A 50,507-nucleotide genomic window follows, 5' to 3' on the forward strand; every position below is an offset into this window, starting at 1 on the left:
TTCATTATTTATCTCCATTAAGGGTAACTTTGCTGTAAGTTATGCCTGCATCTTTAAGTTTACTAAGGTAATCGCTATCATTTAGGAAGAATTTAAATATTTCACTTGCTTTTTTTTCAAAGTCCACATCACTAAACTGCTCAGGGTAAATTACACTTGCAACATAGTAGCTATTTATAATAGGTATTTCAACGTTTGAATAATAGGATGTAGAATTAGGGTATTGATATAAATTACCATTTTTAACTGCAGTTAATTGTTCATAAAAATTTGGGTTTTTTTCAAAGTCTTTTTTAACAAGCTTTAGACCGCTATAGTCAAAGAAAATATATTCAGGATTCCATCCAATAACTTGTTCTTTATCAACTATTACACCGCCTTCTTTATCTGATATTCCCTTTGCAACATCATTTGCTGCTATTGCGTTAAATACGGAATAATTAGAATAAACTCCTTCTATTCCGTGTGAACCTTTGAATGTTGCAGCAGCTCCTAAAATTGTAGGTTTATCTGTGTCAGGAACATCAGCTGTTCTGGTTTTAAGGTCATCAAGGCAATCGTTTATGTAGGAAATAACTTCTTCTGCTCTGTCCTCTACGCCACAAACATCACCTAGCATGCGAAGAGCTTCTTCATAGTCTTTTCCGAATAAAGTTCCCATAGGAACTGCTACTACAGGTATGCCTGTTTTACTCTGGATTTCATCTGCCAGTTCTTTTGTGTATGTGCATAATATTACATCAGGTTTTACACTGATTATTTGTTCAGGGTAATAATCTGTAGCTCCCATGGCATCTGTTCCTACAACAGGAAGATCCCTCCATTTATCTTTGTTAGCATAAGCGTAAGCTTGAAGAGGGCTTAATGTTTCTTCATCAAAACCACTTATACCTACTACTTTATCCGTAAGGCCAAGATATGTAATCATACGCGGAGTATTTGCAAGAGGTACGATTCTTTCCACATTTGCAGGTATTTCAACTTCACGACCCAGACAATCTGTAATAGTTCTTGTTTCAGAAGATGAGGAATCCGCATCAGAATTTTTGTTTCCACATCCTGCAAACATACAGACTGTAAGAGCAATAACCATAATTAGTACAATAAATTTTTTCATTCTATAATTCCTTCCTTTTTTAAAAGATCTTTAGCAATAATAATAAAATTTACATGTTTTAAATATTAAAATATTGCAATTATCAATAATTTTCGCATAAAAGCTTTGATCTCACAAGCTCCATGGGGGGATATTTCAGTATTAAATTTGGGTGAAAACATAAAAATTATATTAAATAATGTATTTATATATAAATAATTATAAGAATTTATCAAAATTTCGAATTTATTTTTAAAAAGATATAATGTATAAATATATAAAGGTTTTAGAAAAACAAACAATAAGATATTTAAATGGTCAGGTCAGTTTTATATTAATGTAATTTATGTTTAAGCTAAAGGAGGGTTTAAAATGTAAAACATTAGATTCATATCTTAATGTATAATAAATATAAATTTAAAAAAACAAATGAAAATGGTTGATTGCTTAATTTGCACTTTTTTAATTTTGATATATAATAATGTTAAAGTTATTAAAAAGAGGAGTCGATTTAAAATGAAGATAGACAGAGTATGGGCAGTATATTTTAGCCCTAACGGAAACACGGAAAAGATAATTGTTGCTGTTGCTGATTCTCTTGGAAAAAAGCTGGATGCCGAAGTAAAAAGACTTGATTATACATTACCGTCTGTAAGGAATGAAATAAATTCGTTTTCCAAGTCAGATCTTGTAATCTGGGGAACTCCAGTATATGCTGGCAGAATACCAAATAAAATACTGCCTTACATACAAAATAATTTTATAGGAAATGACGCTATGGCGGTTCCAATAGCTGTATTTGGTAATCGTAGTTATGATGATGCCTTGATTGAACTGCGAAATGTTTTGGAAAGTAATGGCTTTCACACCATTGCAGGTGCAGGTTTTGCAGCAAAGCATGCTTTTTCAAAAGTTTTATCAGCTGGCAGACCTGATAAAGATGACATGGATAAAGCAGAAGTCTTTTCTAAAGGTATCGCTGATAAAGTAAATATGCTAAATGATATTCCTAAACCAATATCTGTTAAAGGAAATAATCCTCCTACAGAATATTATAAACCTAAAGGACTTGATGGAAAGCCAACTGTTTTCCTAAAAGCAAAGCCTAAGACAGACCATGAAAAATGCAATAAATGTGGTATATGTATTAGTAGTTGTCCTATGGGATCAATAAATATAGAGGATTCATCTGAAGTAACGGGGATTTGTATTAAGTGCCATGCCTGTGTTAATAAATGTCCAAATAATGCTAAATATTTTGATGATGAAGCATTCTTATCACATAAAATGATGCTTGAACGTGACTTTATGCAAAGAAAAGAACCGGAAATCTTTTTATAGTGAACTAATAGCTGCGTAATAAATTTAAAATTCTAAACACCTTTTTATGGAAATAATATATTTTTCAGAAAAGGTGTTTTTATATATGAAATTTTTGTATTTATAAGGAAATTATGAAGAAAATATAAAAAGATAATTATTGACGTATGCTCATAACTGGAATATAATTAGCAATAAATTAAAACCTAATTTATTTATTTTATCAATTATATAAAAATAATTCTAAATAGGGAGGTAATTAAATGTCAGAAATGAAATATGTATTTGGACCAGTTCCATCAAGAAGATTAGGAATATCTTTAGGGATAAGTCCTATTCCCAAAAAAACATGTAATTACTCTTGTGTTTATTGTCAGTTAGGAAGAACAAATCCTTTAACTAATAAGAGAACTATGTTTTTCCCTATAGATGATATAATTTCTGAATTTGAGCAAATACAAAAAAGTAAGATTAAATATGATGTTATTACAATAGTAGGAGAGGGAGAACCCACATTATATTTAGGATTAGGAGAGTTAATTTATGCTATTAAAGAAAGAACTCAGATTCCTATAGCAGTTATTACAAATGGAGCACTTCTTTATGACGTGGAAGTAAGAAATGCACTTTATTCTGCGGATATAGTTTTACCAACTATTGATGCTTATAATCAAAATACTTTAAAGGAGATAAACAGACCACATGGGAGTATTGATTTTGATAAAGTGAAGGAGGGTATGATTGAGTTTTCTAAGAATTATAAAGGACAGCTTTGGATTGAGACTATGCTTATTGATGGTATGAATGATAGTTTGGATTTCTTGAATAAGTATAAGAAATTTTTAAAAAACTTTAAATATGAAAGATTATATATTAATACACCAGTAAGACCTCCTGCAGAAGAATTCGTAAGACCAATAGATTCAGAAAAAATGAAAAAGGCGGTTGATATTTTAGAAGGAATTTCCATTGATTTGTTGGAATCAGAAGGATTTCACAGCGAAATAAAAGATCATTATAAAGCTATATTAAGTATTATAAAACGTCACCCTATGAACCAATTTGAAATAGAAGAATTTTTAAAATTAAGAGGTTGTGAAAATATAGATGAACTTTTATGTAGATTAGGTAAAGATGATAATATTATAGTATTAAGTTATAAGGGCTATAATACTTATAGAATAAAATAATAAGTTTTTTAAATTTTAGTTTGTTTAAAATAATTAAACAGAAAATATAGAGATATTAGAATTCTGAGATAAAGTTTTAAGATAAATATAAATAAATGATTAGTTGGTTTATGAATAATATTATAAACCAACTTTTTTATTTTACATATATTAATAAAACTATAAAATAAAAAAAGTTATTGACATATGCTCATAACTCAAATATACTAAAAGTATAATTTTGCCAAGTTTAAGGGGGGATATATATGGAAAAGAGTGAAAAGACAGCATTAATTGCCATTTCAATAAACTTTTTTTTATTTGTTATAAAAGCAATAGCTGCAGCAGCAACGGGAAGTATTGCATTAAAAGCAGAGGTATTCCATACTTTAGCAGATTTTGTTGCATCTTCAACAGTTTTTTTAGGGTTAAAGATAGCAAAGAGAAAAACAAAAGCATTTCCTTATGGTCTTTATAAAATAGAAAATCTTATGTCGGTTATTATTTCAATTTTGATTTTATATACAGGATATGAGATTGCAGTTGAAGCTCTTCATTATTCAACAGAAATTGAGATAAAGAATTCAGCAGTAGGGATTGTTATTTTGGTATTTGCTGTTATAATTACATTCTTGTTTTCAAAGTATGAGAAAAAAATTGCTAAAGAATTAGAATCTCCAATTTTACTTGCAGATTCTGAACATATACGTACTGATGTATTAAGTAATAGTGTAGTTATGATTGCTATTGTAGGTAATTCTCTAGGTTATCAATTAGATAAATATGCCGCACTGATAGTTGTCGTATTTATAGTAAAGGCTGGAATTGAAATACTAAAAGACGGTGTAAGTGTTCTACTAGATGCCTCCGTTGATTATGAAACATTAAGCAAAACCGAAAAAATTATAGAGAATACACCTCAGGTTGTAGAAATAAAAACATTAACAGGTAGAAACTCTGGCCGATTTAAATTCATTGAAGCTAATATTGTTATCAAGACACATAATTTAGATAAAGCTCATTTGATTGCAGATAAAATAGAAAATCAGATAAAACATGAATTGTGCAATATAAATCAAGTTTTAATTCATTATGAGCCGGTGCAAAAAAATGAACTAATATATGCTGTTCCTTTAACAGAAGACAAAACTTCTATTAATTCGCATTTTGGAGAAGCTCCTTGGTTTTTAATTGCAGCATTTAATGAAGGAAATAAAACAGCAGATCGTGTTGATATTGTGGAAAATCCATATATAAACGAAGAAAAGGGAAAAGGAATATTGGCAGCAGAATTTTTAATTAAAAACGGTATTGATATTATAATAATAAAGAAGGCTTTTGTAAGTAAAGGTCCTGAGTATGTATTTTCTGATGCAAATGTAGAAGTTCTTCTGACAGAAGAAGACACCCCGAAAGAAGCAATGAATAAGTTTGGTCTAAATGTTTGATCTGGAAGATGTTATTGAATCCGGAATGTACAGATACGGAAGTAAAGAAGAAATAGTGATGGCTATGATGGATTGTTCTTTTTTATATACTACAACGATGGGTCTTTTCCCTTGGATTTCTGAGTGTATTAAAAAATGTTAATTCCTTAAAGAAATGAAGATTTTTAAAATTTCATAATATGAATTAATAATTAATGTTGAAGAACTATAAAAGTAAGAGTCTTCAACATTTTTTATGCCTTAAATAACTACGATTATTATATACAATTTAACTTTTATATTTTCTATAATCTTCTAGGTTCTAGGTAATTTTAAAGAGTTTATATGAAAAAGTAATTAATAAAACTTAAAATCACCCAAAGGGGTGATGTTTTATAAGCGAGTATTTTACTAGAATTATAATGTGTAAAAGAAAGGAGAGCTTTGATGAGAATAGGAAAAAAATATTTTAGACTCATTTGTATTGTTTTAACTTTGATTATGGTTTTTAGCAGCTTTACTATTGGTAGCCATGCAAGTAATGAAAGTCAAAACAGTATACCCGGCAATGACAAAAAAATACAGATGGCAGACATTGAAAGTCATTGGGGAAATAAAGTTATAACTAAGTGGCTCAGTAATAATTTGATTTTAGGTTATCCAGATGGCACTTTTAAACCGAACGGTAAAATTACAAAGGCTGAATTTATTACTTTGATTAACAGAGTTTATGGATTTTATGAAACTACGAAAGATAACTATGGAGATGTAAAATCAAAAAATTGGTATTATAATGCAGCGGGTATTGCTAAAGCGAATAGTTATATGGATTGGTATGATAAGGATGCTTTATCACCAAACAGTTATATAACAAGGCAAGAGGTATGCGCTATAATATCAAGCATATATTATTTAGATTTATCAAAAACTTCAATAGATGAAAATACTTATAAAGATGCAAAGGATATACCACAGTGGAGTAAAGCATATGTAGGCGCTGCCATGGAAAAGGGATATCTAAAAGGTTATGGAGATAAGACTATAAAACCGCAAGGTGAGATTACAAGAGCGGAAGCATTAACAATACTTGATAGAGCTGTAGGTAATTTAATAAATAACGAAGGAACTTATGGGTCAAAAGAAAATAATCAGGAAATAGAGGGAAATCTCACTATAAACAGTAAGAATGTTGTATTGCGAAATACAGTCATTAAAGGTGATTTAATATTAGCGGCAGGTATAAAAGAGGGCGATGTTGATTTAGAAAAGATTACGGTTGAAGGAAAAGTTGTGGTAAATGGTGGCGGTGAAAATTCCATAGTATTTAATAACAGTGAGATGGATGAAATTATCATCAGTAAAGTGAACGGAAAAATAAGAGTTGTATCTAAGAACAGTGAAATCGGAAAAGCTATTCTAAAGTCAGAAGGAAAGTTGGAAGGTTCATTTAAAAACTCAAATGTAAAGATTTTAAGCAGAGGGGAAAAAGTTGAGCTGGAAGGCGATTTTAGTGAGGTAGATGTTGCCTCCAAAGTAAAAATTAATATTACTGAAGATACAGTTATAGATGTTTTGAAATTAAATGAGAAAAATACTCAAGTGGATATAGGTAAACAGGCAAAAGTTAAGGAAATAATATTTAATCAGCCAACAAAGGTAACTGGGCAAGGAACTATTATAAAAGCAGTTATTAATTCGGAAGGTGTTACCGCAGAACAGAAAGTTGGGGAGAAAGTTTTATTAAAAGATGGAATAGATACAAGCGGAATTAATGAAAAGAGTTCATCAAGTTCGTCAGGTGGTTCATCACATTCATCCGGTGGTTCGTCACATTCATCAAGTTCAAATGATTCTATTGCACCCACCGTTGCATTTGATCCTGCGAATGGTACCAGTAATGTAAAAATAGACAAACCTATAACGATAACCTTTAATAAAGCTGTAAGAAAGTTAAATGATAGCGTACTGGAAAATAATGATTTAACAAGTATGATTACATTAAAAGAGACGGATAAAAACGGTAAAGATGTAGTATTTTCTGCAACTATTGATGATGATAAAAAAGTAATAACCATATATCCTAATCCAGGAACTTTTGAATACTTAAAATATAATCAGCAATACTATGTTGCTATAGCTTCTCAACTGGAAGATGAAGCAGATAATGCTATTACAGCAACAAATACTGTCTTTACAACAGCAGATGGACCGGTTGCAGTTATAACGCCGGAAAACGGAGCAAAAGATATAGCTTTAGATACAAAAATTAAAATTAGTTTTAATACACCAATTAGACAGTATGATAATAGCCCATTAGAAAACGATGACTTAGGAATGATTCTTTTTCAAACTAGTGGAACTGCAGTTGCCTTTACAGCAACAATAGACAGTGAGAAAAAAATCATTACCATAACTCCTAATGAAAATTTGAAATATAATCAATCTTATATTGTAACTATGCCGAGGTCGGTAGAAGATTATAATGATAACAGTAATAAAGCAACATCAGCTACATTTACAACGGTGGCTAAGACTACAGAGCTGTCAGGCTCAGGAACAATTGACGATCCATTTATAGTTAACAGTATAGAAGATTTAATACTTGTTGGCAGTGGATCTAATAGCGATGGCAATGAATATAGTCTTTCAGCTTATTATAAATTGAAACGTGATTTGGATTTCAAGGACGAAGAAAGTTATGAATCGGGTAGTGTTGATAGTAATCTTATTAGTGTATCCGGAGTTACTCATACCGGATTTACTCCTATAGGAAATAATAGTAGTAGTTCATTTACAGGATATTTTGATGGGGATAACCATACTATTTCTAATCTGTATATTAATAAGGAAAGTTTTGATGTTAATTACGTAGGTTTATTTGGTTATGTATCAGGGGGAGAAATAAAGAATCTGGGTATGATAGCTGGTGATGTTACATCAAAAGGATATAATACTAATGCCATAGCAGGTATATTAGCCGGAGGGAATACCTGGGGTGCAACTATTACAAATTGTTTTGTAACAGGAACATCATCTGCTATTAGAACGGGAACAGACAGTGGAGGAAGAAGTTACGCAGGGGGATTGATTGGTTTTTGTGGTGGAACTATTGACAATTGCTATTCAATTGTTAATGTTGAAGCATCTGCAGGGACAAAAGAGGCATATGCAGGAGGTTTAACAGCGAGTGCAGACAATAACAGCATTATTAGTAACTGTTATTCTAAAGGTGATGTTTCTGCATCAGGTGGAAGTATTAGAATTGGAGGAATAGCTTCATATAATTACGGTAATATTTCAAAGTGCTATTCAATATGTGATTTACATGCAGAGGCAGTGTATAATTTATATGCCGGTGGATTAGTAGGAACAAATGATGATGGACTTTCAGATTCTATAGCATTTAATAATATTATTGCTGTATCTGCAGGAGCAAACAGTTATGTTGGAAGGGTTGCCGGAGAAAATAGAAGTGAAGGTACACTTAATAATAACTATGCAAATGCAGATATGACAGGCGGAGGAGGAGTTATTAACATTAATGATAATGGTGGTGCTGATATGCCCGCTTTCCAATTTGGAGATGTAAATAGTTATGACAGCTCAGGTACAGATCCTGATTTAAACTGGGATTTTGACGATATATGGCAAATGGGTACAGATAGACCAATACTTCAAAATGTAGGAAATGATAATGGTGATATGCATTATAGTTATTTAATTAATAATGGATTTGAAGATGAAGAAATAGATTTAATACCATCGGGGTGGAAGAACGTTTATTCAAGCCAACCAGTGATAGTTTCCAGTACTGTGAGCAAAAACGGAAACAATTCATTAAAACTCGATGGTTCCAGTGGCGGGGCATCAGTTTGTTATAAGCAAATAGATATTTCAGGATTAAGCCATTTGATATTTGAAGCAAATTTATATCCTACATCAGAATATGAAAATGGGACAATGGAGCTGTCTGACAATTATAATTACAGAAAACTAAGACTAACAGTGCTAAATGGTAAAATACAGTACAGCACAAGCGGTCATGATAATAATGATTTAGTGGAATTGACCGATTATACTCTAAACACATGGTATAATGTAAAACTCGCAGTAAATTTAACAAGTGAGACATATGATATTTATGTTAATGGAGTCTTAGAGGCAAGTGATATAAGCATGATTAATATGGATAAACCGTTAAATGCTGCAGGAATGTCATCCGGTAATGCAAGCGGAAGTAATACTATCTATTTTGATGATGTAAAGGTATACGGTTATTAAAAAATTAAACCCCTAGATTTTAATATGCACCTTCTACTTTAGATTGTTTTTATACAATCTAATAAGTAAGAGGTGCATATAAATTTTTATTAATTCTTCATAAATAAGCAATAATATTTAATTTATAAATTCCTTGTTTTTTTGATCTAATGTTTTTGTTTCGGTAATATTATTAAAAAGTTGTATAAGCTGATATTTAGAAGAAATATTTAGCTTTCGATAAATATTTTTAGTGTGAGTTTTAATCGTATTTTCGCTGATATATAAATCAGAAGCAATTTTTTTATAGGTATATCCCTTTAAAACACCTTCGATAATTTCTTTTTCCCTTTCAGTTAAATTATCAGATATATTGTTGGATTCAAGTACTGTTTCTTGTTTTGGATGGGATAATGATGTAAAAAATATAAAAAAGTTATGATTCTTTAAAAGGGTTGACATATGATAATTTAATATGGGAAGCAAAAGGAATAAGGTAAATAAAATACCTATAGAAAAAGAAGCAACAAGAATATGTTCACCAAGAGTTTTTGCCATAATAACCTGACCGATTAATCCGCCGCACCATACACCGAAAACATTGAGACCTAAACCAACACCTAATATACAAGCAGGATTTTTAACATATTCAAAAAGGTCACCCATAATACGCCACCAGAAATAGTCAAAGATACCATAAGCAAAAAGAAGAGGTGTCATAACAAGAAAAAAGCCTATGATTGTTTTAGGAAGCAAAAAAAATTCAATATAAGAAATACCTAAAAAGAACATACCCATATATAAAGTGTAGGCTTTGCTCTTTTTGTATGCCAGGGTCCTCATAAACAATAAACCTATTATATAAGGAATATTGGTATATAGGCTGGATAACAATTCAAAATCACTGTAGTAAGGATATACAACTTGAAACATGGTGCCTGAAGTTAGTGTAACCATAAAAATAAATAGATAAAAAATGAACAATGGCTTTATGATAGTTGTTTTTAAATGTTTGGAGTCTGTTCCCACTTTTGAATCATTTGTTATATTAAGGGGTTTTAACTTACTTGTTACAAAAATACAGAGAACAAGTATTAATATTATAAAAGAATATCCTAAAAAGGGAGCTACAATTATAGAAAAAAATGAAGACAAAGTGAGTATTATATTTGAATAAATCAGTACATCAGCGCTTACTTTTCCTCTATTCTTAGTATCAGCATTTTGTTTATAAAAAAATGCCCAGCTAGTTACATAAGTACCGGCAATATATGCAAGAGGTACTATAATAAAACGCCAATAATTTACAGGGGTAATAATCAATACAAGGCTCCCAATTAAGCAGACAATATTTGAAAATAGCATAACTTTTTTTGCGGAATGGGGATTTTTTACAAAAAATGCAGTTGAAATTATACCAAGAAAATGGGCAAAGACTGTAAAATTATTCAGATACATGCCATTAAAGCCTAAGATATCTCCAATTGCATAAAGTACAGGTCCCTCATATGGTAATGACATTATCCATCCCAAAAATAATCCTAATGTTATAGGTGTTAAATAACTTTGTTTTACTTTCATTTATATAATCCAATCTAATTTTTATTCTATTCATATATAATCTTAAACGAATACTATTTTTAAAAATTAATTTTAATATATAAACTTATAATTTTCAAGGCATTTTTTAATTTTAAGATAATTTTATATAAAAAGGAATTATTTTACAAATGATTGATAAAAGTAAAATAAATGTCATATAGAAAAATGTCTTTAAGATGATTTGTTTTTTCTAAATTTAATATTATTATTTGAGAAATAATTTATAAAACCTCCGAATAATATTAAGATTCCTCCAACTGTTGTAAGAAGATCAGGGTATTCAGACCAAAAAATTATGGCAAATATGACAGAAAAAATAATATTGACATATCCATAAATAGCAAGACGTGATGCAGGGGCATATTTGTATCCGTGGGTCATTAGTATTTGGGCACTTGTTGCTGATATTCCAATTAAAATGAGGAAAAAAAGTTCTTTACCTGAAGGAATAACAAAACCGCTGAAAATAATTATAGGTATAGAGGCAATAGTCGAAAACAAACAAAAAGTAAAAACAATCAAGTCTGGATGAGCATATAATCTTAACTGTCTTATTACCGTGTAAGCTCCTCCGGCAAAAGCAGAGGCAGTAAATCCTATGATTGATGGAATAAGAAGAAATCCAAATTCTGGCTTTATAATCAATGAAGCTCCCAATAATGCCACAATTAAAGCATAAATCTGCATTTTCGTTATTTTTTCCTTTAAAAATAACAAAGAAAAAATTATAACAAAAAAAGGAGACAGCTTATTAAGTAAAACTGCATCTGAGAGAGGCAGCTTAGACAGAGAATAATAATATCCTGCAACACCTGAGAAACCAAGAACAGATCTCAGTAGTAATAATTGTTTATTTGTAAATTTAATCTTACTGGTATCTTTATATAATGCATATCCCATTAAGAAAACTCCAAAGATATTTCTAAAAAATATTTTTTCACCTAAAGGAATTGACGGAACAGCCTTTACAGAAGCTGCCATTACAGCAAAACAAAATGCCGATGATAATATTAATATAATTCCTTTATGTTCATTTTTCATATTTTTACATTCCTTTTGTTAAATTTAGATATTATTTTATATTCAATTTTAATTAAATTACCAGTAAGTATAAATCTTTTATCCCGTATTTTACTCTTTTTTATTGTTACATAAGATAATTTATTTATGATAGATTTGGTACTATCAAGTACTGGGAAATCAAATACAGACAAAGTAAGTGTGCCGGATAAAAAATATAAAATATATATTTCATATTTAATCCTCGTCTACCATTATATAATGAGATAAAAATCAATGATGATAATGATGTAATAAAATATGGGTCAATAAATGCTTTTAATGAATAATCAAGACCACAAAGATACATAATCAATCCAGCCGTTATAAATTGCAAAACGGTTTTTTCCTTAAATAGATAGAAAGTGACAATTAATAAAATTCCATAATAACTACCATCCATTTTTAAGTAAAATGAAATTGCTGAACTTACTAATGAAGCTAATATTATAATTAAATAGTTATTATTATATTTTTTGATTAAGGTTATTGTTAACAATCCTAATAATAGTGTAAAAATTACATTTTGTAAGTGAATATTAATAATTTTATCCGAAAATGACAAATCATAAATAGGTTCTGAAATTATTGCAAATACAGTCAAGCGAAGAATATACTTTCTTACATTATGAGTATGTAAAAATCCCTCAACAATTAAAAAACAGAATATTGGAAATGCAATTCTTCCTAATATGTGGCATACATCCACTATGTTCATTATTATACTGAATTGGAAGTTATTAAACATTGAGTAGGTGGCATTCATTACAATTCCATTTTTAACTATAATCTGCCCAAAATGATCGATAAGCATTGATATAATAGCAATAATTTTAATTGTGCTTCCGCTAATTATTTTTTTAGTCAATTTTTCCCCCTTATCCCTTTTCTTAATTATGATTTTTTTCTGCATTTTTTAAGATAAAAAAATAACCTAATTATTTTAATAACTTATTTAATATAAAGCTTTTAGGGTATTTATATAATTATATTATCTCATTAAAGTAATTTGTTCAACCTGAAACTATAATTATAGAAAAAGATTTAAAATTAAGATTATAAAGATTTCTTCTAATAAAAAAATTTGCTTAATTATTATTAATCAGGCAGGTATAATTAAAAGCAGATATATTCACATGAATAAAAATTGTGATTTTATTACGGAATGATATAATATATAGTATTAAAATACAAGCATGTACGAAAGGAGTGGCAATGATGATTTTAAAAAGAAAAAATGAGCAAAAGTACAGCTGCTATTATTGGCGCTAATTAGGATTTGAGTAATTGAAAATTAATTTATACAAGGAGAAATTTTATGAAATCTATAAAAACACGAATAATTGCAGCATTTACACTTGTAATATTAATAATCACAGGAGTACTTGGCTTGATTACCATTCATATTGTAAGTGATAATTTAATTGAAAATTCACATGACGATTTAAAAGTGATGGCAGAAACAGAAGCTAAGTATATTGAAGCAAAAAGAGATGCGGAGCTTATGTATATTGAAGCTCTTGCTCAGAATAGAGTAATTACAGATGAAACGATTTCATTAGAAGAAAAAATTGAATTTTGTGAAGCAGAAGCTGAAAGAACAGGATATGTATTGTTTGCTTTAACAGATAATAAAGGAAATGCAACACTATTAAACAGCAGCAAAGAAAAAAATAATGTCAGCGATCGTGATTTCTTTAAAAAAGCAATGGAAGGTAAAACAGCAACATCTGATGTTCTTTTCAGTAAATTAGATGGCAAACCTGTAATTGTATTTGCAGCACCTGTTAAAGTAAATGGAAAACAAGTGGGAGTGTTGTATGGAAGAAAAGATGGATTATTATTAAGTGATATTTCAAAAGATGTTACTTATGGGGAAACTGGGTATGGATATCTAATTAATGATGAAGGAAGAGTTGTTGGACATCCTGATACTGATCTTGTTAAAAATCAATATAATCTTATAGATGATTCGGATGCAAATGAAGGGCATAAAGAATTGGCTACATTAGTAAAAGATAAAATGTTATCAAGAGAATCAGGAAGTGGAGATTATGTATATGAAGGTGTGAATAAAATAGCAGGTTTTGCACCAGTGGAAAATAGTCCATGGATTATGGTAGTAACTGTTGAAGAAAATGAAATTCTGTCTCAGGTAAATGCCATAAGAAATATTATAATAACATTAATAGTTATTTTTATAATAATAGGTGGTATAATTATATTCTTTGTAAGTAATAGAATAGCAAAACCTATAAAGAAGATTACGGAGGCCGCAAAACAAATTGCAGATGGCAATTTCGATGTTCAGCTTAATGTAAAATCTCAAGATGAAATAGGTCAGCTTGCACAAGCATTTAATCTTACAATTTCGAGATTAGAAAATTATCAAGGATACATAGATGAAATTTCAGATGTCTTATTAAAAGTTTCTAATGGAGATTTATTGATTGAGCTGAAAAAAGATTATATAGGACAATTTAAAAAGCTAAAAGAAAATATGGAAGCCTTTTTAAAGACTTTAAATAGCACTTTAATGCAGATTAATCAATCTGCAAGCCAAGTAGCAACAGGTTCAGATCAGGTGGCATCTGGAGCTCAATCTTTGTCAAGCGGCGCTACGCAGCAGGCAAGTTCCATTGAAGAATTATCCGCTGCCATAACTGAGATTACAGAACAAATAAATCATAGTGCGCAAAATGCAAAATTAGCAAGTGATAAATCAGAAGGTGTAGGAGTAGAACTGCAAAACAGTAATAATCAAATGAAAGAAATGGTTAATGCCATGGAAAATATATCTTTAAAATCATCAGAAATCTCAAGAATAATTAAGGTGATTGAAGATATTGCATTTCAAACTAACATTCTTGCACTTAATGCAGCTGTTGAAGCTGCAAGAGCAGGAGCAGCTGGAAAAGGCTTTGCAGTAGTTGCCGATGAAGTAAGGAATTTAGCAAGTAAGTCAGCAGATGCAGCTAAAACCACAACATCTTTAATTAAAGAAACAATTGAAGTAGTTGAAGATGGAACAGCCATTGCCAATAAAACGGAAATTGCTTTGGAAGAGAGCGCTAAATCTGCAAGGGAGGCTATTCCTCTAACTGATAAAATTGCCACAGAAGCAGAAGAGCAAGTAATTTTGATAGAGCAAGTAAAAGAAGGTATAGAGCAGATATCAGCTGTAGTTCAAACTACTGCTGCAACAGCAGAGGAGAGCGCAGCAACAAGTGAAGAATTATCAGGGCAAGCACAGCTGTTGGAAGAACTGATTAATAAATTTAAATTAAGCAATGAAGAATAGAAACTTTATAGCTTCTATTCATATAATTCTTATTTTTAGTTCTTTTTTAGTTAAGAATCTGTTTGCTGATTTTATGAATTTTAAAATTATATAGTAAAGTTAAATAAAGTATGCTATATTAATAATGATAATTTAATACGGACAGTTCATTAAGACCATCCTGTCCTTAAAAAAAACTAGGCTGTTTAATTTTAAATATATAAGAATTTAAGGTTTATTTTATTATGCTTAGAAAGTAATAGAATAAACCTTTTTATATTGTTTACTTAATAATATTGAAAAATATAGGATCAAGCACATTTATAATTGCAGGATTCAAACTATTAAAGTACAAATATGTAAGTACGTTGAAAATATAAATCTTTCATTTAATAATATTTTTTACGCATAATAGATATAAAAGTAATAACAAGTCATAATATATTAGAAATTTGAAAGCTGAAGTTTATGTTTTAATTTATTGCTTAAAGAACATATTTCAGCTTTTTTAGTAAGAAAATAAGAAAAGAAGGAGCATATGATGTTTAAAATAAAAAGTGAAGTACAATTTGATATGGCACACTATTTAAATGGATATGTTGGGAAATGTTCAAATATTCATGGTCATAGATATAAATTAATTGTAAAATTAGCTTCGGAAACTTTAAAAAAAGATGGCCAACTTAGAGGAATGGTAGATGATTTTACAAATTTAAAAGATAATTTAGAAGAGATTAAGAAAAATTTTGACCATAAATTGGTTATTGAAGAGAATGAAGAAGGAAAAGCCTTAGCTAAAAAATTAGCGGAGCTTCCAAATGAATTTTCAATATATTTTGTTTCATACAGACCAACAGCAGAAGAAATGTCAAGAGATATTTTTAATAGATTAAAGTCGAAAGGGCTATCTGTATGTGAGGTTGAATTGTTTGAAACACCAAATAACAGCTGTATATATACGGAGGATTGAATTTACAAATAAAAATTCTAAATAAAGATAACTTTGACTACAGGGAGAAAAAATGTTTAATATAACAGAAAAGTTTTTATCAATAGATGGAGAAGGCCCCAGCGCCGGAGAAATTGCAACCTTTATAAGATTTCAAGGATGCAATTTGAGATGCTCTTGGTGTGATACAGCTTATTCGTGGGAAAAAGAAAGTACGAATGAAAAATTAAGCGTTGAAGAAATCTATAACTATATAAAGGAAAATGAATGTACTAATGTTACTTTAACAGGTGGAGAACCTTTAATTCAAGATAATATAGATGAACTTTTGGAAATTTTGAACAAGGATGAAACTTTGATAATCCATATAGAAACAAATGGCTCTGTAGATATAGGTGAATTTAAGAGAAAACATAACAAGGGGAATATAAGTTATATAGTTGATTATAAACTGCCAAGCAGTAAAGTAATGAAATATATGAATCTAAACAATTTGAATAGTGTTGGATTTAAGGATGCATATAAATTTGTTGTTGGAAGCATGGAGGATTTGAAAGTTGCTTATGAAATTATAAAAGAATATAATTTAAGTAATAAATGCTCAGTTTATTTAAGCACTGTTTTTGGGAAAATAAGACCAGAACAAGTAGTAGAATTTATGAAAGATAAAAAGTTAAATAAAGTAAAGCTACAAGTCCAGCTGCATAAAATCATTTGGGATGAGAAAGTAAGAGGAGTTTAAAAAATACTTTGAATTACAATATTAATTAAGAAGGTATACGAATGAAGAAAAAAATTGACACACAAAAAATTCAAGAATGCATACGTGAAATTATTATCGCTCTGGGAGATAATCCTGAAAGAGAAGGGCTAATAGAAACTCCTAAGAGAGTGGCTAAAATGTATGAAGAAGTTTTTGAAGGAATGAATTATTCCAACGAAGAAATAGCTGAAATGTTTGGGAAAGTTTTTGATGAAGATTCTTTTTTTGAAACTCACAATAATATGGTAGTAGTTAAAGATATCCCTATTAATAGTTATTGTGAACATCATTTGGCACTAATGTACAATATGAAAGTAAGTGTAATCTATCGCCCTAAAGATAAGATTATAGGTCTTAGTAAAATTGCCAGAATTGCTGATATGGTAGGAAGGAGATTACAGCTTCAAGAGCGTATTGGAAGTGATATTGCTGATATTATATATATGGTTACAGACAGTAAAGATGTGGGAGTCCTTATTACAGGTGAACATAGCTGTATGACAGCAAGAGGTATAAAAAAATCACAAACTTTAACTACAACTACAACCTTTACAGGAGAATTTAAGAGTAATGATGTTTTAAGGCAAGAAGCTTTATTGATTATGAAATAATTAATAAAAAATAACAGGAGCAAAATAATATGAATAAGAAAGCAGTTGTTGTATTTAGTGGAGGCCAAGACTCCACAACATGCCTGTTTTGGGCACTTAAGGAATTTGATGATGTAATAACAGTTACTTTTGATTATAACCAAAAACATAAAAAAGAAATAGAATGTGCAGCATCAATAGCTAAAGAATTGGGTGTTGAAAATCATATTTTGGATATGGCATTATTGAATCAATTGGCACCAAATGCACTCACAAGAGATGATATAGAAATTAAAATGGGTGAAAACGGAGCACCTCCATCAACCTTTGTAGAGGGTAGAAACATGTTATTTCTAACTTTTGCAGCAGTTCTTGCAAAAGTCAAAGGAGCAAAGCATATTGTAACAGGAGTTTGTGAAACAGATTTCAGCGGTTACCCTGACTGCAGAGATGTATTTATAAAATCTCTTAATGTTACTTTAAATTTAGCTATGGATTACGGATTTGTAGTTCATACACCATTAATGTGGTTGGATAAAGCGCAAACTTGGGAATTAGCAGACAGCTTTGGTAAATTAGACTATGTAAGAGAAAAAACACTTACTTGCTACAATGGAATAATTGGTGATGGGTGCGGAAATTGCCCTGCATGTTTACTTAGAAAAAGGGGCTTAGAAAAGTATTTAAAAAATAAAAAATGCGATAATAAATTAGGAGAGAAAATTAATGAATGAAAAGGGAAGACAAGGCAAAGATTTAGAAGGAATAACTCTTTTAGGAAATCAAGGTACTCAGTATGATTATGGATATAATCCTGAAATTTTAGAGACTTTTGATAATAAGCATACTGATAATGATTATTTTGTAAAATTTAATTGTCCCGAATTTACCAGTCTTTGTCCTATTACTGGACAACCTGATTTTGCAACTATCTATATAAGCTATATTCCCGCAATTAAAATGGTAGAAAGTAAATCTTTAAAGCTATATTTATTCAGTTTCAGAAATCATGGCGATTTTCATGAGGATTGTATGAATACAATAATGAAAGATTTAATAAAACTAATGGAACCGAAGTATATAGAAGTATGGGGGAAATTTACTCCAAGAGGAGGTATTAGTATAGATCCTTATTGTAACTACGGCATACCTGGAACAAAATATGAAAAAATGGCGGATTACAGAATGATAAAGCATGATATGTATCCTGAAAATATAGATAACAGATAATATGATAAAATTTTATCATTGTTATGAGTTGCTTTACTTATCTAAGTGAAATAATTTTTGTAAAATAGCAATATTTTTAAAATAATTTTCGTTTAAAGGTTAATATTTACTTTTGACATTATATTATTAAAGTTTTATAATAGTAAATGTTGTAGATATTACTTTTATACATAATTGTGATTTTATCACGGTAAAAAGGGTATTTTATTTTGTAATATAGCATCATAAAATTATAACAGAAAAGAGGATTTATATTATGAATGTACGTAAATTATTTATTTTAGGAGCCGGTTTTATGGGGATGGGTATTGCTCAGACTGCTATAACAAGTGGCATTAATGTTACTGTTTTTGATATTAATGAAAAACAGCTTGCTAAGGGACGCGATACTGTAGAAAAAATGTTGCAGAAGAATGTCAATAAAGGCAGAATGGAAGAAAATGATATGAAGTCAGCTTTGGCAAATTTATCATTTACAACTGAAATATCTGACTGCAGTGATGCGGATTTTATTATAGAAGCGGCAACTGAAAATCAAGATATAAAAATATCTATTATAAAAGAGGTTGATAAATATGCAAAAGATACTGCAATATTAACAAGTAATACATCCTCTATTTCCATTACTACATTGGCAGGTCATATAAAGAATCCTGCGCGTTTTATTGGAATGCACTTTTTCAGTCCTGTACCATTAATAAACTTATTGGAAGTCGTTAAAGGTCTTCAAACCAGTAAAGAAACAATAGAAAAAACTATTGCTTTTGGTGAAAAACTTGGAAAGGTTTGTATTATTTCCAAAGATGAACCGGGATTTATTGTAAATCGTATGCTGATTCCTATGTTAAATGAAGCCTTTGTTTTGATTGAAAGAGGAATAGGTACTATTGAAGAAATTGATGAAGGAATGCGTTTAGGTTTGAACCATCCTATGGGACCTCTTGAACTTGTAGACATGATCGGTATTGATATAGAATTAGCAGTTATGGAAGTTCTTTATCATGAAATCGGAGATCCTAAGTATCGTCCGGCTGTATTATTACGTCGTATGGCTGCAGCAGGTCATTTAGGAAGAAAGACTGGAAAGGGTTTTTATATTTATCATGAAGATGGTACAAAGACACCTAATACAGATTTACTTTATTGCAAATAAAATCAATAAAAATATCTTATTAATAAATAATAATAATCTTTTAATTTAGAGAAAAATAAATATATAAATATGAAACTGTACGGTTTAATCTGTACAGTTTTTTTATGGCAAAAATTAAAATTTCAATAAATTATAATTCTTTTATTTTGTTGTTTTATTCATAAGGGATTTCACAATTTCTAATCTGTCAGCATAAAATAAAAGTATTATAAAAAGCGATGAGGTGGAGCTTTGTGGTAGTTTTAGATGTAAGTAATATTGAAGAAAAATATCAAGCCGTAAATGGTGAAATAACTGCATTAAAAGAAATCAGTTTTCGTGTGGAAAAAGGTGAATTCGTTAGTATTGTAGGACCTAGCGGGTGCGGTAAGTCCACACTTCTTTCTATTATCGCAGGATTGATGAAACCAACATCAGGAGAAGTTTTTGTTAACGGAGAAAAAATAAAGGGAATTTCAAATCATATAGGTTATATGCTTCAAAAAGATAATTTACTTGAATGGAGAACTATTTATAGCAATGTAATGCTGGGTCTAGAAATTCAGAATAACTTGACACCGGAAAATATAGAAAGAGTAATACAGCTTTTAAAAACCTATGAGCTTTATGAATTTAAAGATAAATATCCTTCCCAACTATCCGGTGGTATGAGACAAAGGGTTGCGTTAATAAGAACTTTAGCAATTAATCCGGATATTTTGCTTTTGGATGAAGCTTTTTCAGCATTGGATTATCAGACTAGACTGACGGTTACCAATGACGTGTATAAAATTTTAAAGCAAGAACAAGTTACAACTATAATGGTAACTCATGATATTCCTGAAGGCATAAGCATGGCAGATAAAGTAATTATACTTAGCCAGAGACCTGCTGTTATTAAGGAAATTCTTACTATTGATTTTGAGGATGAAAACAGAACACCTTTAAATTGCAGAAAAAATCCAAAGTTCAGCAAGTATTTTGATTACATTTGGAAGGAGCTAAGTTCAGATGGATAATAAACAGCTTTCCAAAGAAAGAGTTATATATTTAAAAAAGGAAAAACGCAGAAAACGAATGATTCTTATTTGGCAAGTTGGAATATTAGTTTGTTTCATAGCTATATGGGAAATTTCTGCTTTACTTGGTTTAATAGACAGTTTTATTTTGAGTCAGCCATCACGAATATGGAATACTTGTATTAATATGGCTCAAAACGACTTGCTAGTGCATATCGGAGTAACTGTATATGAGACTTTAGTTGGATTTACATTAGGAGTTATAACGGGAACTGTTTTAGCAATTATACTTTGGTGGAGCAGGTTTATTTCCAAAGTCAGCGAGCCTTATCTTGTTGTATTAAACAGTTTACCTAAGATTGCTTTAGGCCCAGTTATCATTATAATTGTGGGTGCAGGAACTGAGGCTATTATTTTTATGGCTCTTGCAATTTCTTTAATTGTTACTGTTTTAGAGATGTTAAATGGTTTTCAAAATACAGATAAGGAATATATAAAAATGGCAACAACATTTGGAGCTACTAAGATGCAAATTTTCAAGAAAATTGTATTTCCGTATAATATAACAACTTTATTTAATTCTTTAAAAATAAATATAGGGCTTTCTTTAGTAGGTGTTATTGCAGGTGAATTTCTTGTATCAAAAGCAGGATTGGGATATTTGATAGTATATGGAGGTCAAGTATTTCAACTTGACTTGGTTATGGCCAGTGTGATTATTTTAGCTATTGTTGCCGCTGTCATGTATGAGGCTGTTGTTCTCATGCAGCGATTGGTAATGAGGTGGTATGGACATTAAAATAAGAACTTATATATTTTTGTGAAAGTATTAAGGGTTTACCTTTATTTACTTTAATAAATCAAAATGAAATATAAAAGGAGTTGGTGAAATGAGAAAATACTTAAAATTTATCTGCATAACTTTAAGCCTATTATTAATTATTCCTGTATTTGCCGGTTGTGATTCAAAAACAAAGGATAAGGATGTTGTAACTGTTTGTGAGGTTACTCATTCCATATTTTATGCTCCGCAATATGCAGCAATTAATCTAGGCTATTTTGAAGACGAAGGAATTGAAATAGAACTTTCCAACGGGCAGGGAGCAGATAAGGTTATGGCAGCGGTACTTTCGGATAATGTAGATATAGGATTTGCAGGTCCTGAAGCCTCTATTTATGTCTATAATGAAGGAAAGGAAGATTATACGGAGGTATTCTCACTGTTAACTCAGCGTGATGGCTCTTTCCTTGTGGGACGTGAACCTGATTCTGATTTTTCATGGGATAAAATTCGTGGAAAAACTGTATTGCCTGGGCGTAAAGGTGGAGTTCCTTATATGACTTTAGAGTATGTAATTCGTCAGAATGGTTTAGATCCTTTAAAAGATACAACTTTAGACAACAGTATTCAATTTGCATTAATGGCAGGAGCTTTTACAAGTGGAACCGGAGATTATGTAACATTGTTTGAGCCGACAGCATCTATGCTTGAAAAAGAAGGCAAAGGATACATAGTATCCTCCATAGGAAGAGAGAGTGGAGAAATATCGTATACAGCATATTTTGCAAAGAAGAGCTTTATTGAAGAAAATCAAGATTTAATAGAGCGATTTACAAGAGCCATTTATAAAGGTCAAAAATGGGTTGAGGCTAATGAAGCAAAAAAAATAGCTGAAATCGTTGCCCCATCTTTCCCTGATACAGATATTGACTTATTGACAACAGTAATACAAAGATATAAAGATATTGATGTATGGAGCAGTGACCCTGTTTTGAACACTGATTCTTTTGAATTATTGCAAGAAGTAATGACTCAAGCTGGGGAATTAACGAAAAAAGCTCCGCACGATAAAGTTATCAATAATACTTTTGCAGAAAAAGTTATAAAAGAGTAGATAACTTTAACTAAAGTTTATTCTTTAAAATAACCAATTTATTTAAAAAATGGAGTTACTTTTTCTCCATTTTTTAAGTAATTAATTCAACTTTCCCACTAGAGAAATGTTAATTCACCTCGAAAAGTAAAAAAGAAGTTCAATTTCATAAAAGAAGTAGGAGACCTATATATTTATTGAAAATCATCTTTACTTTTGTAATATGAATAATAAGAATTATAAATATTTAATTACTAATTATAGTAAGTAAATATATTCGGAAAATATGATAATATAAAATATTGTTGAAATTATATTGCTGTATGATAGACTGATTATTAGAAATGTGTTATCTATATTTATATGAGAAAGAAGGTCATATATATGAAGAAAATTTTATCAATTGTTTTAATTGCTGCTTTACTGTTTAGCTTAGCTTCTTGCGGAGGAAACAAACCGGAACAGACAGTAAAGAGTACATTGAGTGCAGTAAAATACTGCGATCGTGAATCAGCAATAAAGTATATTGATTATGATAAATTATTAGATAACAGTTATGAAGATCTTAATGAAGATGAGAAAGCGGATGCGGAAGAAATGATTCGCCTTATTTTTATTAATTTAGATTATGAGATTATTTCATCTGAAGTGGATGGGGAAAAGGCAAATGTAAAAACTAAAATTACTAATACCGATATGGCTAAAATCTTTGCAGATTTTATTCCGCAATTGTTTACTTTAGCATTTTCAGGTTTAAATGAAGAAGAGATGAACGAAAAGACAATTGAAATATTTGTAAATTTAATGAATCAAAAAGAGAATGAAACCGTTACGAAAACAGTAGATATAAATTTAGAAATGAAAGATGGAACGTGGAAGATCGATTTAAATGATGAACTTACAGATGCAATATTTGGAGGAATGATAAGTGCTGCAGAAGAAATGGGAAAATCTTTTGTTGAAAGTAACTAATTCTTATCTTTACTAATTACACGTAAAAGTGTATATAAAAAATTAGTGATAATTAAAAATGACTTCCTATGAATACATAGGAGGTTTTTTTAGAGTTTCGTAATAAGTTTTGATCATTTGCCTATGTCGTGCCAATGTTCTTTTACTTCACTTAATTCGGAGAGCACTCCTGCTTTATAGTTTGCTTTAACATATCCTCTAGCTCTTGCTATACATGATTCTGCATTTATTAATTCATCCCATTCTGCACTGAATTGAACACGTTTAGAAACTATTTTCCATGCATCATCAAGTTTATCGATATTTTTTTCAGCACTTTTCCATTTATCATTATCTATATCATATTCAATTGTTTTTATTATACCAAGTACATTATCTTTTTCTCCATATGATTGTTTTAATAAAGGAGCAGATAACATGATTAAAATAAAAAAGGCAATTAATATAACTGGTATAATATAACTAAAAATTTTCTTCATAATTTCACCTTTAAAAAAGCTGTATTAGCAGCTGGTCTTATTAGTTATATGGTCTTTATATTTATCAATATATAATTCTCCAGAAGAATCTAAAGCAGCATAAAATACTTCGGATATATCCCTAACTCCTGAACTTTTTAGTTCAGAGAATAGCCAAATCTTGTCTTTATTAATTTGTTTTAAATTTTTATCAATAACTAAGCCATTATAAATAAGCTCAGTACCAAGACCGCTGTAATCAGTTTTTATTTGCATATCTTTCGGCGTAAGAGGTTGATATTGTGATTTTTTAAGAACAGATAAGTTCCCGCTTGTTTCTAATACGGCAAATTCTATTTCTGATAAATTAAAAGCTCCTTTTTCCCTTAGCTGTTCCTTAAGATCATCAATTCTGTATCTCATCTTTTTCATAGAATCCTCCATGATAAGACCGTTCATTATTACAATAGTTGGTTCTCCATTTATATATTTAGATGCATCTCTCCATTTTATTGTGATTAATTGCATAGCTAATACTGCTGCAATCCAAGTTACTAATCCAACCCAATGAGCCCACGTTCTGCTTGTTAAATCAGTAGTAAGTGTAGCAGCAATGGAGCCAACTGTGATTCCAAGTATATAATCAAAAAATGTTAATTGACTTATTTGCTGTTTCCCTAAAAGTCTTGTAAATATTAATAGTGTAAAAAAACCTATTAAGGCTCTTACTACTACTACTAATCCTTCATTCAAATTTATCACCTCTATATGATTTTTACTTAGTATTTACCAATCTATACTAAGTATACTTATTATGGGAAATTCAGTGTTGAATTATAAATTAAATAACATAACCATTGTAATTTCAACAATTTTAAATTAGGCAGAAGAAACATAATGCATATTATTGTAAACTGTCATGAATAACGTTAATTTAAGTAAAAATTTTAGCTAAAAAAGGTGTAGATCTCATTTTTATCAGCTTTAAATATAGCTTTTCCAATATAAGCTGAATATCAAAAAGATAATAAAAAATAACTAAATATTAAAATACTAATTTAATTACATAAAAATATCTCTTATTTTATTGTCCAATTTTAAAGTATATTTAATTATTTCTTTTATTATAAAAATAGATAAAACATTGTAAAAATAGAGATTTCATCAAAATAAACGTATATCGAAAATAAACGATTAATATTGAAAAATAAATAAAAATTAAATACTTTGTAATTAAATAGGATTATTTCTGAGTTTGTGTAATGATATGAATACTTAAGTTATAAAAATCACATACATAAGTGAACTCTGGTTATAAAAGTTAGTGATTCTTAATATATAAAGATAAAATATAACTCTTTTATTTTGAAATGATTTTATTTTTACTATAAAAGATATTTCTTTAAAAAGTATTGAGAAATTACTGAAATTACTGAAAAATTAAACTGTATAACCTCATGTAAAGGGTTTGTTTTGCTAAAATTTTGAAAATTATATATAATTTAATCATAAAAAATACAAAAAACTTGTTTGAATATTAAAAAAATTATAGTAATATATTAATAATACATTGTTAAAAATTTATTGAGAGGAAAATTAGAAAAGGAGTGTTAGTGTTTAAGGGAAAAAGCCGAAATGTTTTAGCATAAAATTAAGTACTTTGTTTTATGGAGGAAAAATTGAATGGAAAAATTAATTACAGATGATGCTTTGTATCATAAGATTGACGAAATTATCGCAATGCATGGAGCAAGTAAGCATAATTTACTTGCAATATTGCTTGAAGTTCAGGAAATCAATCCAAATCATTACATTTCAAAAGATGAAGTGATCTATATCAGCAAAAAGCTTGATACTCATGTTAGTAATGTTTTTAATGTTATGTCTTTCTATTCTGCATTGTCAGACAAACCAAAAGGAAGATATGTGATTCAGATATGCAACAGCACCTGCTGCAAGGTTTCAAAATATGAAAAATTGCAGGAAATGATTGAAAAAGAGCTAAAAATTAAGGTTGGAGAAACAACTTCAGATGGAATGTTTTCACTCGAATATAGTTCGTGCTTCGGGGCTTGCGATATATCACCGGCTATAAAAATTGGTCATGAGGTATATGGAATGCTTGATCAATTAAAGTTGAAACGAATAATTGAAAGTTATAGAGGTAATTAGTATGGATAAGTCAGTAAGCATTGTTTCTAAGAATTTTAAAAAAATAAAAGTAGATACAATTGACGATTATTTAGAAGTTGGAGGATATGAATCTTTAAAGAAAGCATTGTCAATTGAGCCATCAGAGATTATTGAAATGGTTAAATCATCAGGTCTTAAAGGGAGAGGTGGGGCAGCATTCCCTACAGGGAAAAAGTGGGAACAAGCCTCGAAAGTTGAAGGTGATACTTACATTCTTTGCAATGCAGATGAAGGAGAACCATCTACTTTTAAAGACAGGTATTTTCTTGAATATGACCCTTATAGAATCATTGAAGGAATGACCATAGCAGCTTATGCTGTGGGTGGAAGAGAAGGAATAATATATATAAGAGAAGAATATGGAAGAATAAGAGAAATAATGAAGAAGGCAATTGCAAATGCAAAGGCTGGGGGATATTTAGGAGAAAATATATTAGGAAGTAACTTGAGCTTTGATATTAAAGTTGTATCAGGCGCAGGAGCATTTATATGCGGTGAAACAACTGCTTTAATTGAATCTATAGAAGGAAGAGGTGGAAGACCTAGAATTAAAGTAAAACGTACAGCTGAGGCTGGATTGTTTGATAAACCTACTTTGGCAAACAACATAGAATCATATGGTGTTGTTACTACGCTGCTTTCAGAAGATGCAGAAAAATATTTAAATTGTGGAACTTCAATAAGTAAAGGTACAAAGATTATCAGTTTGTGCGGAAATGTTGAAAAACCAGGCGTTTATGAAGTCCCGTTTGGTATAACTTTAAGAGAAATTATATATGACCTTGGAGGAGGCATTAAAGATGGTAGACATTTTAAATTTGCACAAGTCGGTGGAGCATCTGGTCCTCTTGTTCCAAAGTCTATGCTTGATATTAAATATAGTTATGAAGATTTTAAGGAAAAAGATTTTAGTATTGGCTCCGGGGCAGTTTTAGTTGCTGATGATACAAACCGTATTTCAGAATTTATGGTAACTGTTCAGGAGTTTTTTGCACATGAAAGCTGTGGAAAATGTACGCCATGTCGAGAAGGAAACAGACAGCTGCTTAAGATAGCACATCGGTTTGCTGAAAGAAAAGGTGAAATGGAAGATATTTATAAAATTCAACGATTGGCTAATATAATGCAAAAATGTTCGTTTTGCGGTCTTGGAACCGCAGCACCTACAGTAATGGTAACTGCAATAAAGCATTTTTATGACGATTTGAAAGAAAACATGGTTGAAAATAAAATATAGGAGAGATTAACATGAAAACATGTACTTTGTCAATAAATAATAAGCAAATAACAGTACCGGAGGAAACGACTATATTAGAAGCGGCAAAAAAACTAAATATTAATATTCCTACCTTATGCTATCATCCTGATCAAAAAGTAAAAGCAAACTGTAGAATCTGTTTAGTGCATGATAAAAGTTCAGATAAGTTTGTAACGGCCTGTTCCACAAAGGTAACAGATGGAGCTGAAATTTTGACAAATACGCAGGAAGTAAGAGATTTACAAAAAGGCGTGTTGGAATTAATTATAGCAAATCATCCAAATGATTGTCTAAATTGTATTCGATCTGGATCATGCAGCCTTCAAGATTTATGCAGGAGATTCAATATTAATAACAGCGATATGATTAATAACATTGATACTTATGTAATTGATAATACTTCAGGTGTATTGGTAAGAGACCGTAATAAGTGCATCAAATGCATGAGATGTGTAGAAGTTTGCCAGGAAACACAGATGGTAGGTGTTTTAAGTCCTTATAACAGATCGGTAAATACTAATGTAGGGGCTGGTTTTAATACTAATCTTGATAAGACACTCTGTACTTTTTGTGGACAATGTTCAAGTGTCTGTCCAGTTGGAGCAATATATGAAAATGATGAGACTGAAAAAGCTTGGGAAGCAATAAATGATCCAAACAAGCATGTTGTTGTTCAAGTAGCTCCCGCAGTGCGAGTTGCCCTTGGTGATGAACTTGGTATTTCAAGGGGAGAAGAAGTAACTGGAAAAATGATAACTGCTCTTAGAATGTTAGGCTTTGATAAGGTTTTTGATACAAACTTTACTGCTGATTTAACAATATTAGAAGAAGGAAATGAACTTCTTCATAGGATTAAAACTGGAGGTACACTGCCTTTAATAACATCATGCAGTCCCGGATGGATAAATTATGCGGAAGGATTTTTCCCTGATTTATTAGAGCATGTGTCAACATGTAAGTCTCCGCAACAAATGTTTGGAGCAGTTGCTAAAACTTACTATGCAAAAAAGATGGATATTGATCCAGCAAAGGTTTTCGTTATTTCAATTATGCCATGTACTGCGAAAAAATTTGAAGCTGCAAGACCTGATATTAATTCCAGCGGATTTAGGGATGTGGACGTTGTTTTGACCACAAGAGAGTTGACAAGAATGATTAAAAGCGCAGGTATTGATTTTGCAGATCTTGAAGATGAGGAATTTGATACATTGATGGGAACTTCAACTGGTGCTGCTGTAATTTTTGGTGCAACCGGCGGTGTTATGGAAGCTGCACTCAGAACGGTATATGAAAAGGTTACAGGAGAAATTCTAACAGATATTGATTTTCATGATGTCAGAGGTTTTGATGGTATAAAAGAAGCAACTGTTGATTTAGCAGGAACTTCTGTTAAGGTTGCTGTAGCTCATGGATTAAGTAATGCGTATAAGTTGATGGAAGAGGTTAAAAAAGGTAACTCGGAATATGCTTTTATAGAAATAATGGCTTGCACAGGTGGATGTTTAGGCGGAGGAGGTCAACCGGTAAGATCAACTAAATTAGTAAAGGCTCGCAGAATGGATTCTATTTATAGAATAGATAGAGAAATGCCAATCAGAAAATCACATGAAAACCCTGAAGTAATACAATTGTACGAAGACTTCTTAGGAAATCCAAACAGCCATCTTGCACATGAATTACTCCATACACATTATAAGAAAAGATCAGATGAATTAGTATAAAATTAAAGCATTATATACTTTTTAGATATAAAAATATAAGGTAAATAATATTAAATAGAAATACCGTACAGTTTTTTGTTGTACGGTATTTTAATAATTAGATTAAAATTATCATTTTATACTGCAAAACATATACTAAATTATAAAAAGTATATGGAGGTTTTTATAGTGTTTCATAAAATGGATCAAACATTATCAAATGATAACTATATTACATATGATCAAATGAATATAATAATTGCTTTTCAAAAACTATGGTTAAATATTGCTAGCTGGATGAGGACGTATATAAAAGCTTTAATTTATGATACGAAAAATTTAAAATCAGTTGCTAATTATTTAATTAATATACCAAGGGAATTTTATAATACTTTTAGTATATTTTATGGCACTGAAGCTGCACAAAGATTAATGGATATTTTAACGGAATTTATTAAAACTGCTATGAGTGTAGTGGAATCTATGAAATATGGTGATAAAGTATTAACGAATTCAAAAATAATTAAATGGTATAAAACAGCAGATGAATTAGCATCATTATTAGCTAGGATAAATATATATTGGGATGAAAAACATTGGAAATATTTACTCTATCAATATATTAAATTAAAAATCGATGAAGTTAGTGCAGTAATAAATGAAAATTATGATGAGGAAATTGTAACATATAATATGATTGAAGATGTTATTTTTTTAATAGCAAGTTACATGGCAAGAGGTATTATTTCATCTAGCATAACACAAGATTCTATCAATAATACAACAAATAACAGCATATTGTAAATAGGCGATTGCTGTTGAAAAATAAGTAATCTTGACGATATTTATGCGTTGACTATTTCTCCTCCGTTAATATGAATAGTTTGTCCTGTAATATAAGAAGCGGCATCAGATGCAAGGAAAACATAAGCTCCTGCACATTCCACAGGTTGACCAGCTCTCCCCATAGGAGTATTTGCACCGAACTTGGAAACTTTTTCTTCACTAAAACTTGAAGGAATAAGTGGTGTCCAAATAGGTCCGGGAGCTACTGCATTTACACGGATTCCAGATTTAGATTTAGCAAGGGATGTGGCAAGAGAGCGTGTAAAAGCTACTAAAGCTCCTTTAGTCATAGAATAATCAATTAAGGTTTCATTTCCGTGAAAAGCTACTACAGAAGTTGTATTTATAATACTGCAACCGGATTTAAGATGTGGAAGTGCAGCTTTGGTCATATGAAAAGTACCATATACATTGGTTTTAAAGGTTTTATCAAATTGCTCTTCAGAAATAAGCTCAAGTTTTTGAGCTTCATATTGAACGGCTGCATTATTTACAAGTATATCCAGTTTATTAAAATGATTGATTGTTTCAGAGATAACTCTTTGACATTCAGTTTCTAAAGATAAATCTGCCTGTATGACTAGGCATTCTCTTTGAACCGCTTCTATTATATCTCTGACGGTTTGAGCGTCTTTTTTTTCATTATAATAAGCAATTACAATATTAGCACCTTGCTTTGCAAATGCTAAAGCTACAGCTTTGCCAATACCGCTGTCACCACCGGTTATAATGGCAACTTTATCTTGCAATAAAGTACCCCTTGTAAGATAACTGTCATTATCATAAATCGGAAATGGAATCATTGCATATTCAAGACCTGGATGCTGGTCTTGGTGCTGCGGTGGAAATGAAGTTGGAAAAGACATAGTTAGCCTCCTTTTATAATTTATTAAATTATTCTTATTATGTACAAAAACATAATATCTACACATAAGTATACTTACAGATTATATTGTTTTTATATATGAATATATTATTGTGTATATTTTAATTATTATGTAGAATATAGACAATCAATAATGAAAAGGGGTGGAAATTATGAGCATATTATATTTACCGGTATTTGAAAATGAAGATGGTGTAAGAGGTTTTTTTTCAACCAAAGCGGGAGCAGCTCTTAAAAGTCCATATTATAATAAAGACGTACTAGAAGAATTATCATTGGAAGATTATAAATTAATATGGCCAAAACAAGTACATAAGGCAAATGTAGAAATTATTAAAGATATTGGCAATAAGAAGGAAGTTATAATTCCTGAAACTGATGGTTTGGTTACAAATAATCCAGATGTTTTACTGACAACCGTACATGCTGATTGTCTTGCAGTGTATTTTTATGATAAAGAACAAAAAGCAATAGGGTTAGTACATGCAGGATGGAGAGGAACTGTAAAAGGCATATCGCAAAATGCAGTAAAAATCATGATGTGTGAATATAACAGTAAACCTGAAGATATTATTAGTTTTATAAGTCCAGGTATAAGTAAATGCTGCTTTGAGGTAGGCAGAGAAGTATATGAAGAATTTAGGCAAAAATGGGACTTTGCAGATGAATTTGCAGAAAAAAAGGGTGAAAAGTATTATATAGATTTAAAAGGAATCAATAAAAGACAGCTTTTGGATTTAGGAGTAAAAAATATTCAAGTCAGCAGTCATTGTACTTGTTGTAATCCAGAATTATTTTGCTCGTATAGAGGAGAAAAGGGAGTAAAGAAAAGAATGGGGGCAGGTATTTGCTTAAGTATAAAGCACCGCTAGTTTTGCGGTGCTTTAATACTAACTTCTGTATTTTCTTCGTTTGAACCTACTTAAAGCAAAAATTACTATTAACATAATTAATCCGAGTCCAATATTAATATAAACTTGTATAAGCTTGGAAGAAGATTGTTGTGATTCATGGGAATTTGATTTTTTATGCATATTATTATTATCAAAATTATTTACCATATCTTTGTTAATTCCTAAATCTGCCAATTGAGTAATTTCTTCCTCTGTTAGATCTCTTCCTTTTGCCTCGTTGACTATATTCATAACCTTTTGCATATCTACTTGTTTAGGGAGTTGATTTACATTTGTATTTGTAGATTCATCATTGCCATTATCTAAAGTATTTTGAATATTATCATCCATAGGATTAAATGCTTTATTTCTGTCTTTTTCGTTACCATCTCCTTTTCCGCCTCCCATACTTCCTAAAGAAGAAAGATCAATATCATCAGATGTAATTAATAGTTCGGGATTTTCGCTTTGACCTGTAGTAGTGCTTGGAATACTTCCGTCAAGTTGCCCTTTGATACTTTCGCCACGTAATATCAATATTTGTTTTAAAGTTGCTGTTGCATTTTCATATTCTTCATAAGAACAAAGTGCGGATGAATCAGATTTTACATAACTGTTGATTCTATTTGTAAGAGTATCTATTGTAGAAGTTATTTTATCTTCTGCGAGGTAGCTATTATAAATTTCTTGTAAATAATTATGATAAAGTTTTTTATACTTTGGTATCTCAAGTAATTTACTAATAAGAGGTCTATCCGCCATATCCACCCCCGAAACAGGAGTATCTATTGGAAAATTAATAACTGTACTTGAGTCTTTGGAATGCATTCCTCCAAGGGAAAGACCATAATCCCAAGGTAAAACTGTAACTTTGCCATTATTTTCATATAAATAATAGTTTTGACACATGGTAGAAGAATAACTGTCCATATTTACCATTACCGTGTGTGCTGCAAGGTATCTCAGTATTTGGTCTATATCAAAGTATTTTTCAAGATCTTTTCCCTCATTTAGATTTTTGATTGCAGTTATAATTCTTTTTTTATCACTATTCGTGGTTTTGTTACCTACTGCATTATCAAAAATTCCTAAATAACTGCTAATCTCATCATCTGTATATTTTAATGTTGTGCCGCTGTTTTCACCCATTGATTTCATACCCCCATGAGTTTTGTTTTCATCATTTTGAGGTACATTTCCTTGAATATTTTCTCCCGACTTTGATATTGCTGGTGGGGACCCTGTAACATCATTTCTTTGTGGCGTATTGCCTTGATTGTTGTTTCCTGGCAATTCAGTAATATTATCTTGATTTATTTTTGCATCCATTGGCGGAGTTTTATCCTGATTTGTGTTCACGTTCATTTGAGGCATAGGTCCTTGTTTGCTATTACCTGCATCATCTTCATTTTTATCCATTTTATTGCCTATTTCAGAAGATTTAACACTGTAAAGATGACCACTGATATCATTAAAAGTGCGCTTTTCAAAGCTATCATTATATCCTTCTAAAGCAAGATAAAACCCAAAGTTTTCACCGTTTACGCTTAAATTAGAAAAATTATATAGAGAACTGTTTACTCCTATAGAGTTCATAATATCGAAAGCTATATATTCTTTAAGATATGAATTATCACTTAACATATTATTAAGTATAAGTGTATCCAATCCATAGCATGTCTGATTGTCAATAAATTCATCAAATTTTATTTTAAAACTGTATCTGTCACTGTTTTCATTTGATGCTATTTGGTTAAGGCTGGAATTACCTTTTGGTCTTATCCCAACATTTGAGAACTTTTTCCCATTCACAATTACATCTACCATAGTATATTGTTCCAGAAGTGCATTTTCTATTATACTGTTCCAAGTATCATCATCAGTGATTACTTGTATATCTATAAAATCTTCATCAAATAGTTTTGCCTCATATTCAGATGTTGATTGCTGTTCTTTTGAATCATAAAAAAAATACATACTTACAATGCATAAAACAACAGCCAATATAATAGAGATTATTGTAATTATTTTAGTATGCTTTTCACTTAACAAGGTTAAAAACCTCCTTTCGGATGTGAGGATTTTATCCCATATAATCACCGTTATAACTTACAAGTACTGCGCTTTTTATTCCAGGTATTTTTGAAACTTCATTTATAAATTCTGTTGTCATATCTTTAAGCCTTATTTCCACAGTAATTTCAATTCCATCAGAAGAAACGGTTTTAGATTTTACAACTTGTTTTTTAACTTTATTTTGTGTAAATTCAATAGCTTTCTTTTCAGAAATATCATCTTCACATGATAATACTAAAATATAAGGGTTATCTTTTGTGTCTTTATTTACGAATAAAATCATAATCAATCCTATGAACAAAGAACCAAGTATACCTAATGGAATAAATCCTGCACCTAAGACTATACCTACACTGATTGACCAAAACAGAAAAGCTATGTCAAGAGGTTCTTTAATAGCGCTTCTAAAACGAACTATAGATAATGCTCCCACCATACCTAGTGACAGAACTACATTTGAGGTAACTGCTAAAATAATAAGTGTTGTTATTAGTGTCATTGCTAAAAGAGATACACAAAAACTATAAGAATACATTACTCCCTTAAAGGTTTTTTTATAAATCAACATTATAAAAAGTCCAACTACAAATGAAAGTACAAGAGCAATAACCATATCTATAATAGAAATTGAACTTTGATTTTCCAGAAAACTGCTTTTAAAAATATCATTGAAACTAATTGTATTATTCAATTTTGAATCCTCCGTTTATCCATAAATTCTGCATAATGCATACTTTGAAATTGCTGTTTTACTTCGTTGACCTGTCTGTATTATGTCACAGATAATTTCAGGTAAAAAATTATCATATTTCACTTCAAGTATAATTAAATCCTTATTTATACTTGCAATAGTTGGTAAATTATCTGATAAAATATCAATATTATTTATTCCGGTTCTTATTGATTTATCAAATGTTATACGGACATTACCTGTTGAGAAAATATATGCTTCTCTAATATAGTCCACAACTGTTTTTGGTCTTAGTAACTCATTTCTCATCTTTAACACTAATTCTCTAAGCAGTGGTCTTTCAGAAACTTCAAGCTCCTGAATGTTGCCTGAAATTATCAGATTGCAGTCATCAACTGATAATTTGCAGCTTTGTTTAGTACAAAGACCTCTTTCTTTTGATTTTTTTTCAAGCTTTATAAAATTTAAATCATTATTATAAAATCGAATACGAAATTTTTCACGTTTACTGATGCCTATTAATTTTTCCTGTAAAGCTTTATTGTTATAATTGTCAAAATATAGACTTCTAATTTTGTATTCCCCATTTTCTCCTGCATTTCTATCAATTTTCATTATCTTTGAAATTCTGCTTTTAATAATCATATAATCATTTTTATTAATATAATGCTTAAATTCATGCCTTGGTTTCACTCCGCTCACCTCCTTAATTGAAAGAGTATAAAATGCCAACCTTAAAATAACCTTAAAATATTTAATTAATTTGTTGACTCTCACATAATGGTATACTCTATACTGTAAATGAGCTCAAAAAAACACATATATGTGAGGTAAAAATAAATGTTGAAAATAGGAGATTTTTCAAAACTGTCAAGAATTAGTATAAGAATGCTCAGACACTATGATGAAATAGGTTTGCTTATTCCCGAAAGTGTTAATGATTTTACAGGTTATCGCTATTATAGTGAAGATCAGCTTTCTGTTGCCAATCGCATTACTGCTTTAAAAAATATGGGGTTCAGTCTTACGGTTATAGGTGATATTTTATCCCAGTATGAGGATTCTGAAAAACTGAAAATCTATCTTAGAATAAAACAAACAGAGATAAAGGAGCAAGTTGACAGTTTAGACGAAAAACTTAGATTGTTGGAAACAACGTTAAATCGTCTTGGAAAGGATGGTATAAATATGAATTATAATGTAATTTTAAAAGAATTGCCTCAAATGTATGTTGCAAGTGTACGCAAGAATATTACAGATTATTCTTATGAAGGTAAATTGTGGCATATACTTATGAAAGAAACTGCTCATATGAATTTAAAAGATGGAGAGCCTTGCTATACGTTAGCAATTTTTCATGATGGTGAATTTAAAGAAAATGATGTTGATGTGGAAGTTCAAAAATCCGTTAAAGGAAAATATGAAAATACTGAAAATGTAGTATTTAAAACTATGCCACCTGTTCAAATAGCATCAGCTATTCATAAAGGAGGCTATGATAAAATCAGTGAAGTGAGTGAAGCAGTGGCAAATTGGGTACGTGATAATGGATATGAATTTGATGGACATTTTTTTGATATTTATCATGTAAGTCCTCATGAAACACAAAATCCGGAAGAGTGGGTAACAGAAGTCTGCTATCCTGTAAAAAAGAAGTAAATATATTGTTATATAAAAAATCAATTAAAACAATACACCTAAAAATCAGGTAAATGTATTTTAATATGCTTTCTTTGAAGAAGATAGTTTAAATTATAAAAACTGTTTATTGCAAGGAGGGCATATTTTTTATTGAAAAAACAAATTTTTCAACTTAGAAAAATTAAAATATAAAATAAGCTTTAATTAGATTTCTTGAACTTTGTAAACGTATTTTAGTACTGCAAATTGTAATAACAATTTAAAGTGAAAATATAGGATAAACTGTTTAAGGACTTGCATAAATTCCATATATAGAGAAAGACTAATCTTTGTTAGTTATATATTTAAAATACATAATTTCTAGAACTAATAATTTCTTTTATTTACATAAATAAAAGTTTGTGTTCAAAATGAAAATTCATAAGAAGTTAGATTATTTTTTATTTACATAATTATAAAGGAGGGTTTCGTATAGAGATATGTTAAAGAAGAATTTGTATAAGCTTATTTTTGCTTTATTAGTAGTTAGTTTTGTACATGTACAAGTAATTTGTACTTTTGCAGAAAGTGATAATAATGAATTTGATAATAACGTGAAAATAGAAGATTCTGAGAACAAAAATTTGACCATTGTAACGCGAAGTCCGCATTTATATGAAGAGGAGTGCAATTATAATACAGAAGAGTCGCAAGAAGTAAATAGTGAAACAGTTGCTGATTTTAATGAATTAGGATTAAATAAAATAAATATAGATGAAATATCAAAATATGTAAAAGTAAAGAAGATAGATGAAGAACAATTTTATGATATAAATTTTAATATGGAAATATTGAATGTTGCTTTGACAAAGAGTAATGATCTATTGATAAGAACTAAAAATAATACCTATTATGCTATTAAAATGTCTCAAAAATATATTAATGCTTTGGAGTTAACCGGTGTTTTAAATGTAGGAAGCAGTAAAGCTATTAATGAAGATAAAATAGACTCAAAAAGAAGTACAAGTATTTTTATTATTTTTTCTTTAATTATATCATTTTCTTTTTTTGTTTTATGGTTCTTTTTTATAAATAAAAAAATCCTTAAAAAAGATAAACTTATAGTCAATGAGAAAAATAATACAAAGAAACCTGAAACAAATACTGAAAAAAATGTAACTTTTGATAAAGTTCAAGGTATAGATGAATTAAAGCCTGATTTGTTAAGGTTAGTAGATATATTAAAATTTCCGTATAAATATAAAAAATTAGGAGCAAGACCGACAAAGGGGTTAATTCTTTACGGACCTCCAGGCACGGGTAAAACATTGATAGCAAAAGCAATTTCAGGGGAAGCGGGAGTACCTTTTTTCTCAGCATCCGGAAGCGATTTTGTAGAAAAATATGTGGGAGTAGGAGCCTCAAGAATAAGAGACTTATTTAATAAAGCTAAGAAAGTAACACCATGTATTGTATTTATTGATGAAATCGATGCAATAGGCGGAAACAGAGGTGAAGGAAATAACAGTGAGAGGGATCAGACAATAAATGCTTTGCTGACAGAGCTTGATGGATTTTCTGCTGCAGAAGGTATTTTAACAATATGTGCTACGAATAGGCTAGATCTTTTAGATTCAGCGTTGACTAGACCGGGAAGATTTGACTTAAAATTGGCGGTAAATTTACCCGACAAACAAGCAAGGCACCAAATATTAAAACTTCATAGTGCAGATAAAAAACTATCCCCTAAAATAGATATTGAGGGATTGGCTAAAAAGACTAATGGTTTTTCAGGTGCAGAGCTTGAAAATTTATTAAATGAGTCTGCTCTAATTTCAGCTACAAAAGGTAAAGAGTCTATTACGAAATCAGATTTAGAGGAAGCATTTTTTAAGTTAATAATGAATGGTAACCGTAAAGAAAGATTGAAAGATGATAATGATTATTCTAAATTAGTAGCTTATCATGAAGCCGGTCATACTTTGGCAACTAAACTATTGACAAAAGACAGCGTTCCAACTGTTACTATAGTACAAAGTACCTCCGGTGCAGGAGGTGTAACCTTTAGAGCCCCAGAAGATGTACCGCTTAAGAGTAAAAAATATCTAAAGAGCTTAATAAAAGTCATGTATGCGGGAAGAGCGGCAGAAGAAATATTGCTGGATAGTGATGAGGATATTACAACCGGAGCATCTCAGGACATTAAACAAGCTACGGAAATTATTAAGCAATATATTGGTATTTATGGTATGGGAGACAAAGGTATGATTGATATTACTCAACTTACAAATCAATTTAATATTGTAGAAGAAGCCGCTTGTTTGGCAAATGATCTTTATAAAGATACTATAGAATTTCTTGTAAAACATAGAAAAAAACTTGATTGCATTGCTAAGGAACTTATGGAAAAAGAGACATTGGATGAAATGAGAATAGATACTATTATAAGTGAAAATTAATTTTAAATTCCTTTTTTATAATTGACATATATAGTTCATCTATATATAATCATATATAGATGAACTATATATGATTACGAAAAGGAGTGGAGATTAAAAAATGAAACTAGATAAAAGTTTAAACAGCGGTAATACTACTATGCTGATTTTAAAATTAATAGAAGAAGAAGATATGTATGGTTATCAAATGATAGAATCACTTGAGAAAAAGTCAAATTCAGTTTTTTCATTGAAAGCAGGAACTTTATATCCGATTCTTCATTCACTGGAACAGCAAAATATGGTTACTGCTTATGAAGGTATTTCTGATGAGGGCAGAAAGCGAAAGTATTATAAGATAACAGAAAAGGGGAAAAAATTATTACAGGAAAAAGAGAAAGAGTGGGTACATTATGCAAATGCCGTAAAAAATGTATTGGGAGGTGTTTCATATGTGGGAGCCTAATAATAAAATAAATGAATATATTAATATGGTACTTCACCAAATCAGATGGAAAAAAGCCCATGATAATATTTCTCAGGAATTATTAAATCATATTGATGATCAGAAAAATACTTTTATAAATAAAGGTCAGGATGAAAAGACGGCGGAATTAAATGCAGTTGCCCAGATGGGCGATGCTGTTATTGTAGGCCAGCAGCTTGATAGAATACATAGAGCAAAGACCGAATGGAGTATACTAGCAATAATAGGGATTTGCATATTAATTAGCGTTGCTGCACAATACCTTATTTCTTTAAATTCAGTAAAATGTGAATGGACTAACCCATTATATTTGGCTGATTATTTAAAAACTATTCCTTTTGGAATTGGAATTTTGCTTATTACATATTTTATGGATTACAGCCTATTAGCAAAATATCCTAAGATACTTTATGGATCAGCATTAGGAGTTTGTATATTATTGTTTGGAGTTAGTTCACGCCGTAATGGATCTTACATCCATGTATTTTATTTTGCACTATTATTTATAGTGTTATATTCATTAATCGTTTACAGTCAGAGAAATAAAGGTTATACAGGCATAGTTTTTTGCGGAATTGTAGGTATAATGACTAATCTTATTTTCTTATATGCTGCGTCAATACTTTCAGCATGGATGTTTACATTATGCGGAGCCATAATACTTACAGTGGCAGTTATAAAAAATTGGTTTAAGGTAAGTAAAAAATTTACACTGTTATTAGTATGGGTTCCAATAATACTTTCATTTCTGATTTTTTTATATATTAGGTCTGATGTTCTCTTAAGAGATAATGGTTATATACTTATGATGGTTAGAGATTTGTTAGCAGATTCTCAATTTATTGGTCAGGGGAGTTTAGCTAGTTTAAAAGAGTATAATATAGAAAATTATTTACCTTCCTGGTATTATGATTATTCTTTACTTTACTTTACTTATAAATTTGGTTGGATTGTAAGTTTGGGAGTTATTACAGTCACAGCATTTCTAATAATAAGAATATTTAACGCAGTAAAAAAACAAAGAAGTGAATTAGGATTTATACTATCTCTATCAATTTGTCTGGCAATAAGTATCCAGAGTATAATGTTTTTATTATCCAATCTAGGGGTTTGGGCATATGGTCTTTGCCCATTGCCGTTATTATCACCCGGTAAGATAAGTTTTTTGATTAATATGGCTTTATTAGGATTTTTGCTTTCAGCATACAGATATAATAATGTTATGAAAGATCCCATTATTTTGCAGGAAAAATAATATAGATAATAATATAAGCCTTTAATTTAGAATTTTCATATAATTGATATGATTTTGCGGTTGTGCAGCGTGTTTGTTTGTCAACTTATGCGTATATATGTCAACTTATGCATCAAGTATTGACTAAGAGAATTAATCCGTTTACTATTTATAGTTGTAATTAATATATTTAAAGACAGGGGAAGGGGATGAACTATTTATAAAAGACAAAGTAAAAAAGTGCTTGATAAAATAGTAAAAGAAGGAGAAGGATTATGAAAAGAAATATTAAAGGATTTATTTTAGGATTTGTTGCAGCTTCATTGATGATTGTTCCTATGTTTGCTTATGCTGATACAATTCAAGTTATTTTGAATTCAGTCAACATTAATTTAAATGGAACACAAGTTGCAGAGAAGGGGCAGTCTTATACTCTTGAAAACGGAAATTCAACACCATATAGCTTGAACTATAATGGTTCAGTATATTTGCCAATTAGAAAAGTATCAGAATTAATAGGAAAAGATATTACATATGATGGAAAAACTACAACTATTACTATTACTGATAAGAAGACAGAAGATACTGTTACACAAAAAGAAGAAACAGAAAAAAAAGATAATACTAATAATAACGAAGAATCAAATAAAGATTCTTCAAAAGACAGCTCTAATACAGATACAAAATCAGATAAAAATGATTCATCACAAGATAGTTCTAAAACAGTATCGGATACAGATGTAAAAAGCGGTTTTTTAGTTATTAATTCTTTCTATAAAGTCAAAGATAATAAAGATACAGTAAATAAACCAGAGGGGTATTTAGATGGCAAAGAATTCACTATGCTTACTTCAAAACAAGATTTGATTAATTTTTCTGATACAGTACAAGCCTTATATAAAATTAAATATAGCGATAAAATAACTGAGATGAGCTTAGTTTCTCCTGAAAAAGAAGATACTGTTAAAGAAATAAGTTATACTGGTACATCAATAATAGGTTCTAATGGAACTTATGAATTAGATCCATACGTATTATGTTATGAGTTTAATGATAGTAAAGATATAGAATATGAGGTTAGTAAAATTCATCATTTAAAAAAAGGTAATAAAGTATATTTATATGAAACAAATGGAAAAGACGGGTATGATATAGTCTTGATGGATTTAACAGAGAAAGAATAACTTTGAATAAATATTAGACTTGAAGAAATTGAATTGACCCGCCTAAGTTAGACTTAAAAATCTAACTTAGGGGAGGTCATTTTTTTATAGTAGATAATGAGTTTTTATTACTTCTGATATTAAGATAATCATATTCAATTGCATCTGTGGGACAGATGCTTCTGCATTTTCCGCAGCGGATACATTCCGGATCATTTGGATTTTTTAAAGGATTAACATTCATTGGGCAAATGTCAGCACATGCATGACAATTTATACATTTTTCTGAGTTTATATGGTATTTAAAAACAGAAACTGGATTAAATATAGCATAAATTGCTCCCAATGGACAAATATATTTGCAAAATGGGCGATAAATAATAATGGATGCTATAATAGTAATTATCAATAATACATTTTTCCAAACATACAGCCAACCTATGGTTTGTTTAAGCGTCTTATTCATTAGTACCAGAGGTATTCCGCCTTCTAATGTGCCGGCTGGGCATATAAGTTCACAAAAATACGGACTACCTTGTCCAATAAGGTCAACTATAAATAATGGCATTAAAATGACAAATACAATAAGTATTACATATTTTAATTTTCGTAATAAGCCATCACCTTTAAATGTTTTTAATTTTTTAGGAAAAGGTATTTTGTTCAGTAAATCTTGTATAAATCCAAAAGGGCATAAAAATCCACATACAAAACGTCCCATTAATGCACCTATAAAAATCATAAAACCTGCAATGTAAAAAGAAAATTTAAATTCATAACTGCCTATAACTGCCTGCAGCGATCCAATAGGACAAGATGCTATTGCACCTGGGCATGAGTAACAATTTAAACCGGGAACACATACATTTTTAATTTTTCCTTGATATATTTTACCTTGAATAAAACCTATGATAAAACTATTAGTAATAATTGCCCATAGTGCTTGCATTGTAAACCTGAAGGGATCATTTGTTTTTATTTTATTATCCAATTCCTATACACTCCAAACATATATTAATTGCTTTTTCAAACATAATAGGGACTTCACCACGAGAAATTCCCCAAAATATTGAACCAATACTAATAACAATGACTAGCGAAGTAAAAAGGTTCGAGTGTTCTAATTTTTGTAATTGCATAAACATTTTTCCTATTGTTTATTTAGTTTTGCAAGTTCATTTTCAATTATTTTAATCCATTCGTCTTTAGAATGTGATCCAGAATACGTTTCACCTACAATATTGCCTTCTTTATCTACAAAAAAAGATTCTGGAACTGTATTAACTCCTTTTAATCTTCCTTGCCTTAACACTTCATCAGGTAAGAGAATATCATATTCAGCCTTTGTGGATTCTATAATTTTCTTTAATTTATCAAATTTTGCATCATCAATTTTTCCATCCTCATTGACATCAAGGACTATTCCAATTACGTTAACCTTTTTGTCAGCCATTTCTTTGTCAATTGCATTTAGATAAGGCATTTCTTCTATACATGGAGAACAAAATGTTGCAAAAAGATTTACAAGGGTTAAATCATAGTCGGAAAAAATATCATTTGTAATTTCTTTTCCATTAACATCTTGAGCTTTAAAGTCTCCAAGCTGTGTAGCTGCATTTTTGTTTACATCAGTAGCATATTCATTCTCAGAGCTGTTTTTTACAGCTTCAGGAGAAGAAGGTGTTGGGGAAACTGTATTTGTGGAATCATTTTCATCAGAATTATAACACCCTGTTAAAAGGCCTGTACTCATAGAGCAGATCAGTAAAATTAATAAAAGTTTTTTCATTATATTTCTCCTTTATAAATATTAAAATTAAAATCATATATTGATCATACTTAGTATTCCTTAAAGAAATATTATTTAAACCCGATAAATTATTAAATTTGGGTTTTTATTTGAATATATCAAATGAGTTGAAATATTCAAAAAAATTAAAGCATATTATTCATAAAACGTTATTTTTAATAAGGAGGAAAATCTATGAAAGCAAAAAAAGTAATGTGTATATTAATTTCATTTATTTTTGTTATTTCATTTACGGCATGTACAGGAGGTAATAATGCAAATAATGTAAGTCCATTTGAGAAGCATAATATTGATTACCCTGATGGATATATTACTGATGAAAGTGGTGCTTCAAGCTATAATGGCTTAGGAGATCATTTTAATTCTCAATATTTTAGCCATTTAGATTTTTATAATATGAATTCAAGTGATAACTTAACCATAATTCCTAATTTTAAAACATATCAGCAGACCACTGAATATACATGCGGAGCATGTGCAGCGCTTATGGTATTAAATTATTATGGCAATAATAAATATGATGAGATGACTATAGCTAAAATGGCAAATATAAGCGACAAAATAGGAGTTGGTCCAAAGGGAATTGCAGATTTCTTTAATCAAATAGGCTGGAATGTTAAAAGTTCTTTGGAATACAATGGAGAAAATACTTTTAATAATACAGAAGAATTTGAAAAATGGGTAATAGAGAATCTTTCTGCTGAGACACCAATAATGATAGACTGGATAGATTGGTGCGGACATTGGCAAGTAATTATTGGTTATGATACTATGGGTACGAAAGATAATTTCGGAGATGATGTTATTATATTAGCAGATTCTTATGATACAAGTGATCATTACCAGGATGGATATTACGTAGTACCAGCAGAGCGCTTTTATTACATGTGGGAGGAAGGATCTTGTACAGGTGAAGCTCCAAAAGCACAACCTTGGGTTATAGCTGAGCCGATAGAATAAAATAGTTTAAATTTTATTTAGACAATTAAAAATATAATACGGATACTGATTTTTAAATGTATAAATTTATCTTACAATTCATTAAGAACTAAACGTAAGTTTAAAGCGTCAATCAAAAATTGACGCTTTAATTATATCTTAAAGTTTACAATTTTTTATTAATTTTGTTATTTTTTATTTACTATTGACAAAATATTTATAATTAAATAAAATATAGTCGTATTTTATTTGATTTAGTTAGATTTAGTCAAATATAATTAAATGTTGTCGAATTATATATAAAAATATTGGTTTACATTTATAATGAATATGTTATATAGATTTATATTTTAAAGTTAGGGGTTTAATAGTGATCAGCATTGTAAAGAAATATAAATTAATTTTAATTTTTGTATTTATACCTATACTTATATTTATTTTTTCTTTGACTTTTGGAAGATATTTTATAAAGATCAGCGATTTAATTAACTTAATGGCAATTAGACTTAACAATAAACCACTTGGTGATTATGAAGTTATAAATACAGTTATTTTTAATATGAGATTACCTAGAATAATAGCAGCTTTACTAATTGGAGGTGCCTTGTCTGTTTCCGGAACTGTTTATCAAAGCATATTTAAAAATCCTATGGTATCTCCGGGAATTTTAGGAGTATCAAATGGAGCAGGTTTTGGGGCGGCTGTAGGTATACTTCTATCATTTGGATCAATAGGGGTTCAATTTACTTCATTCATTTTCGGAATATGTGCTGTTATGATTACATATTTACTTAGTTCAGCATTAAGTAAAAAAATAGGCGATTCTATTTTAATGTTAATTTTGTCAGGTATGGTTATCGGTACAATTTTTTCATCTTTAATATCATTAACTAAATATGTTGCCGATCCTGATGATGCGTTGCCGGCGATAACGTTTTGGTTAATGGGAAGTTTAACTTCCATTACAATGAAAGATAATTTAATAATTTCAATTCCTATAATTTTAGGGACTCTTCCCCTTGTGATGTTTAGGAATAAGCTTAATATATTAGCTTTTGGTGATGAGGAAGCACAAGCTTTAGGAGAAAATACAGAACGAGTAAGATTATTATTTATTATTTGTTCTACATTAATTACGTCAGCAGCAATATCTGTTTCGGGAATAATTGGTTGGGTAGGTTTAATAATCCCGCATATAACAAGAATTATAATAGGACCTAACAATAATTTATTAATACCCACATCAATAGCAATTGGAGCAAGCTATCTTATGATAGTAGATGATGTAGCAAGGACAATATGCAGTATAGAAATACCGTTAGGTATTTTAACCTCTCTAATTGGAGCACCGTTTTTTTTATATTTACTATTTCATAAAAAAGGAGTTTAAAATGAGATTAATAATAGAAAAATTAATGTGCGGCTATGGAAAGAAAAAAATAATTGAAAATATATCATTTAGTATAACCAATGGGGAATGTATATGTTTATTAGGACCAAATGGAGTAGGTAAGACAACTTTCTTTAAAACTGTTTTGGGTTTTATAAAACCATTAAATGGATCTATAACTTTGGACAATAAAGATATTACAAAATTATCACGTAAAAATTTTGCAAAAGTTATTGCGTATGTACCACAAGCACATAGTATTCCTTTTGCTTTTTCAACAATAGATGTTGTTGTTTCCGGCAGAAATGCTCACTTGGGAATAACTTCAAAGCCAACCCCTAAGGATTATAAGATTGCGCTGGAATGTATGGAAGAGTTGGGGATAGGTTATTTAAAGGATAAATTATATACACAGATCAGCGGCGGAGAACAGCAGATGGTTTTAATAGCCAGAGCCTTAGTACAAGAACCAAAGATATTAGTTTTAGATGAACCAACGTCAAATTTAGATTTTGGTAATCAAATAAGGATCCTAAATCAAATAAATATGTTAAAGAAAAAAAATATTGCGATTATTATGACCACTCATGCACCAGATCATGCTTTCTTATGTGGTACTAAAGTTGTTATATTTCAGAAAGGGAGGTTTGTTAATATTGGGGAACCTGAAAAAATAATTACCGAATCGTTATTAAAAGAAGTATATGGCGTTGATGTAAAAGTTCATAATTTATTAACAAATATAAATGAATCAAAAAAGATATGTGTACCATGTCTTGAAGCATTGTAAGAAGAAAGGAAAGACGAAAAAACTATGAAAAAATTATTGATTTGTATATTGGTTTTAACAATAATGGTTTTACCTGCATGTTCAACTAATAATAGTAATGATGATGCAAAAACTACTTCATCAGATGATAGTACATATGTAATTACAGATATGGCTGGAAGAGAAGTTGAAGTACCTAGTAATATTGATTCAGTATTATCAAGATGTCCGATAGGTACTATTATAATGTATACTTTGAATCCAGAAAAAATTGCCGGATTAAACTGGGAACCTACAGAGGTAGAGAAAGAATATTTATCTAAAGAATATTTGGAGCTACCTATGTTGTCAGGTTGGTATGCTAATGGGAAAACGGGAAATGTGGAAGAAATTCTTAAGGTATCTCCGGATATTATTTTCTCTAGTGGTACATCTGCTCAGGCAAGTATCGATCAAGCAGACGAAATACAAAATAAGTTAAATATTCCTGTTGTTATTATAGATACCAATTTAGATAAGCTGGAAGAGATGTATACATTTGTAGGGAAATTAGTAGGAGAAGAAAAGAGAGCAGAAAAGCTATCAAAATATACTAAAGAGCTTTTGGCAGATGTAGATAAAAAAGCAAAGTCAATAAAAGATGATGAAAAAGTAAAAGTTTATTATGCAGAAGGTCCAGAAGGATTATTGACAGATCCAAGTGGTTCAGAACATGCAGAAGTAATTGATTTAGTTGGCGGTATTAATGTTGCGGAAGTAGAAATTAAAAGTGGAATGGGAAGATCAGAAGTATCACCGGAACAATTAGTCGTTTGGAAGCCAGATGTAATAATTACTTGCCATGATCAGGGATTTGGCGGAGAAACAAATACTTATAATAATGTGTTGAAAGATAACAGATTTAAATCTTTGGATGCAATAAAAAATGAGAAAGTATACGAAGTTCCTTATAAACCTTTTAATTTCACGGATCGTCCACCATCAGTAAATCGTTTAATAGGAATTCTTTGGTTAGGAAATATATTATATCCTGATGTTTATGATTATAATATAGAAGATAAAATGGAAGAATTCTATAAATTGTTTTATAATGTTGATTTAACTGACGAGCAAGTAGATGATATTTTATCAACTTCAAGACTAAACTAAGGAAGGTGGAAACAATTTGAATAGTACTGATATTAAAGAGTTTCGTAAAACTGCAGAAGAAATATTTGCTCCTATATATCCTGTTATTGCTGATAATATTATCAAAAAGACAAAGGCTGATAAAGGCTTATGCATAGATATAGGTACCGGTACAGGTTGTTTAGGATTAGCTATAGCTAAAAAATTGCCGGATATGGAAGTTATTTTATCTGATATTTCAGAAGAAATGATAAAAATAGCTGATACAAATATAGAAAAGGCTGGAAATGGTAACAGAGTTAAAACTAAAAAAGGTAATGTCGAAGCATTACCTTTTCAAGATAGTATTGCAGATCTAATAGTCAGCCGTGGATCTATATTTTTCTGGGAAGATGTTTATAAAGGTATTTTGGAAATCTATAGAGTATTGAAACCGGGTGGATTTGCATATATTGGCGGAGGCTTTGGTAATGAAGAACTAACAGAAAAAATTAATGCTCAAATGGTGAAAAAAAATCCAAATTGGTTTGAAGAGAGAAAAGATAGAATTGGCGAAGATAGGCATAAATTTTTTGAAGAAACAATTAAAAGAGCTAAAATACCAAATTATGAAATAGAAAGAGGAAAAGCAGGTCTATGGATAATATTTCAGAAGTAAAGAATTGCTATATTTGCTCAAGAGAATGTAATATGTCTGAGAATCGAATAGGGGCATGTGGAAAATATACATTGAAAGATGGAAAGATTAAAGAAATTGCAGAAAATAAATATCTTGTCATCTGCGGAATTTCAATAGAAACAATGCCTATATTACATTTTCATCCAAAGGGGAAATTTCTTCAAATTACAACGATAGGGTGTAATTTTAATTGCCCAGGATGTGTTTCTTCGGTAATGGTAAAAGAATTAGGTCCTGATAGCAGTGCGCTTAAATATAAAACTCCGAGTGAAATTATAGAAACCGCAAAAAAAGAAAACTGCATAGGGATTTCTTTTGTAATGAATGATCCTCTTGCATCATATTTTACATTTTTGGAAGTTGCGAAAAAAGCAAAAGAAGCTAATTTGCTGGTGGGATGTTCCACTAATGCATATTTTACTGAAAAATCAGCAAATGAAATTGCTGAATACATTGATTTTATTAATGTAGGAGTAAAAGGCTTTAATGATGAATCGTATAAATTATGTGGTGCAAATGAAATCAAACCCGTTTTAGAAAATATAATAACTTTTTTTAATAAAGGTATTCATTTAGAAATCTCTTGTATGTATAAAAAAGGCGATAATGAAAATTTGGAAAAACTTGCAGTGTGGATGTCAAATTTAAACAAAGATATTCCCTTACAAATTATGAGGTATATACCACTGGAAGATGCTATAGTTGAATTGGAGCCTACAATAAATGAAGCAGAAAATTTGTGTGAAAAATTAAGCACTATATTGAATTATGTTTATTTGTTTAATACTCCGGGCACTAGATTTTTAAATACATACTGCCCTGAATGTAAAAATATTATAATTGAGAGAGATTTTTATGGACCAATGGGGGCTAAGGTAATTAATTCAACGACAAATTCAGCATGTTCAAAATGTGGAAATAAAATTTCCATAAAAGGATTAAAAGAGAGAGAGCCATTTAAAGAAGATGGTTTTAATGGAGGATATCCTTTTACAAGAGCATTGGAAATGATACAGGCCATTTTGATTACATCAGGCGTAAATAAGTTAAGTGATGTAGTAAAAGTTTGGGAAATTATCTTACAAGATAATGGTATAGAAAATTTACATGAAGATATTCAATTTCTTGATTCTTACTTATGTTCAATTGAGAAGTTCGCTGGTTATTGTGGAGCAGAAGAGAAGGCAAAATTGTTAGCTTCATATATGAGAGAAAAAATTAATGAAATTAATAAGAAGGTAGAGACTGTAAAAAATAAACCTCGTGTATATTATTGTATGGGAAAACCACTATTTTGTTTGAATGCAGGAAGATTTGAAAATCAGTTAGTTACGGCTGCCGGAGGTATTAGTGTCAATAGAGAAAAAAAGATAGACGGAAGACCCGGAAAATCTATTAGTGTTGATGAATTAAATGAATTGAATCCTGATGTTATATTCATTTCATCTTTTTTATCCAATAATATTGATGATTTTTATCGAGACTGTCTTGAAATGGGTGTTAAAGTTAATGCTGTGTATTCTAAACGTATATTTACTCATACTTTTCCAAACTGGGATTTTGGAAGCCCTAGATGGCTGTTGGGTTTAATGAACATAGCGAATATTTTACATCCTGATGTTTTTAAATACAATATGATGGATGAGGCACAAGAATTTTATAATAAATTTTATAAAACTGAATTTATACCTAAATCATTAAATTTATCATTTGGGAAACCTAATAATAATTGGAACTGGAAATAATAATTAATTTAAGGTTTAAAAGTATAAAAATAGCCGGGGTTGAATTGATGTGACCCCAATAAGTTAGACTCTATAGCGAAGTAGTATTTTTTACTGCTTCGCCATTTTTATGCTACTTGGCTGAGTCGATATTCAACAGGATTCATCCAAGATAGTTTTTGCTTGATTCTTTGATTATTATAATAATATATGTATTTCTCTATTGCATCCTTCAATTCTTCATAACTATAGTAAACGCAGCCATAATACATTTCTTGTTTCATCACTCCAAAAAAATTCTCCATTATTGAATTATCGTAGCAATTTCCTTTTCGTGACATACTTTGATATATACGGTTTGATTTAAGATTACTACTGTATGC

The 50,507-nt window shown here is 30.0% G+C and carries 47 protein-coding genes (1 of these 47 cut by a window edge); 32 read left to right on the plus strand and 15 right to left on the minus strand.

Annotated features, from left to right (window positions below):
• Together K292_RS0115155 and K292_RS17520 are read right to left on the minus strand one after the other, a co-directional pair.
• Window positions 1-5, minus strand: the start of a protein-coding gene (locus K292_RS0115155; protein ID WP_027400549.1) for a FecCD family ABC transporter permease. The gene continues 1,075 nt to the left of window position 1, outside the view; 5 of the gene's 1,080 nt are visible here — the first part of the coding sequence; its start codon is at window positions 3-5; its stop codon lies off the left edge, out of view.
• Entirely contained in the window at window positions 5-1,117 is a 1,113-nt protein-coding gene (locus K292_RS17520; protein ID WP_051280863.1) for an iron ABC transporter substrate-binding protein, read from the minus strand. The genes K292_RS0115155 and K292_RS17520 overlap by 1 nt, the downstream gene beginning before the upstream one ends.
• A 495-nt stretch (window positions 1,118-1,612) precedes the next feature.
• On the opposite strand from K292_RS17520, the gene K292_RS0115165 reads away from it, so the two are divergent.
• The 5 genes from K292_RS0115165 to K292_RS0115185 all read left to right on the plus strand — a co-directional run bounded on the left by K292_RS0115165 (window position 1,613) and on the right by K292_RS0115185 (window position 9,293).
• Complete coding sequence (locus K292_RS0115165; protein WP_027400550.1) at window positions 1,613-2,437, plus strand: EFR1 family ferrodoxin; 825 nt, start codon at window positions 1,613-1,615, stop codon at window positions 2,435-2,437.
• Between the two features lie 242 nt (window positions 2,438-2,679).
• Window positions 2,680-3,606 carry a radical SAM protein gene (locus K292_RS0115170; protein WP_027400551.1) on the plus strand — a complete coding sequence of 309 codons (927 nt, stop codon included), beginning with the start codon at window positions 2,680-2,682 and terminating at the stop codon, window positions 3,604-3,606.
• Between the two features lie 245 nt (window positions 3,607-3,851).
• Window positions 3,852-5,033: a cation diffusion facilitator family transporter gene (locus K292_RS0115175; protein WP_037373388.1), complete on the plus strand. Its 1,182-nt coding sequence runs from the start codon at window positions 3,852-3,854 to the stop codon at window positions 5,031-5,033.
• Window positions 5,026-5,175, plus strand: a complete 150-nt coding sequence (locus tag K292_RS18770) for a hypothetical protein (protein ID WP_156900555.1) — start codon at window positions 5,026-5,028, stop codon at window positions 5,173-5,175. Before K292_RS0115175 ends, K292_RS18770 begins: the two co-directional genes overlap by 8 nt.
• A gap of 284 nt (window positions 5,176-5,459) precedes the next feature.
• A complete protein-coding gene (locus K292_RS0115185; RefSeq protein ID WP_027400553.1) occupies window positions 5,460-9,293 on the plus strand; it encodes an S-layer homology domain-containing protein in 3,834 nt (1,277 codons plus the stop codon).
• Window positions 9,294-9,410: 117 nt separating this feature from the next.
• Here K292_RS0115185 and K292_RS19215 read toward each other — a convergent pair whose 3' ends face one another.
• From K292_RS19215 to K292_RS0115200, 3 genes are all read right to left on the minus strand, one after another.
• Complete coding sequence (locus K292_RS19215; RefSeq protein ID WP_027400554.1) at window positions 9,411-10,853, minus strand: LuxR family transcriptional regulator; 1,443 nt, start codon at window positions 10,851-10,853, stop codon at window positions 9,411-9,413.
• Between the two features lie 192 nt (window positions 10,854-11,045).
• Entirely contained in the window at window positions 11,046-11,915 is an 870-nt protein-coding gene (locus K292_RS0115195; protein WP_027400555.1) for a DMT family transporter, read from the minus strand.
• A gap of 124 nt (window positions 11,916-12,039) precedes the next feature.
• Window positions 12,040-12,801, minus strand: coding sequence for a TraX family protein (locus K292_RS0115200; protein ID WP_027400556.1), 762 nt, complete (start codon window positions 12,799-12,801; stop codon window positions 12,040-12,042).
• 450 nt (window positions 12,802-13,251) lie between these two features.
• Here K292_RS0115200 and K292_RS18130 point away from each other — a divergent pair, with 450 nt between their 5' ends.
• The 11 genes from K292_RS18130 (at window position 13,252) to K292_RS17535 (ending at window position 23,742) form a co-directional block, all read left to right on the plus strand.
• On the plus strand, window positions 13,252-15,234 hold the full coding sequence (locus K292_RS18130) for a methyl-accepting chemotaxis protein (RefSeq protein ID WP_051280867.1): 1,983 nt from the start codon (window positions 13,252-13,254) through the stop codon (window positions 15,232-15,234).
• A gap of 517 nt (window positions 15,235-15,751) precedes the next feature.
• The gene (locus tag K292_RS0115210; RefSeq protein WP_245570877.1) at window positions 15,752-16,183 is read left to right on the plus strand and encodes a 6-pyruvoyl trahydropterin synthase family protein; all 432 of its coding nucleotides are present in this window, start codon (window positions 15,752-15,754) and stop codon (window positions 16,181-16,183) included.
• Between the two features lie 52 nt (window positions 16,184-16,235).
• Window positions 16,236-16,904 (plus strand): putative 7-carboxy-7-deazaguanine synthase QueE, encoded by a 669-nt coding sequence (gene queE, locus K292_RS0115215; protein WP_027400558.1) that lies wholly within the window; start codon window positions 16,236-16,238, stop codon window positions 16,902-16,904.
• 41 nt (window positions 16,905-16,945) lie between these two features.
• Entirely contained in the window at window positions 16,946-17,536 is a 591-nt protein-coding gene (gene folE / locus K292_RS0115220; RefSeq protein WP_027400559.1) for a GTP cyclohydrolase I FolE, read from the plus strand.
• Window positions 17,537-17,565: 29 nt separating this feature from the next.
• Window positions 17,566-18,249 (plus strand): 7-cyano-7-deazaguanine synthase QueC, encoded by a 684-nt coding sequence (gene queC, locus K292_RS0115225; protein ID WP_027400560.1) that lies wholly within the window; start codon window positions 17,566-17,568, stop codon window positions 18,247-18,249.
• Window positions 18,242-18,745 (plus strand): preQ(1) synthase, encoded by a 504-nt coding sequence (gene queF / locus K292_RS0115230; RefSeq protein WP_027400561.1) that lies wholly within the window; start codon window positions 18,242-18,244, stop codon window positions 18,743-18,745. The genes queC and queF overlap by 8 nt, the downstream gene beginning before the upstream one ends.
• Before the next feature lie 256 nt (window positions 18,746-19,001).
• Window positions 19,002-19,898 carry a 3-hydroxyacyl-CoA dehydrogenase family protein gene (locus K292_RS17530; RefSeq protein WP_051280869.1) on the plus strand — a complete coding sequence of 299 codons (897 nt, stop codon included), beginning with the start codon at window positions 19,002-19,004 and terminating at the stop codon, window positions 19,896-19,898.
• Between the two features lie 233 nt (window positions 19,899-20,131).
• A complete protein-coding gene (locus tag K292_RS0115240; protein WP_027400562.1) occupies window positions 20,132-20,896 on the plus strand; it encodes an ABC transporter ATP-binding protein in 765 nt (254 codons plus the stop codon).
• On the plus strand, window positions 20,889-21,695 hold the full coding sequence (locus K292_RS0115245) for an ABC transporter permease (RefSeq protein WP_027400563.1): 807 nt from the start codon (window positions 20,889-20,891) through the stop codon (window positions 21,693-21,695). The genes K292_RS0115240 and K292_RS0115245 overlap by 8 nt, the downstream gene beginning before the upstream one ends.
• Before the next feature lie 91 nt (window positions 21,696-21,786).
• On the plus strand, window positions 21,787-22,791 hold the full coding sequence (locus K292_RS0115250) for an ABC transporter substrate-binding protein (RefSeq protein WP_027400564.1): 1,005 nt from the start codon (window positions 21,787-21,789) through the stop codon (window positions 22,789-22,791).
• Window positions 22,792-23,154: 363 nt separating this feature from the next.
• Window positions 23,155-23,742 (plus strand): LptM family lipoprotein, encoded by a 588-nt coding sequence (locus K292_RS17535; RefSeq protein ID WP_051280871.1) that lies wholly within the window; start codon window positions 23,155-23,157, stop codon window positions 23,740-23,742.
• 113 nt (window positions 23,743-23,855) lie between these two features.
• On the opposite strand, the gene K292_RS0115260 is transcribed toward K292_RS17535, so the two are convergent.
• Complete coding sequence (locus K292_RS0115260) at window positions 23,856-24,221, minus strand: DUF4363 family protein (protein WP_027400565.1); 366 nt, start codon at window positions 24,219-24,221, stop codon at window positions 23,856-23,858.
• A gap of 24 nt (window positions 24,222-24,245) precedes the next feature.
• A complete protein-coding gene (locus tag K292_RS0115265) occupies window positions 24,246-24,953 on the minus strand; it encodes a DUF421 domain-containing protein (RefSeq protein ID WP_027400566.1) in 708 nt (235 codons plus the stop codon).
• Window positions 24,954-25,883: 930 nt separating this feature from the next.
• Between K292_RS0115265 and K292_RS0115270 the strand changes: the two genes are divergently transcribed.
• From K292_RS0115270 to K292_RS0115285, 4 genes are all read left to right on the plus strand, one after another.
• On the plus strand, window positions 25,884-26,372 hold the full coding sequence (locus K292_RS0115270) for an NADH-quinone oxidoreductase subunit NuoE family protein (protein WP_051280873.1): 489 nt from the start codon (window positions 25,884-25,886) through the stop codon (window positions 26,370-26,372).
• 1 nt (window position 26,373) lies between these two features.
• Window positions 26,374-27,630 carry a complex I 51 kDa subunit family protein gene (locus tag K292_RS0115275; RefSeq protein WP_027400568.1) on the plus strand — a complete coding sequence of 419 codons (1,257 nt, stop codon included), beginning with the start codon at window positions 26,374-26,376 and terminating at the stop codon, window positions 27,628-27,630.
• An 11-nt stretch (window positions 27,631-27,641) separates the two neighbouring features.
• Window positions 27,642-29,372, plus strand: a complete 1,731-nt coding sequence (locus tag K292_RS0115280; RefSeq protein WP_027400569.1) for an NADH-dependent [FeFe] hydrogenase, group A6 — start codon at window positions 27,642-27,644, stop codon at window positions 29,370-29,372.
• 168 nt (window positions 29,373-29,540) lie between these two features.
• Entirely contained in the window at window positions 29,541-30,155 is a 615-nt protein-coding gene (locus K292_RS0115285; protein ID WP_027400570.1) for a hypothetical protein, read from the plus strand.
• A gap of 41 nt (window positions 30,156-30,196) precedes the next feature.
• Here the strand turns inward: K292_RS0115285 and K292_RS0115290 are convergent, their stop codons facing one another.
• The gene (locus tag K292_RS0115290; RefSeq protein WP_027400571.1) at window positions 30,197-31,063 is read right to left on the minus strand and encodes an SDR family oxidoreductase; all 867 of its coding nucleotides are present in this window, start codon (window positions 31,061-31,063) and stop codon (window positions 30,197-30,199) included.
• Between the two features lie 172 nt (window positions 31,064-31,235).
• Between K292_RS0115290 and pgeF the strand changes: the two genes are divergently transcribed.
• Window positions 31,236-31,955: a peptidoglycan editing factor PgeF gene (gene pgeF / locus K292_RS17540; protein WP_051280875.1), complete on the plus strand. Its 720-nt coding sequence runs from the start codon at window positions 31,236-31,238 to the stop codon at window positions 31,953-31,955.
• An 18-nt stretch (window positions 31,956-31,973) separates the two neighbouring features.
• On the opposite strand, the gene K292_RS17545 is transcribed toward pgeF, so the two are convergent.
• Genes K292_RS17545 through K292_RS0115310 form a run of 3 tightly spaced genes read right to left on the minus strand, consistent with a single transcriptional unit; the run spans window position 31,974 to window position 35,436 of the window.
• Window positions 31,974-34,028 (minus strand): CotH kinase family protein, encoded by a 2,055-nt coding sequence (locus K292_RS17545; RefSeq protein ID WP_051280877.1) that lies wholly within the window; start codon window positions 34,026-34,028, stop codon window positions 31,974-31,976.
• Between the two features lie 31 nt (window positions 34,029-34,059).
• On the minus strand, window positions 34,060-34,743 hold the full coding sequence (locus K292_RS0115305; RefSeq protein WP_330365017.1) for a DUF4956 domain-containing protein: 684 nt from the start codon (window positions 34,741-34,743) through the stop codon (window positions 34,060-34,062).
• 15 nt (window positions 34,744-34,758) lie between these two features.
• Window positions 34,759-35,436, minus strand: coding sequence for a polyphosphate polymerase domain-containing protein (locus tag K292_RS0115310; protein ID WP_330365018.1), 678 nt, complete (start codon window positions 35,434-35,436; stop codon window positions 34,759-34,761).
• A gap of 147 nt (window positions 35,437-35,583) precedes the next feature.
• On the opposite strand from K292_RS0115310, the gene K292_RS0115315 reads away from it, so the two are divergent.
• The 5 genes from K292_RS0115315 to K292_RS0115335 all read left to right on the plus strand — a co-directional run bounded on the left by K292_RS0115315 (window position 35,584) and on the right by K292_RS0115335 (window position 41,706).
• On the plus strand, window positions 35,584-36,402 hold the full coding sequence (locus tag K292_RS0115315; protein ID WP_027400574.1) for a MerR family transcriptional regulator: 819 nt from the start codon (window positions 35,584-35,586) through the stop codon (window positions 36,400-36,402).
• A 461-nt stretch (window positions 36,403-36,863) separates the two neighbouring features.
• Window positions 36,864-38,822: an ATP-dependent metallopeptidase FtsH/Yme1/Tma family protein gene (locus K292_RS17550; RefSeq protein ID WP_051280879.1), complete on the plus strand. Its 1,959-nt coding sequence runs from the start codon at window positions 36,864-36,866 to the stop codon at window positions 38,820-38,822.
• A 100-nt stretch (window positions 38,823-38,922) separates the two neighbouring features.
• Window positions 38,923-39,267 (plus strand): PadR family transcriptional regulator, encoded by a 345-nt coding sequence (locus tag K292_RS0115325; protein WP_027400575.1) that lies wholly within the window; start codon window positions 38,923-38,925, stop codon window positions 39,265-39,267.
• A complete protein-coding gene (locus tag K292_RS0115330) occupies window positions 39,254-40,543 on the plus strand; it encodes a permease prefix domain 1-containing protein (protein ID WP_027400576.1) in 1,290 nt (429 codons plus the stop codon). The genes K292_RS0115325 and K292_RS0115330 overlap by 14 nt, the downstream gene beginning before the upstream one ends.
• A gap of 254 nt (window positions 40,544-40,797) precedes the next feature.
• Window positions 40,798-41,706, plus strand: coding sequence for a stalk domain-containing protein (locus K292_RS0115335; protein ID WP_027400577.1), 909 nt, complete (start codon window positions 40,798-40,800; stop codon window positions 41,704-41,706).
• Window positions 41,707-41,782: 76 nt separating this feature from the next.
• Here the strand turns inward: K292_RS0115335 and K292_RS0115340 are convergent, their stop codons facing one another.
• The 3 genes from K292_RS0115340 to K292_RS17555 are packed head-to-tail and all read right to left on the minus strand — an operon-like array spanning window position 41,783 to window position 43,474.
• Window positions 41,783-42,634, minus strand: coding sequence for a 4Fe-4S binding protein (locus tag K292_RS0115340; protein ID WP_084146045.1), 852 nt, complete (start codon window positions 42,632-42,634; stop codon window positions 41,783-41,785).
• 34 nt (window positions 42,635-42,668) lie between these two features.
• Window positions 42,669-42,830, minus strand: coding sequence for a CD1871A family CXXC motif-containing protein (locus tag K292_RS19610; RefSeq protein ID WP_408605252.1), 162 nt, complete (start codon window positions 42,828-42,830; stop codon window positions 42,669-42,671).
• Between the two features lie 5 nt (window positions 42,831-42,835).
• On the minus strand, window positions 42,836-43,474 hold the full coding sequence (locus K292_RS17555; RefSeq protein ID WP_051280883.1) for a TlpA family protein disulfide reductase: 639 nt from the start codon (window positions 43,472-43,474) through the stop codon (window positions 42,836-42,838).
• 195 nt (window positions 43,475-43,669) lie between these two features.
• On the opposite strand from K292_RS17555, the gene K292_RS0115355 reads away from it, so the two are divergent.
• The 6 genes from K292_RS0115355 to K292_RS0115380 all read left to right on the plus strand — a co-directional run bounded on the left by K292_RS0115355 (window position 43,670) and on the right by K292_RS0115380 (window position 50,145).
• Window positions 43,670-44,455 (plus strand): C39 family peptidase, encoded by a 786-nt coding sequence (locus K292_RS0115355; protein WP_051280885.1) that lies wholly within the window; start codon window positions 43,670-43,672, stop codon window positions 44,453-44,455.
• 349 nt (window positions 44,456-44,804) lie between these two features.
• On the plus strand, window positions 44,805-45,824 hold the full coding sequence (locus tag K292_RS0115360) for a FecCD family ABC transporter permease (protein WP_245570878.1): 1,020 nt from the start codon (window positions 44,805-44,807) through the stop codon (window positions 45,822-45,824).
• Between the two features lies 1 nt (window position 45,825).
• Window positions 45,826-46,614: an ABC transporter ATP-binding protein gene (locus K292_RS0115365; protein ID WP_027400582.1), complete on the plus strand. Its 789-nt coding sequence runs from the start codon at window positions 45,826-45,828 to the stop codon at window positions 46,612-46,614.
• 24 nt (window positions 46,615-46,638) lie between these two features.
• On the plus strand, window positions 46,639-47,742 hold the full coding sequence (locus K292_RS0115370) for an ABC transporter substrate-binding protein (RefSeq protein ID WP_027400583.1): 1,104 nt from the start codon (window positions 46,639-46,641) through the stop codon (window positions 47,740-47,742).
• Window positions 47,743-47,758: 16 nt separating this feature from the next.
• Window positions 47,759-48,379 (plus strand): class I SAM-dependent methyltransferase, encoded by a 621-nt coding sequence (locus tag K292_RS0115375; protein WP_027400584.1) that lies wholly within the window; start codon window positions 47,759-47,761, stop codon window positions 48,377-48,379.
• Entirely contained in the window at window positions 48,358-50,145 is a 1,788-nt protein-coding gene (locus K292_RS0115380; protein ID WP_027400585.1) for a radical SAM protein, read from the plus strand. Before K292_RS0115375 ends, K292_RS0115380 begins: the two co-directional genes overlap by 22 nt.
• Window positions 50,146-50,252: 107 nt before the next feature.
• Here the strand turns inward: K292_RS0115380 and K292_RS17560 are convergent.
• On the minus strand, window positions 50,253-50,507 hold a 255-nt coding region (locus K292_RS17560), incomplete at its 5' end, for an IS3 family transposase (protein ID WP_027400586.1).

This window comes from Anaerovorax odorimutans DSM 5092 (assembly GCF_000426305.1).
GTDB classification, from domain to species: Bacteria; Bacillota; Clostridia; order Peptostreptococcales; family Anaerovoracaceae; genus Anaerovorax; species Anaerovorax odorimutans.

Coding starts and splice junctions, on each gene's coding strand:
- K292_RS17520 (WP_051280863.1), bottom strand. CDS start 1,117: ATGAAAAAATTTATTGTACTAATTATGGTTATTGCTCTTACAGTCTGT.
- K292_RS0115165 (WP_027400550.1), top strand. CDS start 1,613: ATGAAGATAGACAGAGTATGGGCAGTATATTTTAGCCCTAACGGAAAC.
- K292_RS0115170 (WP_027400551.1), top strand. CDS start 2,680: ATGTCAGAAATGAAATATGTATTTGGACCAGTTCCATCAAGAAGATTA.
- K292_RS0115175 (WP_037373388.1), top strand. CDS start 3,852: ATGGAAAAGAGTGAAAAGACAGCATTAATTGCCATTTCAATAAACTTT.
- K292_RS18770 (WP_156900555.1), top strand. CDS start 5,026: ATGTTTGATCTGGAAGATGTTATTGAATCCGGAATGTACAGATACGGA.
- K292_RS0115185 (WP_027400553.1), top strand. CDS start 5,460: ATGAGAATAGGAAAAAAATATTTTAGACTCATTTGTATTGTTTTAACT.
- K292_RS19215 (WP_027400554.1), bottom strand. CDS start 10,853: ATGAAAGTAAAACAAAGTTATTTAACACCTATAACATTAGGATTATTT.
- K292_RS0115195 (WP_027400555.1), bottom strand. CDS start 11,915: ATGAAAAATGAACATAAAGGAATTATATTAATATTATCATCGGCATTT.
- K292_RS18130 (WP_051280867.1), top strand. CDS start 13,252: ATGAAATCTATAAAAACACGAATAATTGCAGCATTTACACTTGTAATA.
- K292_RS0115210 (WP_245570877.1), top strand. CDS start 15,752: ATGATGTTTAAAATAAAAAGTGAAGTACAATTTGATATGGCACACTAT.
- queE (WP_027400558.1), top strand. CDS start 16,236: ATGTTTAATATAACAGAAAAGTTTTTATCAATAGATGGAGAAGGCCCC.
- folE (WP_027400559.1), top strand. CDS start 16,946: ATGAAGAAAAAAATTGACACACAAAAAATTCAAGAATGCATACGTGAA.
- queC (WP_027400560.1), top strand. CDS start 17,566: ATGAATAAGAAAGCAGTTGTTGTATTTAGTGGAGGCCAAGACTCCACA.
- queF (WP_027400561.1), top strand. CDS start 18,242: ATGAATGAAAAGGGAAGACAAGGCAAAGATTTAGAAGGAATAACTCTT.
- K292_RS17530 (WP_051280869.1), top strand. CDS start 19,002: ATGAATGTACGTAAATTATTTATTTTAGGAGCCGGTTTTATGGGGATG.
- K292_RS0115245 (WP_027400563.1), top strand. CDS start 20,889: ATGGATAATAAACAGCTTTCCAAAGAAAGAGTTATATATTTAAAAAAG.
- K292_RS0115250 (WP_027400564.1), top strand. CDS start 21,787: ATGAGAAAATACTTAAAATTTATCTGCATAACTTTAAGCCTATTATTA.
- K292_RS17535 (WP_051280871.1), top strand. CDS start 23,155: ATGAAGAAAATTTTATCAATTGTTTTAATTGCTGCTTTACTGTTTAGC.
- K292_RS0115260 (WP_027400565.1), bottom strand. CDS start 24,221: ATGAAGAAAATTTTTAGTTATATTATACCAGTTATATTAATTGCCTTT.
- K292_RS0115270 (WP_051280873.1), top strand. CDS start 25,884: ATGGAAAAATTAATTACAGATGATGCTTTGTATCATAAGATTGACGAA.
- K292_RS0115275 (WP_027400568.1), top strand. CDS start 26,374: ATGGATAAGTCAGTAAGCATTGTTTCTAAGAATTTTAAAAAAATAAAA.
- K292_RS0115280 (WP_027400569.1), top strand. CDS start 27,642: ATGAAAACATGTACTTTGTCAATAAATAATAAGCAAATAACAGTACCG.
- K292_RS0115290 (WP_027400571.1), bottom strand. CDS start 31,063: ATGTCTTTTCCAACTTCATTTCCACCGCAGCACCAAGACCAGCATCCA.
- pgeF (WP_051280875.1), top strand. CDS start 31,236: ATGAGCATATTATATTTACCGGTATTTGAAAATGAAGATGGTGTAAGA.
- K292_RS0115315 (WP_027400574.1), top strand. CDS start 35,584: ATGTTGAAAATAGGAGATTTTTCAAAACTGTCAAGAATTAGTATAAGA.
- K292_RS17550 (WP_051280879.1), top strand. CDS start 36,864: ATGTTAAAGAAGAATTTGTATAAGCTTATTTTTGCTTTATTAGTAGTT.
- K292_RS0115325 (WP_027400575.1), top strand. CDS start 38,923: ATGAAACTAGATAAAAGTTTAAACAGCGGTAATACTACTATGCTGATT.
- K292_RS0115330 (WP_027400576.1), top strand. CDS start 39,254: ATGTGGGAGCCTAATAATAAAATAAATGAATATATTAATATGGTACTT.
- K292_RS0115335 (WP_027400577.1), top strand. CDS start 40,798: ATGAAAAGAAATATTAAAGGATTTATTTTAGGATTTGTTGCAGCTTCA.
- K292_RS0115340 (WP_084146045.1), bottom strand. CDS start 42,634: ATGCAAGCACTATGGGCAATTATTACTAATAGTTTTATCATAGGTTTT.
- K292_RS19610 (WP_408605252.1), bottom strand. CDS start 42,830: ATGTTTATGCAATTACAAAAATTAGAACACTCGAACCTTTTTACTTCG.
- K292_RS17555 (WP_051280883.1), bottom strand. CDS start 43,474: ATGAAAAAACTTTTATTAATTTTACTGATCTGCTCTATGAGTACAGGC.
- K292_RS0115355 (WP_051280885.1), top strand. CDS start 43,670: ATGAAAGCAAAAAAAGTAATGTGTATATTAATTTCATTTATTTTTGTT.
- K292_RS0115365 (WP_027400582.1), top strand. CDS start 45,826: ATGAGATTAATAATAGAAAAATTAATGTGCGGCTATGGAAAGAAAAAA.
- K292_RS0115370 (WP_027400583.1), top strand. CDS start 46,639: ATGAAAAAATTATTGATTTGTATATTGGTTTTAACAATAATGGTTTTA.
- K292_RS0115380 (WP_027400585.1), top strand. CDS start 48,358: ATGGATAATATTTCAGAAGTAAAGAATTGCTATATTTGCTCAAGAGAA.